The organism is Streptomyces silvisoli (assembly GCF_029269905.1).
Lineage (GTDB): Bacteria > Actinomycetota > Actinomycetes > Streptomycetales > Streptomycetaceae > Streptantibioticus_A > Streptantibioticus_A silvisoli_A.
Window position 1 is genome coordinate 283,494 of sequence record NZ_JARJBC010000001.1, and the last position, 56,858, is coordinate 340,351.

Genomic DNA, 56,858 nt, shown 5'->3' on the forward strand with positions numbered 1-56,858 from the left:
CCTGGAGCCCGAAGGTCTCACAGCGGAAGGCCGTGCGGGTCGCCCACGTCGAGAGGCACGGCGTCAACGCCGTCTACAAGGGCCTGGCCCTGGTGCGCGGCCGTACGCCCCGGCTGCTGGCCGCCAACTTCCGGGCCGCCCGCGTCGACGTGTTCGACACGAGCTTCCACCGCCTGCCGTTCTACCGCGGCTTTCGCGATCCCCGCATCCCCCGCGGCTACGCGCCGTTCAACGTCAAGGCGTTCGGCTCGCGGGTGTTCGTGACCTACGCCCAGCAGGACCAGGCCAAGCACGACGACATCGCCGGGCCCGGCAAGGGCTTCATCGACGTATTCGACACACACGGCCGTCTGCTGCGGCGCTTCGCCCGCCGCGGCGTGCTCAACTCGCCCTGGGGAATGGAACTGGCACCCCGCGACTTCGGCAGGTTCTCCGGCGACCTGCTCGTGGGCAACTTCGGTGACGGCCACATCCACGCCTTCGACCCGCGCACCGGGCGGCTGGTCGGCACCCTCCGGGACTCCAAGGGGAAGCCGATCACCATCCCCGGGCTGTGGGGCCTGCTGCGCGGCACCCACAAGGCACGGCAGGACGCCGTCTGGTTCGCCGCCGGGATCAACGACGAGAAGGCCGGACTGCTCGGCATCGTACGGGCGGTGAGCTGACACCCCGCTCCACATGGAATCCACATGATTGCCCGCTACCGTGCCGCCCGGAGCCGAAGCCGTGGACCCGTACGGCTTCCGCCGGAGAAGGGCACGCGGAATGGACCAGGAACGTCCGCTCGGTGAGCGGTATGCGGTGCGCAGGCTGCTGGGCCGGGGAGGCATGGCGCAGGTCTACCTCGCCGACGACCTCAAACTGCACCGCCCGGTCGCGGTGAAGACCCTGCGCCCCGAATGCGCGGGCGATCCGTCCTACCGGGAGCGCTTCCTACGGGAAGCGAGGTCGGCCGCCCTGCTCAACCATCCCGGAATCGTGGCCGTCTACGACACCGGCGAGCACATGGCGCACGGCGTCAGCCTGCCGTACATCGTGATGGAGTACGTCGAGGGCCGCACCCTGGCCGAACTGGCGCGCGGAGACCAGCCGCCGCCTCCTGAACAGGCGCTGCGGCTGACCGCGGGCGTACTGGACGCGCTGGCGCACGCACACCACTGCGCCATCGTGCACCGCGACATCAAGCCCGCCAACGTCATGCTCAGCGCCGACGGCACCGTGAAGGTCATGGACTTCGGCATCGCCCGACCGCTCGGCGCACAGGGCGCGACGCTGACCCAGACCGCCATGGTGGTCGGCACGGCCGAGTACCTGTCGCCGGAGCAGGCGCGCGGTGAGGAGGTGGACACCCGCACCGACCTGTACTCCACCGGCTGCCTGCTGTACGAGCTGCTGACCGGCCGCCCACCGTTCACCGGCGACAACCCGCTGGCCGTGGCCTACGCCCAGGTGCGGGACACACCCGAGCGGCCCTCGGCCCGGGTGCCGGGGCTGCCACCGCTGTACGACACCCTCGTCCTCACCGCGCTCGCCAAGAACCGGGAGCAGCGCTACCGGAACGCCGAGGAGATGCGTGCTGCCATCGACGACGCGCTGGCCCGGATCGAGGGCGCGTCCGCGGCGATCGCGCCCACGCTCACCACCCAGGCCGCGCACCACGACGAGGCGGACACCCCGGGGCCCGCGCCCGCCCCGCGGCGGCAACCGGACGATCGCCGTCGGCGCCCGTCCCGGCTGCTGTGGTCGGCGGTGGCCGGGGCAGCGGCGCTGCTGGTCGCGGGCGGGGCGTATGCCGCGTCGGGGCCCGGTGGCGACGGAGCCGGCCAGGCGCAGGCGCCCACCACCGTGCCGGTGCCCGATCTGGTCGGGAAGACCATCGCCCAGGCGCGGACGGGCGCGCAGAGCGTCGGGCTGCACGTCGTGCGGTCCGCGTTCGGCGCCTGCACGGCGCACCCCCCGAAACGCCATGTCTGCGGCCAGGTCCCGGCCTCCGGTACCCGTATGGCGCGCGGCGGCAGCATCCGCGTCCAACTGTCGACCGGCCCGGCCACCCGTGGCCGCCCTGGGACCGTACCGCCCGCGGAGTAGCCCCGGGTGCGGCCGGGCCCGGGATGCCGGAGCCTTGAGGACATGGAGCATCCACCTGTTGTTGTGCACCCGGTGGAGGACGGCGCCCGACGGGTGACGGTCCAGGGCGAAGTGGTGGGGCAGGCCTACGGACTGGCGGACGTCGAGGAGTTCCTCCGCCGCGCCGGCCTCGACCCGGACGACGTGGCGCTGGACGACCCGGCGCTGATCGAATGGCAGGGCGGCGGCCCCGACGTGTGGTCGTGACCGCCGTGGTTTCCGCCCACGTCTTCCGCGTGATGGACGCGGTGCCGTGTGCGGGAGCCGCGCAGCCGGTTTCTTAGCCGTTCAACTGCCGTCCGCGGCCAGTACACAACCGGAAGCTACTGATGAACGCGAGCACCGTCGCCCGCTTCCCCAGCAGCAACTGGAGTACTCCGTGACCCGCCGATCCATTCGACTGGCCGCCATCCTCGGCGTCGCCACCACCCTCGCCGGTGGCTCGCTCGCCGCGGCGTCGGAACTCACCGGCTCCCCGGCCCCGCAGCAGAAGGCCTCGGCCAAGCACGTCCTGCTGCTCTCCGTCGACGGCCTGCACCAGTCGGACCTGGCCTGGTACGTCGCCCATCACCCCGCCTCGGCGCTGGCCCGGCTGGTGAACGGCGGCGTGCAGTACACCAACGCGCACACCACCACGCCGTCGGATTCCTTCCCGGGCATGGCCGCCCAGGCCACCGGCGGCGGTCCGGGCACCACCGGCATCTACTACGACGACGTGTACAACCACGCCCTGCTTCCGGCCGGCACCACCAACTGCAAGGGCGTCAAGCCCGGCGCCGAGGTGGACATGACCGAGGACATGGACAGGAACAAGGCCGCCCTCGACGCCGGTCAGGGCCTGAAGAACCTGCCCGGCGGCATCCTGCAGATGACCGGCCAGCCGCAGAGCCTGCTGGACCCGAGCAAGCTGCCGGTCGACCCCAAGACCTGCAAGCCGGTGTACCCGCACTCGTACCTGCAGGTGAACACCGTCTTCAACGTGGCCCGCAACGCCGGTCTGCGCACCGCCTGGTCGGACAAGCACGCCGCCTACGACATCCTCAACGGCCCCTCCGGCACCGGCATCCAGGACCAGTTCTCCCCGGAGATCAACAGCAACGCCCCGGGCTACCCGGCCGGTGGCGACTGGACCACCGACAACAAGGCCACCGAGCAGTACGACAACTACAAGGTCAAGGCCGTCCTCAACGAGATCGACGGCTACGACCACTCCCGCAGCCACAAGGTCGGCACACCGGCGATCTTCGGCATGAACTTCCAGTCGGTCTCCACCGCCCAGAAGCTCCCCATCTCCGAGGGCCTCAAGGGCGGTTACGCGGCCAAGGGCGTGCCCGGGCCGCTGCTGCGGAAGAACCTCGACTTCGTCAACACCGAGGTCGGCGCGCTGGTCAAGGAGATCCAGGCCAAGGGGCTCGGCTCCAGCACGGACATCATCCTGTCCGCCAAGCACGGTCAGTCGCCGACCGACCCCAAGGCCCTCACCCGCATCGACGACGGTCCGCTGCTCGACGGGCTCAACGCCGCGTGGAAGAAGAAGCACCCGGGCGCCGGTGATCTCGTCGCGCACTCCGTTGACGACGACGGCATGCTGCTGTGGCTGGGCGACCGCTCGGCTGAGGCCACGTCGTTCGCCAAGCAGTACCTGCTCGCCCAGAGCGGCCAGGGCAACGACATCAACGGCAACGCCAAGGCGTTCACCAACAGCGGCCTCAGCAAGGTCTACGCGGGCAGGGAAGCCGCCCAGTACTTCGGCGTCGAGCCTGGTGACCCGCGTGTGCCGGACCTGTTCGGCATCGCCAAGTACGGCGTGGTCTACACCGGCGGCAAGAGCAAGATCGCGGAGCACGGCGGCGCCCACGCCGACGACCTGAACGTCCCGCTCGTCGTCTCCGGCGCCGGTACCCCGGCGGGCGTCACCAAGTCCGGGCAGGTCGAGACCGCCCAGATCGCGCCGACGATCCTGGCGCTGCTGGGCCTGGACCCGCGGAGCCTGGAGGCGGTCCAGAAGGACCACACCCAGGTGCTGCCGGTCCACTGACCCGAGGCAACCCAGCCCGAGTGGGCCGCACGCGATCGAGCGTGCGGTCCACTCGCGCTTCGACGCGCCCACATTCGCCACGACCGGACGACACGGCTCACGTGGGGCGGGCGCTCACCTCAACGCGCCGGCCTCGCCGCGCCGTTCGGCTGACACGTGCTCACGCCGTCCTCGCCGTGATGCCGTCCAGTAGCGCGGGCAGCGCCGTACCGATGGGCTCGCGGACGATCTCGTCGGCGAGCGGGTCGTACGGGGTCGGCTCGGCGTTGACGATGACCAGGCGGGCGCCGTGCTGGGCCGCCAGTCCGGCGAGGGACGCGGCGGGCTGGACCCGGAGACTGGTGCCGACCGCGATGAAGATCCCGGCGGCCTTCGCGATGGCCATCGCCTGGCCCAACACCTCGGGATCCAGCGCCTGACCGAACATCACCGTCGCGGACTTCAGGATTCCACCGCACCGCGCGCACGCCGGATCCGGGTCGCCCGCCCGCACCCGCTCCAGCGCCTCAGCCATCGCGGAACGCTCCGCACATTCCGTGCACACCACCTCGCGGGCGGTGCCGTGCAGTTCAAGCACCTTCCGGGCGGGCATGCCCGCGAGCTGGTGCAGACCGTCCACGTTCTGCGTGATCACCCGTACCGGTACCCCGGAACGCTCCAGCCGGACCACCGCCCGATGCGCCTCGTTCGGCCGCGCCCGCAGCGTCGGGCCGTCGCACCGCATACGCCACGACCGGCGGCGGATCTCGGGATCCGCCATGTAGTGCTGGTAGGTGACCAGCTTCTCCGCCCCCGGATCGCGCCGCCACAGCCCGTTCGGCCCCCGGTAGTCGGGGATGCCGGAGTCCGTGGAGATCCCGGCCCCGCTGAGGACGACGACAAGCGGCGCACGCGTGTTCATGCGTCGAGCGTACGCAGCCTGCCGACGGCGGGCGACCGGGTTTCCCGGCCCGGGGCTCAGGCACGCCGGGCCGCGCGCCGCGGCCGTCCCGCCCCCGCGAACGCGGCCCCCGGCAAGCGAGTGGCTCCCACCCCCCACCCGGTGGGCCGGCCACACCACGCCCTATGCCGGGCGGCCCGGTGCGTGGCGCCGGTACACCAGAACGGCGCTGACCGGCCGTGGAGTTGTGGCTCCTCGGCCGAATCGAGCCTGGCGAACGCCGAGTTGACGTGCTTCTCAATGGCAGGCCAGCGGGCTCTCGTCGGCGGGGGCACGGCTGGACTGACCAGCACGAAAAGGGTTTGACGCCCGCAGGGCACCACCGGTCGGATGCGTCCCATGAGCACAGGTCAGCCGCATCCCGGCGTGCACCCCATCGACGACGAGCTCGTACGGCGGCTGATCGCCGCTCAGTTCCCGCAGTGGGCGGGGCTGGCGGTGGAGCGCTTTCCGTCCGGCGGCACGGTCAACGCCATGTACCGGCTGGGCGACGGCATGGTCGTACGGCTACCGCTGGTGGAGGGCGGAGCCAAGGACGTGTGGATGGAGCGGGAGTGGCTGCCTCTCCTCGCGTCCCGGCTTCCCACGGCCATCCCCGAGGTACTCGGGGCAGGGGAGCCCGGCGAGGGGTATCCGTGGCCCTGGTCGGTGTACGGGTGGCTGGCGGGGGAGAACCCCGAGGCGGGGGCGCTGAGCGAGCCCGTGCTGCTGGCCAAGGATCTGGCCGAGTTCGTGGCGGCGATGCGGAGCATCACCCTGCCGGGAGCGCCGCAGGCCCATCGCGGCGGGCCGCTCGCCGCGCTCGACGCGTCGACCCGGGCGGCGATCGAGGAACTGCGCGGGATCCCTCAGGAGGGCGTCGACTGCGATGCCGCGACCGCGGTTTGGGAAGACGCGCTGCGGGCCCCGGCCTGGGACGGGCCGCCGGTGTGGTTGCATGCCGATCTGATGCCGGGCAATCTGCTGGTGGGCGGTGGCAGGCTGACTTCGGTGATCGACTTCGGCTGCATGGGGGCGGGCGACCCGGCCTGCGATCTGTTTCCGGCGTGGAACCTGCTGCCGGCCGAAGCGCGGGAGGTCTTCCGCGAGACGCTCGGCGTGGACGACTCGACCTGGAGGCGCGGCCGGGGCCGGACCCTCTCGCAGGCGCTGATCGCCCTCCCGTACTACCGGAAGACGAACCAGGCGATGACGCACAACGCCCGGCACGTCATCCGGGCGGTACTGGCAGATGTCTGACGGCTCCCCGTTACCGCGGCCCGCGGCAACGGAGATGACCGCGGTTACCGTACGCCCCGCAGAGTCATGGCACGCGCTTCGGTGGCCCGCCCCGCTCTTTTGGTCCGGCGAACTCTCCGAGACGAGCCGTCACACGCCGGGCCCGTTCCAGCGAGGGCTGTGAGAGACAGCCCACGGCGGTCATCTCAGACACAGATAACCGTTGTCCGGGATCATCGCCACAACAGGGGAAGCCTCCGGTGCCCATGAGCGCTGTACCCGTGCGAGCGCCGAAGCAGGCGCTCAACACCGCGAAGCCCCTGCCCGAGAGAGCCCCAGCCGATGCCTCCGACTCCCGGCCCCGTTCGTACGAGCCGTGCCATCGGGCACGACACCCCGACATCGAAGGCCGCGTCCGCCGTACCCGGGTGGCTGGTGGCACTCCTGGCCGCCGCCTCCGGCATGACGGTCGCCAACCTCTACTACGCCCAGCCCCTCCTGTCCTCACTGAGCGCGTTCTTCCGGGTCGACACCGCCACCGCCGGCGCACTGATCACGATCACCCAGATCGGCTATGTGGTGGGCATGCTCTTCCTGGTCCCGCTCGGTGACCGGATGGAGAAGCGCCGCCTGGTGACCATCCTGCTGGCGGTCACCACCCTCGCGTTGGCCGCAGCGGGTGCGGCGACCAGCTTCCCGATGCTCCTGATCGCCTCCCTGATCAGCGGAGCCACCTCGGTTGTGGCCCAGATACTGGTCCCGTTCGCCGCGGGCCTGGCCCCCGACCACACCCGGGGCCGGATCGTCGGCCGGGTGATGAGCGGTCTGCTCACCGGCATCCTGCTCTCCCGCACGCTCAGCAGCCTGGTCTCCGACGCCGCCGGTTGGCGCGTGGTCTACCTGGGCTCCGCGGTCCTCATGGCCCTCCTCGCGCTGGCCCTGCACCTGGCCCTACCTCAGCAGGCCCCGACCACCGACGTCCCCTACCACCACGTTCTGCGCTCGACCGTCCAACTGGTGCGCGGCCACCCGGCGTTGGTGCGCCGAGCGCTGTATCAGGCGGCGATGTTCGGCGCGTTCAGCGCCTTTTGGACCACGGTCTCGTTCATGCTCACCGGCCCGCGGTTCCACTACTCGCCGATCGGCGTCGGAGTCTTCGCCCTGGTCGGTGCGGCCGGGGCGGCCGTGGCACCGCTGGCCGGCCGCTGGGCCGACCGCGAGCTGGTACGGCCGATGTCCGGCGCGGCGTTCGCCGTGGGGGCACTCGCCTTCGCGCTCGCCGGCTTCGGGCAGCACGGCATCGTGCCGATCGCACTGGCCGCGGTCCTGCTCGACATGGCCGTACAGACCTCCCTCATCCTCGGTCAGCACACCATCTACCGGCTGGACCCCACTGCCCGCGCCCGCCTGAACAGCGCCTTCATCGCCACCTTCTTCGTCGGCGGTGCGCTCGGGTCCCAGCTCGGCTCCATCGCCTACCGCTCCGGAGGCTGGACGGCGGTGACCGTTCTCGGTGCCGCCCTACCCGCCCTGGCCCTTGCCTACTGGACCACCGAACGCCGCGCGGTCGGCCGTAGCACGAGCTGACGGCGCACAGGCCGCCCGGCACACGGGCTCCGGCACCCGGTCGGGTGCCGGAGCCAGCTGTCACGTGATGTGCCCAGCGGTCAGGTGATGTGCCGCAGCAACGCGGCGACCGCCGGGGGCGCCTCGCCGGCGGGCCGCACCGCCATGACGTTCCAGCGCGGCGGTTGCCGGACGAACCTGCGTAGGGACAGGTCGGGGAAACGGGCGGCGACCGACTCCGGCATGACACAGACCCCGAGGTCGTGCCTGACCAGTTCGGACGCCGCGACGATGTCATTGACCTCGAAGGCCGCGCCGCGTTCGACCCCGGCGGTGCGAAAGGCCCGGTCCACCGCGGAGCGGATCGCCCAGCCGGGCGCGAAGTCGACGAACGGCATCGGGGCGATCTCGGCGTACGCGACCCGGTCCGCCTGGGCGAAGGCACGAGCCGGTGACGCCGCGAGCACCATCTCCTCGCGTACCAGCAGCCGGGTCACCAGCCCCCGCTGCTGCTGGCGGTCGAAAGCGACCACGGCGAGGTCCACCGATCCGTCGCGCAGCGACTGCCGGATGTCGGACACCGCAGACTGCACCATGTGCAACCGCCGTGCGGCCGTGGTGAATCCGCCTTCTTCGGCGACCGCGACGACGACCTCCATCTGCCGCAGATCCATCAACACTCCCCGCCAGACGAGTCAGGCGGCCATCTCCCCGGAGACGGCCGCCCGTCGATCATCGCAGGTATGTGCTCGTCCCGGCCGCTGCCGTTCCGGGGACAGCGCCTGATGGCCTGTTGCAGGATCCTGTCGTGCGGTGCGCGGGAGCGGCGGGCCACCTCTTCCGGTGGGAAGCGGTGTCACGCGGTGAAGGCGTTCCGGTGGGACGTGACGAACTCGCTGAACGACCGCGGGGGGCGCCCGGTGACCGCCTGGACAGCTGGGGAGACGCGGTCCTCCGTGCCGTGCCGGATGTCCTCGTCGAGAGCGGCGAGGACCGCGGCGAACTCTGCCGGGACGCCCGTGGCGGCGATGCGGGTGACGAGATCCCGCGTGCTGACCGAACGGTGACGGATCGTCAGTCCGGTCGTCCTGGTGATGATGTCGGCGGCATCGGCGTAGCCGATGGCCTCGGGGCCGGTGATCAGGTGCTCGGTGTTGTGCGGTACGGCGTCCAGCAGAGCCCGCACGGCGACCGCCGCGATGTCGTCGGCGTCCACGAAGGCCACCCGGCCGGCGCCGGTGGCGGTGACGATCTCCCGGTCGGCCCGGATGCCGTGGGCGACCGGGTGGTCACCGACGAAGTTCTGCATGAACCACGAAGGCCGCAGTACGGTCCACTCCGGCACCACCGTGCGCACCATGCGGTGCAGGGCGCCGACCCCCGTGGCGCCCTCGGGGATGGCGGACGAGCTCAGTAGTACGACGCGCCGTACTCCGGCCGCCAACGCGCCGTCCAGGAACGGCTCGACGATGGGCGCCGGGTCGGCCGCGCCGATCGGGGCGACCAGGTAGATCCGGTCCACCCCGGCCAACGCCGCGCTGTGGGTGGCCGGATCGGCCCAGTCGAACCGGACGTGCTCGGCGTTGCCTTCCACCGGCCGCCTGGTGGCTATGCGCACGGCGGCCGACCGGTCGCGCAGCAGGGTGGCGACCCGGCTGCCGGTGGTGCCGGTTCCGCCGATGACCAGCGTGGTGGGACGCGGGCTCACGCGTGCGCCTCCTCACTGGCGAAGGCGGCGGTGAGTTCATCGACGCTGCCGCCCATCGCTTCGGCGGCGGCCAGTGGGCTCCAGTAGTCCCGGTAGTGCGCGATCTCGCCGCCGCGGGCGGTGAGCACCGCGATGTAGCTCATGCGGTAGGGGCGTTGGGTGGCCACCACGGTGCCGTCCACCTCGAACTCGACGACGACCACCTCGGGGTCGGCCGTCTCGTGCACGGTGCGCGAGACGACCGCCGTGGGGATCACATGGTCGTTGTAGTCGCGCAGGTACTCCCGTACGGCGTCGCGGCCCTCCAGACGCTGTGGATAGCCGGCCGACGCGAACGGGAACTCCAGGATCCCGTCTTCGGCCCACAGGCTCGCGAAACCGGCCATGTCCTTGGCCAGCAGCAGGCGGAGCGCCTCTTCGACGAGGTCGCGGGGGGTCCGTGGTGTTCCGGGCATGGGGACTCCAGTCACTCCAGAATGGACGGGACGGTACCGTCCTGTCCTGGGGAGCCTAGACGGGACGGTACCGTCCCGTCCACACGTATCCTGGGCACATGACCGAGAGCCCCCGCCGCACGCCGACCGGCGCGGCCGTCTTCCAGCCGCGCATCACCTCCGCCATCACCGAGGCCGTTCTCGACGAACTGGCCGCGCACGGCTATGTGCGGCTGTCGATGGAGGCGGTGGCCAAACGCGCAAAGGTCGGCAAGAGCGCCCTGTACCGACGGTGGCCGTCGAAACAGGACATGGTGATCGCCGTGCTGTCGGAGTTCAGCGTTCCGCTCGCCGACGTTCCCGACGCCGGGTCACTGCGAGAGGACCTGCTGGCCACGCTGCGGGCGGTGCACGACTGGTTGACCCATCCCCGGCTGGCGACCATCCTGCCGGACCTGACCGCGGAAGCCGGGCGGAACCCCGCGCTGGCCGAGGCGATCCGGACCACCATCGGCGAACCACGGCGCGCGCTGGGCACGGTCACATTGCGGCGCGCCGTCGAGCGCGGTGAGCTTCCCGCCGACCTGGACCTCGAACTCGCCCTGGACCTGCTCGCCGCCCCGGTCTACTGGCGCTTGCACGTCCGGCACGCCACCCTGGAGCCCGACTACTTCGAGCGGCTGGTCGGCCACGTCATCCGCGCACTCGACGCCCCTTCGGCACCGGCACACCGGCCGCACACCGGATGACGGCAGTGCCAGGCGCGGCGGGCGCAGTGCATCGAGGAGCAGAGCCACGACGGGTTTTCCGACACCCACTTCCCGCCCACCCCTCGCGGCCCGCGTCCTCAGCGACCAACGGTCCGGCAGGGCAGGGCCTCGGCCGCTCGTGGTGATGGTGCTACGGCTCCAGGACGGCCTCGATGTCGACGGTGACGTCGATCAGGTCGCTGACGACGACACCGCCGCGGTCCAGAGTGTCGTTCCAACTCACGCCGAAGTCATGGCGGTTGAGCCGGGTGCGGCCGACGAAGCCGGCCCGGCGCCGGGAGCCCAGGTTCTGCTCGCCCTCCCACCAGGGGGTGTCCCACTGGCCGAGGTAAGTGACGTCGAACGTGACCGGGCGCGTGGTGCCGCGGATGGTGAGGTCGCCGGTGACCTCGAACTCGTTCGGACTGAGCTGGTGGATGTGGGAGGTGGAGAAGGTCCAGGTGGGATGGTTTTCGATGTCGAAGAAGTCCGCGCTGCGCAGATGGGCGTCGCGTTCGGGTTGGCCGGTGTAGACCTGGGCGGCGTCGATGATCGCCTCGGCCCTGGCTTGCTCAGGATGTTCCGGGTCGGCCTCCAGCCGGCCCTGGACGTTCTTGAACTGACCGCGCACGTAAGTGACCATCATGTGCCGGGCGCTGAACTCGGCGGCTGTGTGGCCGGGTTCGAAGAACCATTTGGTGGTGGCCATCAGCAGCTCCCTCAGGGACGGGGCATGGAAGCCCGGGCGGCGGGGCCGTGATCCCGCGGCTGGCCTGCGTGAGGGTCGAAGCGCGGGCGCGAGGAAGCTGGCCCGGCCTGGCTTACGCTCAGGAACTCCCTCGGCAGAACCGATCCATCTCAGGCTAAGCCCGACCACCCCCCGTTATCCATGTATGGGTATGCGGCGCGGTGGGGGCACCTGGCCCGCAACCCGCGGCCGACGCACGATCTGAGGATCCGCCGACGGGAATCCTTGGCGTCTTCGGTCTGTTGCCGTCTTCACCACAAGTTCGAAAGGGGAGCGCGATGCCCAAGGCAGTCCGTTTCACCGAGTACGGCGGCATCGACGTGCTGGAGGTCGTCGACGTAGAACGTCCCTCGCCCGGCCGCGGGCAGGTGCTGGTCAAGGTGGTGGCCGCCGGGATCAATCCGGGGGAGGCCAAGATCCGCGAGGGCCTGCTGCACGACCGGTGGCCCGCCACCTTCCCCTCCGGCCAGGGCAGCGACTTCGCCGGGACCGTCGAGGAGGTCGGTGAGGGCGTCGAGGACCTCGCGCCGGGAGACGAGGTGATCGGCTTCACCAACCGCCGGGCCAGCCATGCCGAGTACGTCCTCGCCGACGCCACGGACCTGATCCACCGCCCGGCGGGCGTCACATGGGAGCAGGGCGGCGCCCTGTTCGTGGCCGGGACCACCGCGTACGCGGCGGTGCGGGCCGTTGACCTGGCGCCGGGCGACACCGTGGTGGTCTCCGGGGCTGCCGGTGGCGTCGGCTCGTTGGTCGTGCAACTGGCGCGCCAGGCGGGTGCCACGGTGATCGGCCTGGCCAGCGAGCGGAACCACGCGTGGCTGACCGACCGCGGAGCGATCCCGGTCAGCTACGGCGAGGGCGTGGCCGACCGGATCCGTGCGGCTTCGGGCGGCCGGGTCGACGCGTTCATCGACACCTTCGGCGACGGGTACATCGAGCTCGGGCTCGAACTCGGAGTGCGGCCCGACCGAATCGACACGATCATCGATTTCGCCGGTGCGGAGAAGCACGGAGTCAAGGCGGAGGGCAGTGCGGCAGCCGCCAGTGCCGAGGTGCTCAGGGAACTCGCCGCACTGATCGACCAGGGCAAGTTGGAGATCCCGATCGCCAAGGTCTTTCCGCTGGACGACGTGCGTGACGCCTACCGCGAACTGGAGCAGCAGCACACCCGCGGCAAGATCGTGCTGAAGCCCTGACGGTACGAAACGCACTGCGGGGGAGACGCCGCCCGGCCCCAGGTGCGCCCCGTCACGCCTTCGGATGGCGCGCCTGGCGTGATGGCGGCGCACCGAGTCGCGGTTGGCGCAGATCTGTGAGCAGTACTGTTGCCGTTCCGGCTCGGCTGAAGTCGGCGTACACGTGGCCATATTCGGCGAGGGCACGCGACCATCGTGATGGTTGCGCTGCCGCGCATCGCGGACGAAGTGCACGCGAGCTTTGGCTCGTTGCAGTGAATCGCCGACATCTACCCCTGGTGCGGGCGGCCCTGTTGCTTGGCATGGGGTTCCCTCGGTGAATCCCCGGGCCGCAAGCGTTTGTACGTCCTCGGCTCACCGGCCTGACGGTCGTCACCTTGCCGTGCGGGTCGGCCGGGAACGTTCAAGTGCTCATCGCGGCAGGCGCCGTACAAGGCGTCGCGGGCGCGGCCACGTCGCGCACCAGGCGGGTGTTTCGCCACCTCCGCGCGGGTCGGCAGCGCCCCGCACTGCCCATGAATGACGAAGTCCGACGCGTAGGACGACCGCACCGCCGACGATCCCACCGCGTTCACGTGGTCGTCGGCGGCCCCGCGAGTGCCCGACCATCCTTCGGCGGCGCCGAAACCGTGCCGGAGAACTGTGCACGCATGGAAGTCGTGAGCCCGGGTAGCGGATGCCGGACTATTCGATTCTCGACGGATCGACAACCTGTTCATGGAGGCGCTAGACGTATGTGTCCACCTCATAGCGGCCCGACGGACCACGATTCGACCAGCAAGACCCCCGTGGAAGGCGGCGATCAGTCGCCCGCACACGAACCTTCTGCCGGTTTTCGCGAGGTGGACCGCGGCAGCCTGCACCGTGTCACCGCTGCCTCGGCAATGGGCAACGCGATCGAGTGGTTCGACTACGGCGTCTACGGCTACCTCGCCACGTCGGTCGGCAACGCCTTCTTTCCCGGAAGCGACTCGACCACCAAACTCCTGTCCACCTTCGGTGTGCTGGCGGTCTCATTCGCGATCAGGCCGTTCGGCGGCATGGTTTTCGGCCCTCTCGGGGACAGACTGGGCCGCCAGCGGGTGTTGGTGCTCACCATCACCCTCATGTCCCTGTCCACCGCGGCGATAGGTGTCCTGCCCACCCACGCCACCATCGGGGTGTGGGCGCCGGTACTGCTCGTACTGTGTCGGCTCGTCCAGGGATTCTCCACCGGCGGCGAGTACGGCGGAGCGGCCACGTACATGGCCGAGTACGCACCGGACAAGAAGCGCGGTTTCTACGGCTCCTTCCTGGAGTTCGGCACCCTGATCGGCCTGATCTCCGGCGGACTGCTCGCCACCATCATGTCCGCGTCGGTCAGCCAGGACACGCTCAACGCCTGGGCCTGGCGAGTGCCCTTCCTGGTGGCCCTGCCGCTCGGTGCGATCGGCCTCTACCTGCGCGCTCGTCTGGAGGACAGCCCGGTCTTCGACGAACTGGCCAAGCGCGGCGAAACCTCGAAGGTCCCGTTCCGGGAGACCATGCAGTACTGGCGGCACATCCTGCTGCTGATCGGATTCGTGCTGCTGCTCAACATCGCGGACTACGGCGTACTCACGTACATGCCGACCTATCTCAACAGCGTCCTCAAGCTGAGCACCCTCACCAGCGACCTGCTACCGGTGCTCGTCATGGTCGGCATGCTGGCGGTCATCACGCCGATCGGTGCGCTCACCGACCGAATCGGCCGCAAACCCGTCCTGCTGACCTCCTGCATCGGCTTCATCGTCCTCTCGGTGCCGATGCTCATGCTGATGGGCACGAAGAACCTCGTGGCCACCACCGTCGGCTTCGCCGTCCTCGGTCTGCTGTTGGTGTCTCTGCTCGCCTGCATCGCGTCCACCCTGCCGGCGCTCTTCCCGACCCAGGTGCGGTACGGCGCGTTCGCGATCGGCTACAACGTCTCCACCTCCGCCTTCGGCGGCACCACGCCGTTGGTCGTGACCGCGCTGATCTCGGCCACGCACAACACCCTGATGCCGGGCTGGTACATGACCGCTGCCGGTCTGATCGCCCTGGTGCCGATCTTGCTGATGCCGGAGACCGCGGGGGAGTCGCTGCGCGGACGCCGGACCCCAGGTGAGTCCCGGGCGAAGTTGCCCAGCATGCGGCGCTCTGCCGCGACGGCACATCAATGACCGCTGGGCCGGTGGGCGCTGGCAGCCCGGCCGGGCGAGCCAGCGCCCCCGCCGAGCCCGCGAGGAGGACTGAATCGCCGACATCGTCGGCAGGAGATCACAGAGGTTGCGTAGTACTTCTCAAACCGTCCACCCGCGATACCCGCGATGGCGACGCTACAGCGGTCTGTCGGGCCCTGAAATTAGTAAGGGCTGGCCGGTTGATGAACCGTCTCGCCGACACGCCGCCGACGACCGCAACGCGGAAGGCGGAGGACGCGGACAGGCGGTGAGGGCGCGACGCCGTGAACGCCTTGTGCGGTGCCAGGCAAAGCGCGGGCTCCGGTTGTGAGCTGTCGGGCCCGTCGACAAGTCGACGTCGTACACGCCGTGTTGCCACGCACCGCCCCGTGCGCAGCGGCCCGGCCGCGTGACCGCCGCCACAGGGATACAAGGCGCGTCAGCCCGGCGCCGCATCACGTCATGACGCGGTACATGCCGATCGAATCTCGCCGGTGCCACCACGTGGACGGCTGCGCACGGCGATGGGCTGGACCGATCTGCGCCGTTGTGTCCGTAGCCGTTCGACGGGGCAGGGATTCCTCCGACACACGGCGACCCGGCTGGAGGGCGGAGTGGCAACGGACCGGCACGCTCACACGATGACGTACACGGACGCCGACGCGGTGCGGCACTACGAGAAGGCGCTGGACAGTCTGCTCTTCTTCCGGGAGGAGGTGGCCTCGGGGGTCGCCGACGTGCTCGACGCCTCGCCGCGGTCCGCCATGGGGAACGTCTTCAGGGCGTATCTCGGCCTGCTGGGCACGGAGGAGAAGGACGCGGCCGAGGCGGCCAAGGCGTTCCGCGCGTACCAGCGGGACGTGCACGTCGCCGATGTGACTGCGCGGGAACGCATGCACGTCGCGGCGGTCTCCGCCTGGCTGGCTGGCGATCTGCACCGGGCCGGCGACATTCTCGCCGAGCTGACCGTGGCGTACCCGCGGGACGCCCTCGCCCTCGCGGTGGGGCACCACATCGATTTCCTCACCGGTAACGCCATGCTGCTGCGCGACCGCATCGGCGGCGCGCTGTCCGCCTGGGACGCGGACGATCCGCAGTACGGCCTGATCCAGGGCAGATACGCGTTCGGCCTGGAGGAGGCGGGCCACTACGACCTGGCCGAACGCACGGGCATCGAGGCGGTGGAACGCAACGCACGTGACGTGTGGGGCATCCACGCCGTGGTGCACGCCTACGAGATGCAGGGCCGCTACGAGGACGGCATCCGCTACTTCGATGCCCGAACCGACGACTGGGCCGACGGCAACTCCCTCAAGGTGCACAACTGGTGGCACTACGCCCTGTACGTCATGGAGACCGGCCGTACGGACAAGGTGCTGGCCGTCTACGACGCCGCGGTGCACAACGAGGGTTCGGCCGGGCTGGCGATGGAACTCCTGGACGCGGCGTCGCTGCTGTGGCGGCTGTACCTGGCGGGCGTCGACACCGGTCACCGCTGGTCCACGCTGGCCGACGGCTGGGCACGCCGACATGACGGTGCCTACTACGCCTTCAACGACGTCCACGCCGTCATGGCCTACGTCGGTGCCGACCGCATCGCCGAGGCCGAGCGGCTCATCCGCGACCGCGAAGCCTGGCTGCGCGACGCCGGCGGCAGTGCGGGCGTTTCCAACGTCCTGATGACCTCGGAGATCGGACTGCCGGTGAGCCGCGCGCTCGTGGCCTACGGGCAGGGACAGCACCGCGACGCGGTCGACCTGCTGCTGCCCCTGCGGTACCGCTTCCACAGCTTCGGCGGCAGCCACGCCCAACGGGACGCCCTGCAAAGGACCCTGTTCGAGGCAGCCCTGCACGCCGGACACCACGACCTGGCCCGCAGTCTGCTGAGCGAACGCATCAACCTGCGCCCACGCTGCCCCCACGACCGCAACGCCCAGAACCGTCTCAACGAGCGGACAGCTGCCGTACTCCCCGCGGACCGGGTCCGCTAGGAGTCAGGCCCGGCGGTACCAGCCGTGGCCGGGCCACGGCCCGCCACTTCTACGGGAGTTGGGACGCGGCGGCCGAAGTCACCGTCGCGGTCCTGCGGCAGGCGTACTGTCTCGACCCGCACGAGACCGTACTTGCGCGTTCTTGCCCGCGAACTCACCGCAGCCACCCTCGAATTCGCCATGCTCTGGCATTCGCACGCCGTGCGCGGTGCGCGGCAGGAGGGACGGCGCCAAGAAGTTCGTGCACGGCGAAGCGGGCTCCCTGTCCCTCGCTTACCACTCCCTCGACGTGCGTGGTGCCCGCTTGCAGCAACTCGTGACCTGCCACGCGGTGCCGGGAAGTACCAGCGCCGGGAGTCTGGCACTGCTCGGCATGCTGAGCGCCACCCGGCGTCGGGAGTCACCGGGCAACCAGTAGCCCCCGACGCCGCTGGTGGCTGCCGTCCAACTGCGGCCTGAGCTGCGTGTTTGCCTACGCTCTCCTAGCGTGGGGATCGAGCTCCGAACGGCTGTGGCGCCACCGGCCGTGGCCGGGCCGCGGCCCGCCACTGGGCGCAGAGTGGGTTCGCCAGCACGGACCTGGACTTCCAGCTCAAGCAGCACGGCATCAGCCATGTGGTGATCGTCGGCGTGTTGGCGAACACCTGCGTCGAGTCCACCGGCCGTTTCGCGATGGAGCTCGGCTACCACGTGACGTTGGTCCGCGACGCCACCGCGGCCTTTCTCCCCGAGATGATGCACGCGGCGCATGAGCTGAACGGCCCCACCTTCGCCCATGCCATCGTCGCCACGGCAGAGCTCGTCACGGCGTTCAAGGAAGCGCGCTCATGAACCAGAACCCGGAGTCAGGCGCTGCGGTTCGTGAACGGGCCGTCGCCTGTGAAGGCCAGCTTGGCGAAGCGTTCGCCGATGCGGCGGTGGGTGGCGGCGTCCGGGTGGAGCCCGTCGGGTAGGGGCAGCTCGGCGAAGTCGACCGCACCGTAGAGGTCGCGGCCGTCAAGGTGGTGAAGGTTCGGGTCCTCAGCCGCCCGCTGCGCCACGATGCGGGCCAGCTCGTCCCTGATGACGGTGAGCGTCAACTTCCCGCTGGCGCGTTCCGCCGGATCGCCCGTGGCCCGGAACCGCAGTTGCCCGGTGCTGAGAGTGGTGAAGTCCGGGGCGCTGGGGCCCGGCGTTTCCTCGTGGATGGGGCACAGGATGGGGGAGACGACCAGTAGCGGCGTGGTGGGGTGGCCTTCGCGGATGGTGTCGAGGAATCCGTGGACGGCGGGGGTGAAGGCACGCAGGCGCATCAGGTCGGCGTTGACCAGGTTGATGCCGATCTTGAGGCTGATCACGTCGGCGGGGGTGTCCCGCATCGTGCGGGCGGTGAACGGGTCGAGCAGAGCGCTGCCGCCCAGACCGAGATTGATCAGGTCCACGCCGCTGATGGCGGCGGCGAGTGCGGGCCAGGTGGTGGTGGGGCTGGCCGCGTCGGATCCGTGGCTGATCGAACTGCCGTGGTGCAGCCAGACCTTGCGGCCCCGGTCCGGTGCGGGCTCGACGGGGGCGTCGGTGCGCAGGGCGAGGAGTTCGGTGGTCTCGTTGTGCGGCAGCCAGATCTCGATGTCCTTGACGCCGTCGGGAAGGCCGGTGAAGCGCAGGGTGCCGGGTGGGCCGGGCTGGTGCTCGGCGGTTCCGGTGGCCATGTCGATGGTCAGGGTGTTGCCACCGGTCACGCTGGCCTGGCCGGCCAGGCGGCCGTCGACGAGCAGGTCGTACACGCCGTCCGGACGCGGCGGGACACCCACGTAGACCCGCTTGGTCGGCAGCGTGTCCAACTCGATGACGGTGGCCCGGGTGCGGAAGACCAGCCGTACGCCGGAGGGCTGGGTTTCCACCAGGGCGAGTTGTCCGTCGGCGCACTGGGCGCGGGCCCAGGCGGGCAGCCGGTGCGGCAGCACACCGTGGGCGGTGCGCTCCAGGTCGAGGGCGCCGCGCAGGAGGTCCGTGGTGATGGGTGTGGTGATCCAGTCGTGCTTGATGCTCATTGCCTCAGCCTGTCGGTCGAGATTCTGTGATGGTTGGAGTCGGCCGGTAGGCCGGATGGTTCGGATACGCGCCGGCGGCCCGGGCGACGGCCGTCGGCTGGTGCCGGGGTGCCGGGTCAGGGCGCGGGCCAGTTGCGAAGCGTGGCGTCGAGGGCGTCCAGGATCCGTGACCAGGTTTCCTGCGTGCCGGGCGCGCTGTGACTGAAGCTTCCCCCCAGCTCCAGGCTGACGTAGCCGTGGAAGACGCTGCCCAGCAACCGGACCGCGTGCGTCTGGTCCGGCTCCGTCAGGTCGTAGCCGCGCAGGATCGCCCGCGTCATCTGTGCGTGCCTGCCCCCGGCGCTGGCGGCCGCCGCCTCCGGGTCGAGCCTGAACTGGGCTGCGGCGTACCGCCCGGGATGTTCCCGGGCGTAGTCGCGGTAGACGTTCGCGAAGGCGGTCAGCGCGTCCTTGCCGGCCCGGCCGGCCAGGGCGTCAGCGGCCCGGTCGGCGAGTTCCTCCAGGGCGAGCAGGGCGATCTTGGTCTTGAGGTCCTGGGAGTTCTTCACGTGCGAGTACAGGCTCGCGACCTTGACGTCGAACCGCCTGGCCAGCGCTGAGACGGTCACCTGGTCGAAACCGACCTCGTCGGCCAAGTCCGCTCCCGCCCGGACCAGACGTTCTGTAGTGAGTCCTACGCGTGCCATAGCCTATCTCCCATTCGCCATAATCGATTATGCATCTACCTAAAGCCCTTAGGCAAATGAGGTTGAGGTGTCGAGAGCGGGGCGTTGTCAGACCCATCTGCGATGGTGTGCGTGGGGGGCGGGTGCGGTGGCCGCCCGGATCGGCGCTGGAGGGGGCACGATGACACGTCCGAACGACGGCTGGGCAGGCGTGACTTGGGAGGACTGGCAGGATCACGACGGCATCCGGCGGCGACTCGGTCAGGGCGCCGATCCGGAGGCGTGGAGCGGAGGGCGGCCCCTGCATCGGGCAGCGGCGTTCGGCTCACCGGAGGTCGTCGCGGAACTGGCCCGCCGCGTTGCGGACGTGGACGCGCTTGAGAACGGCGCGACCGCGCTGTGGGAAGCGGTTCTGGCCAACCGACCGGACAACGCGCGGGCCCTCGTCGCCGCCGGAGCGGACCCCTGGCGGCCCCTGATCGGTGGCTGGTCGACGGGGCGGCTCAGCCTTGCCGGACCGACCCCCGACCTGTTCACCGTGCCGGAGGGGGAACGCGGGCTGACCGAGACGGAGCGCGCGGTGGCACAGGAGGGCAGACGACTCGTCGCGGCGCTGGGAAGCATCTACTACGAGGGCACGGGCCTGGCGTGCGTGGCCGGTATCGGCGCCGAGGAGGCGATACGCCGCTTGGAGGCGACGCGGGCGGGAGGCGCGGAACTGGACGCCCTGCTGGAGAACCCGTACGAGTACGACGAGGACCAGGGCCTGCGGATCATCGGCGTGACGACTGTGCCGGGCGGCTGCGTCGTCACCCAGCCGTGGGGGTACGCGCCGCAGATGCCCGGCGTGCTGACCCGGCTGTCCGTCGGCACCGCCTGCTACGGCCTGTACGCCAACCCCAAGAGCGGCAACCAGGGCGCCATCGCCCGCGACGGGGTCATCGAAGGCTATGACCTCCACCCGGGCGGCGGTCCGTACCTGGACGACACACCTGAGGAAGTCCTCGCCTCCTACCTCTACCAGTGCAACGCGGTGGCCTACTCGTGCGCCTGGGCGGGATTGCGCCTGACCGACGCGCGCGCTGTCGTCGGGCCACCCGACATATGGGTCCAACTGCCGCAGCGCGACTACTGGCAGTGCTGACTCCGGAGTTGCGGCGAACGGCCGTGGCGTCTTCCTGGTGCCCGGCGCCAGGCCGGCAGAGAGCAGGGGACCCCTTCATGAGCCGCTTTGACATTGATGAGCCACTGGTGCGTTCCCTGCTGCGGCATCAGCACCCGGATCTTGCGGGGCTGAGCCTCCGCCGGGCGGCAGGTGGCTGGGACCACGAACTCTGGCGTCTCAGCGAGGAGTTGGCGGTGCGCTTGCCGCGTACGTCGCGCGCCCCGTCACTGCTGTGCAAGGAACAACAGTGGCTGCCCGCACTGGCCTCGCGCCTTCCACTCCCGGTGCCCAGTCGTACGCGAAGTGGCATTCCCTCGGCGCGCTTCCCGCTGCCCTGGGCTGTTGTGACGTGGGTGGCGGGAGATTCTTCGCCGCTTACGCGAACGCGGACGATGCGATGGTATGGCGCGCACGCGGGTGGGCCGTCCTGCGAGCGGTTTCGCCTATCGGCGTTGGCCAGGCCTGGGAGCGGGGCCTCCCCGGCGGCCAGCCGACATGGGGGCGGGTGGGTAGGGCGGCGCTTGAACGTGTTGTGGCAGCCACCTGACGACCCCCCGGCCGACGCTCCAGCTCAGCAGGACAACCAACGACCTGACGTAGCGTCAACGACCGTTGGCGCGCAGCCAGATCGCGGTGTCGGTCGGCAGCATGCCGTCGCTGAGCGGGCTGCTGGCGAGCAGTACTTCGGTGTGGTCGGGCAGTGGTACGGGCTCGCCGGAGAGGTTGACCAGACAGGTGAAGTCCGGGCCGCGCTGGAACGCCAACACCTCACCCGGGCCCGGCAGCCAGCGCATCGGCCCGTCGCCGAGCCCGGGTTCGGCGCGGCGCAGCCGGAGGGCCACGCGATACAACTCCAGCATGGAGGCCGGGTCACCCTGCTGCGCCGTCACCGTGCGGGCCGCCCAGTCGGTGGGCTGCGGCAGCCATGGCTCGGCGGCACTGCCCGGGGGGCTGAACCCGTAGGGCGGCACCGTGCCGCTCCACGGAAGCGGAACGCGGCAACCGTCCCGGCCGGGGTCGGCGCCGCCGGTGCGCAGGTACATGGGGTCCTGGCGGCGGTCGGCCGGGATGTCCTCCACCTCCGGCAGGCCGAGCTCCTCGCCCTGGTAGAGGTAGACCGAGCCGGGCAGGGCGAGAGTGAGCAGCGCCGCCGCTCGGGCTCGCCGGGTGCCCAGGGCAAGGTCGGTGGGCGTCCCGTGCGCCTTGGTGGCGAAGTCGAACCCTGTGTCGACCCGGCCGTAGCGGGTCACCGTACGGGTCACGTCGTGGTTGCTGAGCACCCAGGTGGGCGGCGCGGCCACCGGCCGGTGTGCGTGCAGGGTGGTGTCGATCGAGGCCCTGAGCCGGTCGGCGTCCCATGGACAGGACAGAAAGTCGAAGTTGAAGGCGGTGTGCAGCTCGTCAGGTCGCAGGTAGCGGGCGAACCGCTCGAAGTCCGGCATCCATACCTCACCGACCAGGATCCGGCCGCCCGGATAGGAGTCGGCGATCGCGCGCCAGGAGCGGTAGATCTGGTGCAACTCGTCGCGGTCCACGTACGGGTGCGGAAGTGGTTCGCCGGATTCCGGCAGGTCGGGAAGTGCGGGATCCTTGCTGACCAACGCGGCCGAGTCGATGCGCACGCCGGCCACACCGCGGTTGAACCAGAAGCGCAGTACGTCCTCGTGCTCCCGCCGTACCTGCGGATGGTCCCAGTTGAGGTCCGGCTGGCGGGAGTCGAAGAGGTGGAGGAACCACTCGCCCTGCCTGCCGTCCGCTTCGGTGACGCGGGTCCAGGCCGGTCCGCCGAACTGGGACCGCCAGTTGTTCGGCGGCAGTTCGCCGCGTTCGCCGCGGCCCGGTCGGAACCAGAAGCGCTCCCTGGCCGGGCTGCCGGGGTCGGCCGCCAGCGCCTCGCGGAACCACGGATGGGCGGCCGAGACGTGGTTGGGGACGATGTCGACGATGGTGCGGATACCCAGGTCGAGCGCCTCGCCGATGAGCTTCTCGGCTTCGGCCAGGGTGCCGAAGCGGGGGTCGATGTCCCGGTAGTCGGCCACGTCGTAGCCGCCGTCGGCCATGGGGGAGGGGTACCAGGGAGTGAACCACAGGGCGTCGACACCGAGTTCGCCGAGGTAGGACAGCTTGGCACGGAAACCCGCGAGGTCTCCGGTCCCGTCCCCGTCGCCGTCGGCGAAGCTGCGCGGGTAGACCTGGTAGATCACGGCACCGCGCCACCAGCTGGAGTCGGCGTCGGTCCGGGGGATGGCTGCCACGGAGGCGTCCTTTCGGGCGGGCGGGGGCGCGGTCAGCCCTTGAGGCTGCCGACGGTCAGACCGGACATGATGTTGCGCTGGAAGAGTAGGAAGAGCACGAGGGTCGGGACTGAGGCTATGGTCAGTGCGGCGATCACCTCGTTCTCCGTCACGCCGGTGGACAGCGCGTAGATGCCGACGTTGACGGTGCGTCGGCCGGGGTCGGGCTCGGTGAGCAGCGGCCAGAGGAAGTCCTTCCAGACGTTGACCACCGCGAAGATCGACACCACGGCGAGGATCGGCCGGGACATCGGCAGCACGACCGACCGCAGTGTGCGCAGCGGACCCGCGCCGTCGATGGCGGCGGCGTCCAGCAGTTCGCCGGGGATCGAGTCGAAGAACCGCTTGAGCAGGAAGATGGTGAAGGCGTTGGTGACCGAGGGCAGCCAGATGGCCCACGGTGTGTTGAGCAGGTTCTGGTGGATGATCGGCAGGTCGAGCACCGTCAGGTACTGCGGTACGACGAGTACGGTCGCCGGAACCATCAATGTGGCCAGCATCATGCCGAGCACCAGGTTGCCGAGCACCGGCCGTAGTTTGGAGAGCGAGTACGCGGCGGCCACGTCGAGGACCAGTTGGAAGGCGAGCGCCCCGAACGCGTAGACGACGGTGTTGAGCAGCAGCCGTGCCAGACCGAGATCACCCCAGGCCTTGGCGTAGTTGCCCGGTCGCGGCTGTCGCGGAAAGAGCGTCGGCGGGCTCTGCACCACCTCGTGAGTGGTCTTCAGCCCGCCGGTGACCATCCAGTACAGCGGGCCGAGGAAGACCAGGGTGAAGACTACGACGACCACGACGAATACGGTCCAGTAGAGCGCTTTGCCACGCTGCCGGTTCAGTTGGGCGGGTGAGATCAGCGTTCTGGAGCGGGTGCCGGGGGCTGCCATGCCCACTCTCCTGTTCCCTGTTTCGTCACCTAGTCGTCGCCGCGGCGGGTGATGCGTACGTACACACCGGAGAAGGCGGCGAGGACCACGAGCAGGACCAGGCCGAGTGCGGCGGCGGCGCCGTAGTTGTTGAAGTTGAAGGCGTACTGGTAGATCAGGTAGACGACGGTGGTGGTGGACCCCTGCGGTCCCGCGCCGCCGGTGAGCAGGTACGGCTCGGTGAACACCTGCATGGTCGCGATGACCTGCATCAGCAGCATCAGTGACAGCACCAGCCGGGTCTGCGGGATGGTCACGTGCCGGATCCTGCGCAGTAGCCCCGCGCCGTCCAGCTCCGCGGCCTCGTACAGCTCACCCGGAATGCCCTGGAGTGCTGCCAGGTAGATCAGGGTGGCGCTGCCCATGTTCATCCAGGTTGACGCGATCACCACGGACAGCAGCGCGGTGTGTGTCGACTGCAGCCACTGCGAGGTCGGCAGGTGCAGCGCGTGCAGGACGTTGTCGAACAGGCCGTACCCCGGATCGTAGAAGTACTTGAACAGCAGCACGGACGCGACCGGCGGCAGCATCACCGGCAGGTAGACCAGTGCCCGCAGATAGCCCTGGCCGTGGCGGAACTCGTTGAGGACGATCGCGACCAGGAACGGGACCAGGAACCCAAGCAGTAGCGCGAGTGCGGTGAACTCGAAGGTGTGGCGCCATGCCTGCCAGAACGCCGGGTCGTGGACGATCTGCTGGAGGTTGCGCCAGCCGGTCCAGGTGGTGCGGCCCCGCCTGGTCTTCTGGAAGGCCAGGATGACCTCGCGGACCATCGGATACCACGAGAAGAAGGCGAAGCAGAGCACCGAGCCGATGAGGAAGCCGTGCGCCGTCAGGTTGCGGCGCACCAACCGGGCGAGCCCGGCGCGGTCCGGCTGGCCGCCCGTGTCGCCCGGGGCGTCGCGCTTGCGCCGGGCCCTGGCAGCGGTGCTGGCGGGCCCGTCCGGCGATGGGTCACGGGAGATGGTGGTGAACGGCGCGCGGTTCATTGACCGTTCGCCAGGATCTGGTCGATCTGAGACTGGGCGGTGGACAGCAGCGAGTCGGCGTTGGCGTTGCGGTCGGTCAGCACCCCGGACATCGCGTTGTCCAGCACCTTGTAGATCTGCTGTGCGTTCGGCGGCTCCGCCCTTCCAGGGACCGGATGGTCCACGAACGGCCTGAAGTTGGCCACCGGCATGGTCGCGCTCGCCGCCTTGAGCCTGTCGTCCTGCCGCTTGGTCGCTCCGGTGTAGAACTCCGGCTGCGGCAATCCGACCGGCAGACCGTCCGCCTTGGTGCGGGCGTAGTCGAACTGGCCCTTGCCCATGGTGAGCGTCTTGAAGTTCAGCCAGGCGATCCCGGCCTTGATCTGGTCGGGGCTGTCCGTCTTCTTGAACATGTAGTCGTTGCCGCCGAACAGCGTGGCGTGGCCACCGGGCATGGGGCCCATGCCGTAGTCCTCGTAGTGACCGCCCAGGGTCTCGACCATGTAGGTGATGTCGTCCGGTGCGGCGAGGAACATGCCGAGCTTGCCGGCCACCATCTCCTTTTGCAGATCACCCCACTTGAGCAGCTGCGTCTGGCCCATGCTGTCGTCGGTCCAGCGCATCTCGTGCAGGGTCTGCAGGATCTGTCGCCCCGTGGCGTTGTCGACGTCGGCTTTGGTACCTGTGGAGTTGACGACGTTGCCGCCGAGTCCGTACATCTCGGCCGTGAAGTGCCAGCCGCCGTTGTTGCCCGCGCTGTACTCGCCGTACCCGGCGATGCCGTTTCCCAGTTTGGCGATCGCCCTGGCGTCGGCGCGCACCTCGGCCCAAGTGGTCGGCGGCTGGTCGGGGTTGAGTCCGGCCTGTTGGAACAGTCTGCGATTGATCAGGACGCCCATCGTGTAGTCGCTGGTCGGCAGGGCGTAGAGCTTGCCGCCGTCCTTGAGGACGTTCAGCACCGTGGGGTCGATATCACCGAGTGTGGGCACGGTCCTGGCGGTCACGTACGGCGTGATGTCGGCGGCCTGGCCCGCGTCGAGGACCTGAGGGAGGTCGGTGAAGTACGTGTAGAAGACGTCGGGTTCGGTGCCGCCCTTGAGCTGGGCGGCGAAGGCGGCCGGGTCCTCGCACTGACCGGTGGTGGACCTACCTTCCACCGTGACGTTCGGATAGCTCCTGTGGAACGCGGCGACATCCTCGTTCCACTCCTTCAACTCCGGTTTCTTGGTGGCCGGCGGCATGCAGTCGATGGTGATGGTCACCTTTGTCTTCGGGTCGAGCGGGGCCGAGGCGTTGACGTCGCCGCCGCCTCCCGTGCCGCCCGTGCCGTTGTCCGAACATGCCGCACCCGTCAGGCCGATACCGGCGACCAGGGTCGCGGCCAACAGCTTCCGATAGCGGATCGTCTTCCTGCGGACCGACATCTGCCCGTCCTCCCCGAACGTCGGCGCCTGGGTTGGCTCAACGTACAGAGCCGAGCACGTGACCGCAATATGTTGCGCGAGCATCGCAAACTTTTGACAGAGCTATTGCTGGCTTGCGATGGCGCTCCTATGGTGGCCCCGCTCGTCAACTGCACGCTGTGAAGCCGGAAGCGGGGTCCGCCGCGCGAATCCCGCCAGGAAATGAAGAGGTGCAGCACCTGGCATGGACACCCACCCGCACACCGTCAGACGACAACTGGCCGCCGTCGCGGCCGTCTGCGCCGCCGTGTTCGCGCTGGCCGCCCCCGGTTGGGCGGTACCCGCCCGGACAGCTCCCGCCGACGCCACCGGCGGACGGGGCGCCACCGTCCCGTTCACCACCTACGAGGCCGAGAACGCCGCGACCAACGGCACCGTCGTCGGTCCGGACTACACCCAGGGCACCGTGGCCTCGGAGGCCTCCGGCCGCAAGGCGGTCCAACTCTCCGGCCAGGGCCAGTACGTGGAGTTCACCCTGACCGCGCCGGCCAACGCGGTCGACGTCTCCTACAACCTGCCGCAGGGCAACGCGGGTTCGCTGGCGGTCTACGTCAACGGCACCCGGCTGTCCCATCCACTTCCGGTGACGTCGAAGTACTCGTACGTCAACACGGGCAACATCCAAGGCTCGAAGACACACCACTTCTTCGACGACTCCCGCATGCTGCTCGGCCAGGACCTCCAGGTCGGCGCGAAGGTGCGGCTACAGGTGGACTCCGACTCCACCGGCGGCCCGTACACCATCGACCTGGCCGACTTCGAGCAGGTGGCCGCCCCCGCCGCGCGGCCGGGCAACTCCGTATCGATCACCGACGAGGGCGCCGACCCGTCCGGTCAGGCCGACTCGACCAGCGCGGTCACCAAGGCCATCTCGGACGCCAAGGTACAGGGCAAGTCGGTCTGGATCCCGCAGGGCACCTTCACCATCACCTCGCCGCTGCCGGTCGACAACATCACCATCCAGGGCGCGGGCGACTGGTACTCCGTACTCCACGGCACCCACATCATCGACAACGCCAACGCACAGGGGAACATCAAGCTGGAGGACTTCGCCGTCTTCGGTGAGGTGACCACCCGCAACGACGGTTCACCGGACAACTTCGTCAACGGCAGTCTCGGCACCGGCTCCGTGGTCTCCGGGCTGTGGATCCAACACGAGAAGGTCGGGCTGTGGCTGATGGGCACCAACAGCGACCTGACCATCGCCGACAACCGCATCCTCGACACCACGGCGGACGGCATCAACCTCAACGGCACCGCCGCGAACTCCACCGTCAAGAACAACTACATCCGCAACACCGGCGACGACGGACTGGCGATGTGGTCCCTGCACGCCGCAGACACCGGTGACAGCTTCGTCGACAACACCGTCATCCAACCCAACCTCGCCAACGGCATCGCCCTGTACGGCGGCGACAACCTCACCGTGCAGGGCAACTACGTCTCCGACACCAACGCACTGGGCAGCGGCATCGCCATCTCCAACCAGCGGTTCGACTACGGCAACCCGTTCTTCCCGCTCTCCGGGACCATCACGGTCGCCGACAACACCATCGAGCGCGGCGGTGCGCTCAACCCCAACTGGAACCACCCGATGGGCGCCCTGCGCGTCGACTCCTACGACTACGCCATCTCCAGCCCGGTCAACATCACCAACACCGTGATCAAGGACAGCCCCTACAGTGCCTTCGAGATCGTCTCCGGCGGCGGCCATGGCTATCCGGTCACCAACACCGCGATCAACGGCGCATCGGTGCGGAACACCGGCACTGTCGTCGTGCAGGACGAGACCCAGGGCTCGGTGACCTTCAGCAACGTCACCGCCGCGAACGTGGGTGCGACCGGTGTCTACAACTGCCCCTACCCGAGCGGCAGCGGCACCTTCACCGTGGTCGACGGCGGCGGCAACTCCGGCTGGAGCAGCACCTGGAACGACTGCTCGACCTGGCCGACCCCGGGCGGCGGCAACCCGGGCGGCAACGGCAACCTCGCACTGCACAAGGCGGCCTTCGACACCGGCCACCAGCAGAACTACGTGGCCTCCAACGCAGTGGACGGCGACGCCAACACCTACTGGGAGAGCACCAACAACGCCTTCCCGCAGTCCTTCACCGTCGATCTCGGCTCCGCCCAGACCGTGGGACGGCTGGTGGCGAAGTTGCCGCCCAACCCCGCGTGGGGCGCCCGCACCCAGACGCTGTCGGTCCTCGGCAGCACCGACGGCTCCACCTATCGCACGATCCTGGGCTCCACGGGCTACCGCTTCGATCCCGCCTCGGGCAACACGGCGTCCGTCACACTGCCGTCCGGTACGAGCATCCGGTACCTGCGGCTGACCTTCACCGCCAACACGGCCTGGCCGGCAGGCCAGTTGTCGGAGCTGGAGGCATACGCCTCATGAACGGCTGACGCCGCGCGGTGTCATGGGGGGACGGTGGGCGACCGCGGACGGCACGCGGCCGCCCACCGCCATCCGGCCGCCAGGTGGTGGCCCCTCGCCTATCGGGCCGGGGCGGTCGAACCGCGTACCACCAGCTCCGGTTCGAACAGCAACTCGTCGCCGGTGACCACCTTTCCCGCGATCTGCGAGGTGAGCAGTTGTACGGCGGCCCGGCCCATCGCCTCGATCGGCTGGCGCACGGTGGTCAGCGGCGGGTCGGCGCAGTTCATGAACGCCGAGTCGTCGTACCCCACGACGGAGACGTCACCCGGCACGTCGAGCCCGCGTCGGCGCACCCCCCGGATCACGCCCAGCGCCAGGACGTCACTGGCACAGATCACCCCGGTCACCCCGCGGTCCAGCAGCCGCCCGACCGCCGCCTGGCCGCCCGCCTGCGAGAACATGGTGTGCTCCACATACTCGTCGCGCAGTTCGGGCCCACTGCGGCCGGCTGCCTCCCACGCGGCGGCGAGCTTGCGGCTCGACGGGACGTGGTCGTGCGGGCCGAGTACCAGACCGATCCGCTCGTGCCCGAGCGACACCAGATGACGCCACGCCTGCTGCACGGCGATCGCGTCATCACAGCAGACCTGTGGGAAACCGAGGCCGCCTATGGTCGCGTTGATCAGTACAACCGGCAGGTTGCGGTCGGCGAGCAGCCGGTAGTGGTCGTGCCGGGCGTCGGCCTGCGCGTAGAGGCCGCCCGCGAACACCACGCCCGACACGTGGTGTTGCAGCAGCAGCTCAACGTAGTCCGCCTCGGACACGCCGCCGGCGGTCTGCGTGCACAGCACCGGCGTCAGGCCCTGCTGTGCGAGCGCGCCACCCATCACCTCGGCGAACGCGGGGAAGATCGGGTTCTGCAGCTCGGGCAGCACAAGGCCCACCAACCGCGCCCGCTCGCCGCGCAGTTGTGTGGGCCGCTCGTACCCCAGCACGTCCAGTGCGGTCAGCACCGAGGCCCGTGTGGCCTCCGAAACCCCGGGCTTGCCATTGAGCACCCGACTCACGGTTGCCTCACTGACCCCGACCTTCTTCGCGACATCAGCAAGTCGACGCGTCATGCCCGCAAGATTACCGCACCTTACGCAAGCCGCTTGCAGGATTTTTCGTTGCCCAGCAGGCCTCTTGTGCGGTTCGAAGACGTGCGCTCGCTCGTGGAGGTTCAGCCGTGGCGCCGTTAGCGTGGTCCGAATGATGGCGGGTAACCGGGAAACCCGACTGGTTGTCGTACGTGGCAACTCCGCATCGGGGAAGTCGACCGTCGCCGCCGAGATCCGCAACCGCTTCGGCCGCGGACTCGCCTTGGTCGGCCAGGACAACCTGCGCCGAGTGGTCCTACGCGAACGTGATCGCCCGGGCGGTGCCAACATCGGCCTCATCGACACGGTGGCCCGCTACGCACTCGACGCCGGCTACCACGTCCTCCTCGAAGGCATCCTCTACGCGGCCCACTACGGCGAGATGCTCGGGCAACTCGCCCAGGACCACCGCGGCCACACCCACCACTACTAGGGAGACCGGCCTCGGCGGCCCTCCCGCCCCCGAAGCCATGCCGACGGCATCAGCCCCGCCGTCCCGCTGACAGCATGGCGTACGGCGCCGAGTGGCTTGCCCAACCCGATCGCGAACGGAGGACCAACCCAGGGACGTAGACCACCCGAAGCGTCCGTCACCCTGCTCGGGCTCGGCGCGTCAAGTCCCTCCACGTACGCGAGCGCGCCCTCGACGGTCGCCTGGTGGAGACACCGTACGAGGGTCTCGCGGTAGGCGTGGGACGCACGCTGTCCGGCCCAAGCGGCGGATTCCGGCCTGGCTCGCAGCCCGGACGGACGGTGCCGTGTCGGAGTGCGTCGGTGACACGCCGTAGACAGCGCAGTTCGGCCTCACCGCCCGGGCGCTCGCGTCAGGCTGCTGGCGTGAACCGGAGGCGGAGCGGGTTCGGGTCGGATGGGGGCCGCGGGCGGCACCGAGTGTGTGCTGGCGGTGGTGATCCGCCGTCCTGCCTGGCGCGGCTGAAGGCTCTGGTCGGTGTGGACTGGCGGGCGCCGCGGCGGGTGCGGTACACGGCCGCGGTACGGGCGGGCCTGGTACTGGTCGGAGCCGTCGTCTCCCTCCTCGCCTCACGCTGGCCGTGGCCACCGACTCAGGTGCTCGCGTCCGCCAACTGAAGCGCACACCCGCCAGGCCAAGCACAGCAGGTCAGGAGGGCGATAAGCGGCGAACAGCCAACTACTGCTGACCGTCAACGGGGGTGTGACGTCGACCGATAGTCGGCCAGACGCCTGACGGAACCGCGGGCCGCGGCTTCGTGCACACACGCCCGAAGGCGAACTCGCGGTCCAGCTCTGAGTGCGGCTACCCGCTGCACCAGGTGCGCGCCGGGCGGCTGGAGATTGCCGGACTTGCTGGCCGACCTCATCGTTCGACGCACCATCGAGTCGGCCGTCCTGCGCATAGCCGTCGGCCGCGGCGACGTCGCAGTTGCCTCGGGCGGGTCGGGGACCACGCCGCTGTCGCCAGCGCCTTACTGAGGCGCTGGCGAGGTTGCACCGTTGACGGTGGGCGTGACCTGGCGGGGACAGCCGCGCCGTGAAGCGCGGCAGCGGTCGCCCAGTGACACGAGTCCTCAGGCCAGGAACTCGTCGATGGCTGTCGCGATCTCCTCGGCGTGGGTCTCCAGGGCGAAGTGGCCGGTGTCGAGGAGGCGGACGACGGCGTCGGGGAGGTCGCGCTTGAACGCCTCGGCGCCGGCGGGCAGGAAATAGGGGTCGTTGCGGCCCCATACGGCCAGGAATGGCGGTTGGTGCTGCCGGAAGTACTCCTGGAAGGCCGGGTAGAGCGCGATGTTGGTGTGGTAGTCGCCGAAGAGATCCAGTTGAATCTCGTCGGCCCGGGGCCGCGCCAGGTACGCGTCGTCAAGCGTCATGCCGTCCGGAGAGACCGCAGTCGGATCGGCTGTGCCGTGCGTGTACTGCCAGCGGGTGGTGTCAGGCGACAGGAAGTCGCGCAGCGCGTCGCGGTTGGCCTGCGACCGGTCCCGCCAGTAGGCGCGGATGGGGTTCCAGCCCTCGCTCAGGCCTTCCTCGTAGGCGTTGCCGTTCTGCGAGATGATCGCGGTGATCCGCTCCGGGTGCTTGGTCGCGATCCGGAAACCCGTCGGCGCGCCGTAGTCGAAGACGTAGAGCGCGAAGCGCTCCAGGCCGATCACCTCGGTGAAGCGATCAATGACGCCCGCGATGTGCTCGAAGGTGTAGTCGAAGTCCTCGCGCGGCGGCATGTCGGACTGGCCGAAACCGGGCAGGTCGGGGGCCACGAGGTGGAACCGTCCGGCCAAGTGGGGGATGAGGTCGCGAAACATGTGGCTCGCGCTCGGGAAGCCGTGCAGGAGCAGCAGGGTGGGGGCATCGGCCGGGCCGGCCTCGCGGTAGAAGATGCTCAGGCCGTCGACGTCTGCTGAGCGGTAGGCGATGGAGGTCATGGTGATTCTCCCTTGACTGCGTAACTAAATTTGGATCTCTGGGATGGTTACTTGCCTGGCGTGATCACTCGGGCTTCGAGGCCGTCGACACACTGGGGGCAGCGTCCAGGACGGTGCCAGTGGCGGCGTCGGGGACGGTGACCGTCGAGTGTGGTCGACGGGCTTCGACAACTGGCGGGCCGACATCCTCTCGGCCGTGAGTCGCTGGTCTCGGGGCTGATCATGCGGTCCTCCGGCAAGGTCGCTTCGAAGCTTGATGCCTAACCGCCTTAGCGACGTTTTGAAGGTTATGCAGATGGTTCGTAACTTGTCAAGAGTCGCCAGACTGGTTACTCTCGAGATGAAGCTGGCACCGACCTATGGAGTGTGCTCCGTGTCCGACCACCGGCCGTCGGCCATGTTCATCGCCGACGCCGTCGGCCTGGACTTCCTGAACTCGGTCGCCACTCCGGCAGGCACCCAGGTCGACTGGATCGCCGACGGTGACGGCCTTTTGGCATGGCTGGAACAGGCGGAGCTGGTGTCGGCCGAGGTGCTCGAGAAGCTGCGAGCGGAGGCCATGCCAGGGGAGATGGACCACGTCGCTGCCCAGGCGAGAAGCCTTCGGGAATGGTTCCGGGGGTTCGTCGATGAGTGGAAGGGGCGGCCGCTCCGGTCCGAGGTCGTACGCGACTTGGAGCCGCTCAATCAACTGCTCGCACGCGATGAACAGTTCGTGCAGGTCGTGGCCGGCGGGCCTGAAGGCTCGAACGGTCTGGAACTGCGCACAGAGCGCCGATGGCGGACACCGGAGTCGCTGCTGCTGCCGATCGGACAGGCGCTGTCGGCAGTCGTCAGCCAGGAGGACTTCACGAACATCAAAGCCTGCCAGGGGCCGACCTGCACACTGCTGTTCGCCGACCGCACCCGGGGCCGCGCTCGCCGGTGGTGCACCATGGCGATCTGCGGCAACCGCGCGAAGCAAGAGGCCCACCGAAACCGCGCCAAGACACCACGTTGAGGACTCATCGGGCTAGTGACCAGGACGTAGCCCGCTAGCAGGGAACGATTGCGCAGCACCCGCAGCGCGGTGACTTCGGTGGCCCCCAGCGTGGCGGCGTCGGCCGGATCCACGCCCTCGGGAACGGCGCCGAGCCAGGCAGTGCTGACCGCTACCAGCTCCGCCCACGCGTAGGGAGCCATTCCCAGCGCGACGCGTGCCTTCGGGCGGCCCCCAACCGTCGGATGCGGCGCGCACCACGACGCCCACCGCGTCGTGACCGTGCACAGCGCCAGCCGACCACTGGTGCGCGTACCTCAACTCGCCGAAACTGAGACGGATGTGCCGTATCTCCACCAACGCCTCACCGGTGGACGGCACGGAAGAGGACCGCGGGTCACCGAGCCTCGCGGTCGTCCGTACAAACGGCCCGCGCGCTCACGCGTTGAGCGCGGGCAGCGCGACGGATTCGGGAGTCCGGGCCTCCTCGGGGGCCGGGCGCAGCCACCGGCTGTGTGCGGCGAGACAGCCGAGGGCGAGCGATATCAGGTGCCCGGCGTCGGCGAGTTGCTGGTCGTACAGCCACGCGGCGGTCAGTACCACGGCGAGCAGTGGCAGACCGTACCGGCGCAGCGGTCCCCCGGCGAGGGCGAGCAGACACGCACCCGTCGTGACCAGCCCGTAGCTGATGCCGACGTCACGCGCGCGGGTGGTGATGCCGGGCATGTGGGCCAGCCGCATCAGCCACAGCGCGCCCTCGGTGAGCAGTGTCGCGGTGAGGTGCCCGTAGACGAACACCCCGACCGCCCGCGCCCGGCCCCACCGCCACTCCGCGGTACCCAGCACGGCGGCCACGGCCGCGACGCCGATCAGCACGGGCACTCCGTCGACAACCAGGCCGCTGGTGAACAGGGTCCACCACTTGCCGACCTCCATGTGATGCACGTTGCTGCTGTTGTGCCGCATGAACCGGGCCTGTTCCGCCGCTGGTTGGCCCTTGAGCCACCACGCGGTCAGCAGAAGTGCCGTCACGTAGACGGCGGTCGCTCGCAACCGTCTTGCGTCGTGTGCGATCCCGCTCCGAACATCGTGCTCCGCCATCCCACTCCGTAGTCCAACGGTTCCGTGTGCTTCCAGGACGGAGACTGCGTGGCGGCCACTGGCGGTTGCATCCCGACGGTTTCGGGTCAGCGGCGGATGATGCCCTGCGCGGTGGCCGTCGCCACTGCGGCCGTGCGCGAGTCGACGCCGAGTTTGGTGTAGATGTGTGCCAGGTGGGACTTGACTGTGGCTTGGCTGAGGAACAGCCGTTTGCTGATCTGGTCGTTGGACAGGCCCTCCGCGACCAGCTGCAGAACCTCCGTCTCACGTCGTGACAGCGCCGTGGATGGTTCGCGCACCCGGTCCATCAGCCGTAGTGCCACGGCGGGCGCCAACGCGGACCTGCCGGCCGCCGCCGTGCGCACGGCGGCCGCCAGTTCCTCGGGCGGGGCGTCCTTGAGCAGGTAGCCGGTGGCTCCGGCTTCGATCGCGGCCAGGATGTCCGCGTCGGTGTCGTACGTGGTCAGTACGAGCACTCGTGGGGCGCCGTCCCTGGAGGTGATCGCCGCGGTGGCCCGCGCGCCGAGCATGCGGCCGGCGAACTGCAGGTCCATCAGCACCACGTCGACCGCGAGCCTGGCCGCCAACTCCACCGCCTCATCGGGGGTCGCGACGTCGGCGACGACGCTGAAGTCCGGTTCGGTCTCCAGCAGGGCGCGCAGCCCGGCCCGCACCACGGGGTGGTCGTCGGCGAGCAGCAGTCGGATGGCGGTCATGCGGTGACTCGTCCATGGACGTCGGTGGGCCCTGTGCGGACGGGGAGGGTGACGGCTACCGCCGTGCCCTGGCCGGGCGCCGACTCCACGGCGAGGGTCCCGTGCAGCGCACGGACCCGGGACCGCATCGCGGCGAGGCCGAAACTGCCTTCGGCGGCCGGATCCGCACCCGGAGGAGGCTGCGGGCCGGGCGTGAATCCGCGGCCGTCGTCGATGACGTCAAGGGCGATCTCGCTGCCCATGTAGCTCAAGGTCACCTCCGCACGGGTGGCGGCGGCGTGCTGGACCGTGTTGGCCAGCGCGGACTGGGCGATGCGCAGCAGCGCCACCTCCAAAGGCGTGGGCAGGGCCTCCGCCTCTCCGGACAGATGGAATGTCACGGCCAGCCCGGAGGACTCCGCGGTGGTGGCGCACAGCCGCTCCAGGGCACCCGGTAGCGAGCCGGTCTCCAGATCGGGCGGGGTCAGCGCACGGACGAAGCGGCGGGCCTCGGCAAGGTTGTCGGTCGCGGTACGGCGGGCGTGCCGTACATGCCCGAGCGCCGTTTCCGGCTGGTCCGGCAAAACGCGCTCGGCGGTGCGCAGCAGCAGCTGGATGCTGGACAGGCCCTGGGCGAGGGTGTCGTGGATCTCCCGGGCCAGCCGCTCGCGCTCCGCCAGGACACCAGCGGTGTGCTGGGCGACGGCCAGGTCGCTGCGGGCCGTCATGAGTTCCCCGATCAGGCGACGGCGTCGCTCACTCTCCCGGTAGAGCGCCTGGTAGCCCAGGACCGTGGCGACCGCGACGGCCGCGCCCAGGACGGGCCCCACCACGGTGCCCGGGCTGAGAGTGCCGGAGTGCCATCCGAAACCGGCGACGGCGGCGGCCGTGGTGGCGGCCACGGCGGCCAGCGCAGGGCGGGTGGGCAGCAGATGGAGCTGGAGGAAGTACAGCGGGAAGGCGAGCCACACCCCGTCCGGGGTCAGCGCCAGCAGCACCGCCCACACCACCATGACCCCCGCCAGCCACGCCAGGGCCGCACCGCTGGACGTACGGACACGGGGCAGCGCGGCACCCGCGCCGTACACCACGCCGAACACGACCGCCGTCGTGACGACGGCACCGGCATCGGGACGGTGGTCCACCGCCGACCGGGCGGCGGCCAGTACGAGCAGCCCGAACACCATGAGGTGCAGGCAGGCGCGCAGCAGCCGCAGGGCAGGGATCAGGGAGTGAGTGGTCACGATCCCTCAAGGCTAGAACGCCCGCACCGGCCGGACATCAACCAAAAGGTGTAAGCGCAGGTCAATCCATTGGCTTCGGGGAACGACCCGGACGCACGATGCCCGCGAGCCCGCTTCCCGGGACCGTTGGGACAGCCGCCGGACAACGGGTCCGGGATGTCGAGGGAGGCGGGTCACGGTGTTTGTCGCCTGGCGCGATCTGAGGTTTGCCAAGGGCAGGTTCGCCCTCATGGGTACCGTCATCACACTGATCACGCTGCTCGTCGGGCTGCTGTCCGGGCTGACCACCGGGCTGGGCAGGGAGAACACCTCCGCGATCACCTCGCTGCCCGCTGACCATCTTGTCTTCGCCGCGCCGGCAAAGGGCAGTGGTGTGTCGTTCACCGATTCGCGGCTGCGGGGGCCGACCTGGCGGCTGTGGGCCAAGGTGCCGGGGGTCACGGCCGCTGACCCGCTGGGCATATCCATGGTCAAGGCCGAGGCGGGCACCACGAGCACGTCGCTCTCCGCGTTCGGTATCCGGCCGGGCTCACGGCTGGCCCCCGGGCGCGCCGCGGTGGGGGACGGGCGCGTGGTGCTGTCGGCCAAGGCCGCCGACGTACTGGGTGTGCGCGCGGGGGACACCGTCATGCTGTCCGGCCGGCGGATGTCGGTCGCGGCCGTCTCGGGCACCGCGATGTACAGCCACACGCCCGTGGTGTGGACGAGCCTGTCGGACTGGCAGCGACTGGCCGGTGCGTCAGGTGACGGCGGCGAGCTCGCCACGGTGATCGCCTTGTCCACCACCAAGGGCGCCCACCTGTCCGCTGCCGACGCCGCAGCGGGCACCAGGACCGTCACCATCGACGAGGCGCTGTCCGCGATCGGTTCCTACACGGCGGAGAACGGCTCGCTGCAACTCATGCGCGGCTTCCTGCTCGTCATCTCCGCCCTGGTCATCGGCGCCTTCTTCACCGTCTGGACCATCCAGCGCAGTGGTGACATCGCCGTGCTCAAGGCGCTCGGCGCATCCACTGGGTATCTGCTGCGTGACGCGTTGAGCCAGGCACTGGTCCTGCTCGTACTCGGGGCCGGGGCGGGCTCTGCCCTGGCCGCCGCCCTCGGCACCGCTGTGACCGGCAGCGGTGTGCCGTTCGTCCTGGGGGCCGGAACGGTACTGGTACCAGCCCTCGGCACGATCGCCCTGGGCGTGCTCGGCGCCGGCCTGGCCATACGTCGCATCACCTCCGTTGATCCGCTGACCGCTTTGGGGAGCGCCCGATGAGCCTGCAACTGACCGACGTCACACTGACCTTCCCGGACGGCGCCAGCCGACTGACCGCCGTGGACCGCGTCAGCCTGTCCGCGCCCCCAGGTACGTTGACAGCGGTCGTCGGCCCGTCCGGTTCCGGCAAGTCGAGTCTGCTGGCGGTCGCCGCGACCCTGATCACTCCGGACAGCGGCCGTGTCGTGATCGCCGGAACCGACACCTCCGGCATGAAGCGGTCCCAGTTGGCCGCCCTACGCCGCAGCACCGTCGGCATGGTCTTCCAGCACGCGAACCTGCTGCCTTCGCTGACCGCCGCCGAACAACTGCAGGTGATGGCCCTGTTGGGTGGGCGACATGCGCGGCGCGCCCGTTCCCGGGCGCTGGAACTCCTCGATGCCGTGGGCTTGGCCGCCGAAGCCGACCGCCGTCCGCACCAACTCTCCGGCGGTCAGCGACAGCGGGTGAACATCGCCCGCGCCCTGATGAACGACCCTGCCGTACTCCTGGTCGACGAACCCACCAGCGCCTTGGACCAGCAACGCGGCGCCGCCATCGTCGAGTTGATAGCCGGTCTCACTCGGCAGCGGGCCACCGCGACGGTCCTGGTCACCCATGACCAATCCCATCTGGCCGCGGCCGACCGGGTAGCCCGGGTCCTCGACGGCCGCCTCACACTTCAACACGACACCGTCCAACGGTCCATCCCAGCCGACCACCCGGGCAGAGGGGGGACATTGAGCACGTAATACGATTGCAAGTCCGACCACCTGTATCAGCTCGCCGTCGGCGATGTACTCACCATCGAACTGCGACTGCGCTTCGCGCCGGGCACCGCGGCCGGGCACGGTTCGCTCCTCGCCACTGTGATGCCTGTGGCTGAAAACGACACCGGCGGCTACAAGTCGTCGAGCCGAAGTGACGCCCGCCGCACACAAGGACAGCGCCACGGCGGACACCGGCACCGCGGGCACCACCCCGACTTCCTCCACCGACGACAGCGGCACCGCCACCGGCGCCGAACTCGCCGCCACCGGTGCCAACCCCGCCACCCCGTGGGCGCTCGGCGGCGGCGCCGTAGCCCTCACCGCGGGGGCGGGCCTGGTACTGGCGGCCCGACGCCGCTCGGCCGCCGACCGCTGAGCCGCCTCACGGCTGAGCAACTGCCGTCTCCCGTCCCAGGACTCACCCCCGCACACCTGCCATGCCCCTGGGGCGGGAGACGGCGGACGCCGTGAGCCGCAGCGGTAGCCTGCGCAGGCCGTTGACCACGATGGAGTCCAAGTGCTCGGGCTCCCCGTCCGGCAGCACCTGGTCCACCTGCGCGAAGAACTCCCGCAGTACCGCCGCTATTTCGAGCTTCGCCAAGCGCGTTCCCACGCAGTAGTGCGGTCCCGCGCCCAGCGCCAGATGGCGGTTGGGGGTGCGGCGCACGTCGAAGACATCGGGATCGGTGAACTGCGCCGGGTCGCGGTTCGCCGACGTCAGCCAGCACACCACCAGGTCCCCGCGGCGGATCCGCTGGCCGCCGAGTACCACATCACGCCGTGCGCGCCGCAGGATGTGTGTGGCACTCGACGTCCAGCGCAGTATCTCCTCGACCGCGGTGTCCACCGCACCCTCGAAGTCCTCGCGCAGCAGCGCCCATTGGCCGGGCCGCTCCAGCAGCGCGAGCATGCCGCCGGACATCGCCAACCGTACGTTCTCGGTGCCGCCCACCAGCAGGTTGTCGCAGTTGAGCACCACCTCTTCGAGGGGCAGGTACGCGTTCTCGAACCGAACCCCCGCGAGCACGCTCACCAGGTCCTCGCCGGGGCGGGAGCGTCGCCTTTCCGCCAAGTCGCCGAAGTAGTCGAGGATTTGCAGATGGGCGATGCTGCGTTCCTCGGCGGTGCCGGCGCAGAACGCGTCGGTCGACCACTCCACGATGGAGGGCCGGTCCTCGTCGGGAATGCCGAGAAAGGCGCACACGACCTCCAGCGGTAGCTTCGCGGCGACTTCGGTGACGAAGTCGATCCGCGAGGCGCGCACGGCGTCGCGCACGATGGAGTGCGCAGCCGAGTTGAGGGAGTCGGTCAGCAGCCGCAGGTTCCGTGGTGCGAACCAGCCCGCGATCGCACCGCGCAGCACGGTGTGCCGGGGCGCGTCGGAGAGCGCGAGGGTACGGTCGCTGCCGGGGTCCACGCCCTGTGCCAGGGGCCGCAGCAGGATGCCCGATGACGAGCTGAACGTCTCGGCGTCCCGTAGCACCTCCTTCACCTCGGCGAACCGGGTCAGTGACCAGAACCCGGGAAACACCCCGGGCTCGTGCCAGACCACCGGTGCGTTCTCCCGCATCCACCGCCACAACGCGAAGGGGTTGCCGGACCGGTATGTCGCGCCGTCCACCAGGCGACTGATGTCGTGCCTCATGTCGTTTCCCATCAGGTGCTCGTGCCGACCGTGGCGAGGCACCGAGTCAACTCGGCGCGAATCAGCCGGACCGGGGGATCGGTACGCAGGTAGAAGTGCCCGCCCGGGTTCACCACCGGGACGAACTCGGCTTCGGTGTGCTGCTGCCACGCGGTGAACCGGGACCGGATCTCCGGCACGTCGTCCGCGCCGACCACGGCCACCAGCCGCGCGTCGATCCGCTTTCCGATGTGCTCCCGGTACTCCGCGACCAGGCGCAGATCGTCCTTGATGTAGTCGAGGATCAGATCGAGCAGTTCCGAATCCTGCCGGATCTCGTCGCTCAACGGCTCATAGCGCTCGAGGTACGCCAGCACCTCGTCGGAGCTTTCGAACGGGACAGGAGGCCGTAGCGCGGGTGCGGCGGCCGAGGAGACCACCAGGGTCGGCACGGCGGCCCCGGCCAGCAGCAGATGGTGGGCGACCTCGAAGGCGACGTACGCGCCCATGCTGTGCCCGAACAGCACCGAGTAGCGCGCAGAGTCGGCCAGTATCTCCTCGGCGACGGTTTCGGCGAGTTCCAGCAGGCTGGCCGCCGTCGGCTCGGCGATGCGCTCCTCCCGGCCCGGGTACTGCACCGCGCACACCCGCGCCGAAGGCAGCAGTGACTGCCAGGACCGGAAGAAGGACGCACAGCCACCGGCGTGCGGGAAGCACAACACGGATTGCTCGGTGTCGGATCGGGCAGCGAACCTTCGGATGGAGGTGGGTTCGGTCATGGCAAGTACCCATCGGTGCGGTGGTGTTGTGGGTGGTGTCGGGCGGTTCAGAGGCTGGACAGCAGTTCCACCTGCTGGGGGATCGTGCCGCAGCGGTACACCTGCTTGACCGCGACCGGGCGACCGGCGATCCTGCCCAGCGCGCGGGAAAGCCGCAGTACGGACAGGGAGTTGCCGCCGAGTTCGAAGAAGTTGCCCGGCTCGGCCTCGTTCACCGACATGCCCAGGACCTCCTCCCAAGCCCGGGTGATCTGGGCGGTGAGTCCGTCCGCGTCCTGGTCGGCGGGTTCCGCCCCGGCACGGCGCACCGAGGCCAGTAGCGCGGCGCGGTCGATCTTGTCGTGTGCGGTGCGCGGCAGTCGGTCCACGAACACCACCCGGTCCGGGACCACCGCGGTGCCCAGCTCCGACGCCACCCGGTGGCGTACGGAGGCCGCGTCGACCGGGGCGTCAGAGTCCCTGACGACGAACGCGTAGCAGGTGGAGGTCTCGGAGTCGTGCGCCACGGCGGCGGCCCGTACTCCGGGGTGCGCGGCCAGCGTCTCCTCGATGGCTTCGATGTTCACCCGTACGCCGCGGATCTTCACCTCGTTGTCCAGCCGGCCCGCGAACTGCAGCCCGTGTGCCGCCGACCAGCGGCCGAGGTCGCGGGTCAGATAGGCCCGCACGGTCCGGCCGGGTGCCACCTCGATGTCGGTGAACCTCGTCCGCGTCTCCTGCTCGGCGCCGACGTAGCCAGTGGTCACACCGCGGCCGGAGATGGCGATCTGGCCCACCTCGCCGGGCGGTACCTCGCGCAGCCGGTCGTCCAGCAGATGGATCGACGTGCCGGGGATCGGGAAGCCGATGTTGGAGGCGCCGGGACGCTCGTACAGCCGGTAGGTGGCCCAGACGGTGCACTCGGTCGGGCCGTACTCGTTGCCCAGCGTGACATCGGGCAGCAGCGAGAAGTGCTGCTCGATGACACCCTGCGGCAGCGACTCTCCCGCGCAGATCACCAGCCGCAACGAGGCGAGGCCGACGGCGAGTTGACCGTCCTGAAAGACGGTGTGCAGCAGCTCGGCGTAGAAGCTCGGCACCGTCAGCGTGTGGGTGACCCGATGCCGTGCGATGAGCCCGACGAGTGCCGCCGGATCCCGTCGCTCGTCCTCACGGGCGACCACCAGTGTGCCGCCCGCCGCGAGGGTGCCCCAGACGCCCGCCACCGACGAGTCGAAGTAGAAGGGCGACAGCAGCAGGAAGGTCGGGGTACCGAAGCCCTCGTACACCGCGAGCCGAGCGGCGGTGGAGTCCGCCAGATTGCGCTGCGAGACCGACACGCCCTTCGGCCTGCCGCTGCTGCCGGAGGTGTAGAGCACATACGCCTCGTCCGCCGGGGAAGGCCCGGCGGGGGTGGCGGTGTCGGCGTCGGGCAGCTTTCGGAACCCGCCGCTGGTGGGATCGGCGACCACCGAGACTCCGGCCGACGACCGGATGTGCCGCGAAGTGTTCTCCGGGGATTCCGGATTGAGGAAGACAAACGACCGGCCGGACAAGGCGACACCGAGCGCGATGGCCGCAGTCGCGGCCGTACGGTACGCCTCTATCCCGATTCTACGGCAATCGGCGTATGCCTCGTCTGAGTCCAGCTCACCGGCAACGCCGAGGGCGATGAGGGCGAGTTCCCGATAGGAAACGGCGTCGTCCCCGCATATCACGGCGGTGCGGTCCGGATGTAGCCGGGCGCGTTCCATGACGGTGTCATGTACCGGCTGCTGGAATTCGGATAGCCGGGGCGCAGCTGAATGCGCCGGGCGGCGAGAATGGGTAGAAGACAGGCTCACCATGGCCGACCATCCTTTGCGTGAGCGCCGACGCTGTCCACGCGGCAGCCGGAAGCCTGTCAGGTCCAACGTTCCAACTCCGGACTTGACATGGGTTCTTGACGTGCCAGCCGACCCGCTCCTAGGTTCTCGGCCGTACCTCGGCACCACGCGTCTGCCGGGCCTGCCCGTCACCCTCCCAGTTCCTCCTCCGATCGCCGCGGGCGCAGCTGAACGCGACTTATCCGGAAAGGATTTCGAAGTGTACAGAACGTTCGCGGAGAAACTCGCGGAACCGGACCTGATCGAGTTGGACGACCGAATCTACGTCCTCCGTTTCGAGGTCATGAAGGTCACCTCGGTCTATGCGGCGGTAAAGGACCTGCTGGCCCGCGGGGTGATCCGCCCCGGGCAGACGTTGGTGGACAGCTCCAGCGGAATCTACGGTCACGCACTCGCCCTGGTCTGCCGGGAACTCGGCCTGAAATGCCATATCTTCGCCTCCGTCGCGGTGGACACGGCGATCAGGACACAGCTGAAGTACCTCGGCGCGACCTTTGACCAGGTGCCGTCCTCGGAAAGCCTCAAGCACGACCAGGAAACCCGGGTCCGGCGCGTCCACGCCTATCTCAACGAGCACCCGGACGCGTACTGGATGCGGCAGTACCACGACGACGTGCACTACGTCGGATACGAGAAGGTGGCCAACTCGCTGATCGGCGAGCTCGGTTCGGCGGATGTCACCCTGGTCGGCGGGGTCGGCACCGGTTCCTCGACCGGCGCGATGAGCCGCTATCTACGGGCCGCCGGCGGCGATGTACGGGTGGCCGGCATCCAGCCGTTCGGCAGCCGGTCGTTCGGCGCGGAATCCGTACCGCTCGACGGGTTCATCATCGCGGGCATCGGCAGCGGAATCCGCTTCGACAACATCGACTACAGCGCCTACGACGACATCCACTGGCTGGACTTCGATGTCGCCGCGGCCGGATGCCGTCATCTGCTGTCCACCACAGGTGTGTTCGCCGGGCTGTCCGCCGGCGCGGGCTGGCAGGTGGCGCGTTATCACCGTTCCGTGGAACCCACCGGTGGGCCCATAGTGTTCATCGCGGCCGACCCCGGACACCGCTACGTCGACAAGGTGTACCCGCTCGACGGACCGCTCGTCGCGGACCCGACCTACCGCCCGGCCGTGATTTCCGATCTGGCCGACATCGCCGGTCCCTGGTGCACCACGAACTGGGCCAGACGGTCGTTCAGCGTGCGGGACAACCTGCCGGAACTGGAACTACTGGCCTCATAGTGTGAAGGAAGTACGCCAAATGGCCAACGTCGCGGTCATCAACTACGGTCCGCTGAACGACTACGCCGCCATGCTCCCCGAACTGGCCGACCGGCTCCATGTCTTCAGCCATCACGAGCTGGCCGACACGGGACGGTTCGCGCGGTACGAGTACGTGCCGGACTGCGAGTTCGTACCCTACGCCGAGCTGCGCATCCGTCAGTTGGCGAAGGAGGAGCGGTTCAGCCACCTGATCACCGACAACGAGTACGACCTGGAACGGGCCGCCCGCATCCGTGCGGACCTCGACATCCCGGGCCAGTCACCGGTGAGCGCGTTGTCGTTCCGCGACAAAGTGGTCATGAAGCAGGTCGCCCAACGCGCCGTCGCCACCCCGCGCTTCGCCCGGCTGGCGACGATCACCGATCTCACCGACTTCATCGAGGAGAACGGGTACCCCGTCGTCGTCAAGCCCGTGAAGCAGGGTGGCTCACGCGACATCGTGGTGCTGCGCGACGAGGACGAACTGGTGGCCTTCAGCCGTCGGCACTGGCGCGACGACCTCATGGCCGAGGAGTACGTCGAGGGCGACATCTACCACGTCGACGCGCTCCTGGCCGACGGCTACCGGTTCGTCGCCTCCTCCCGCTATCTGCGCAACTGCCTCGGCGTGTTGTCCGGGCAGAACAACGGCTCGCTGCAACTGCACCCGCAGGACAAGCTCGCCAAGCGGCTGGAGGAGTTCCTGGACAGCGTGCTGGACGTCTTCGACACCCCGGCGACCGGTGCCTATCACCTTGAGGTGTTCCACACGCTGGACGACGAACTGCTGCTGTGCGAGATCGCCTCACGGGTCGGCGGCTCCCGTATCCCCGCTCTCACCCGCGCCACCTACGGACTCGACCTGCTCACCACCTGGCTGCGGCTGTCCTGCGGGCTGCCTGTCGACCCGGCGCCCAGCACACCGCCGAACACGCTGCACGGGTCGGTCGCCATCGTGCCGCCGGGCCGCCCGGTCGGGGCGCCGCCGCAACCGCCGTTCGCATGGGTGCGGCACTACCAGGTGAACGACAAACTCCCGCCGGGCGCCACAGCGCAGAACAGCACCTCCCACCTGTGCTTCGCGATCGTGGAGGGCGCCGACACCCTTCAGGTGGAACAGCGGCTGTTCGAAGTGGAGGACTGGCTGCTGGCGAACCTGCGCGAGGCGCCGCAACGTGAAGGGCGAAGGCCGTGAAGGCGTGGCGCCAGACGTCGCCGACCGGACGCACACTGCTGATCGCCGTGCTGTTCACCGGCCTGACGACGTTCATGTTCCTGCCGCTGCTGGCCATCCAGCTCACCGCGCAGGGCATCTCGGCCAGCCGCACGGGATTCCTGGTGGGCCTGCTCGCCTTCTCCAACCAGGGCTTCTCGCTGCTGTGCGGGATGCTGGTGGACCGGTGTGGCGCGCGACGGGTGATGATGGCCGGGTTCGCGCTGCGGATCGCCGGATATCTGCTGCTCGCCCTCGGCGGCGGTACCCGGCTGACGCCGATCGTGGCGGGCATCGTCACCCTCGGCGTCGGCGGGTCGATGCTGGGCCTGTCGATCAAGACGCTGCTGGTGTCCGAGGACAGCGTCGAACCACGCACCATGCTGGCGCTGCGCGCCACGTTCGTGAACATCGGCGTGGTCCTCGGACCGGCGCTCGGCGCCGCCGTGTACCCGTTCGGTTTCCCGTTCATCCTCGGCGCCTGTGTGCTCTCGCACCTGGTGCTCGGCCTGCGCCTGGCGTTCCGGCCGCTCACGGCGCGGCCTCGGCCGCGCCCTGCGGCGGCGCGGGATGCCGCACCGGACGCGCCGGGTTGGGCGCGCTGGCAGTGGATACCGCTGTCCCTGGTCGGCGTCGCCTACTGGGCGATCTACAGCCAGCTCAACGTGGTCATGCCGATCACCGCGCACGCCATGACCGGCAGCACCGCCGCGATCTCCGTGGTGTTCACCATCAACGGCGCGCTGGTGGTGCTGTGCCAGTACACACTGCTGCGGCACGTTTTCCGCCGCACCGCCACCCGTACGCTGCTGGCCATCGGGTTCCTCGCGTTCGGCTGCGCCTACGCGGTGCTCATTCCGCGGGCCGGCTGGTTCTCGCTGCTGGCCTTCGTACTGCCGGTCACGGCCGCCGAGATGCTGGTAGGACCCAGTCTCGACGAACAGGCGATCAAGGCGAGTTCGACGCGCGGTACCGGGCGTGCGCTCGGCACCATGGCCGCGGCCGGTGCCTTCGGCAGCCTGCTGGGCGCCAGCATGGGCGGCTTCCTCCTGCAGACGCTGCGCGGCGGCAGCGGGGTCTGGCTGGCGATCATCGGGCTGTCCGTCGGCGCCGCGGCAGCCTGCCTCCTCCTACCGAAAGATCGTGCCCACCATGTCGCGAACACCCACCCCGCCAACACCCCAAGGCCCACCACCTCACCAGAACCCGCACAGTGACCCGGCACGGTGCACCGCCGTACTGCTCAACCCACGAGACCTGGTGATCCGCGCGGCGCACCGACTGGGCGTCTCCACAGTGATCGCCACTGTGCCGGGCGGACCGGAACCGGTTGGCGCGTCGGGGCCGGTGCTCCGTACCCCCTGGCACATCGACCCCGGCGAACTCATCGACGAACTCCGTGCGTTGGAGCTTCCGGCACCGGTGAGCTGCTTCGGCTTCGGCGAACTCGGCTGCGCGGTGTCGGCGGTGGTCAACCGCGAACTGGGCTGGCCCGGCAACCCGCCGCAGGTCCTCGAAGCCTTCAAGGACAAGGCACGGCTGCGGTCCTTGGTCGGCGACCGGGCGGGAGTGCCGGTGGCCCATCTGACGTGCCTCACCAAGGATGAGATCCTGCCCGCCACCGACCGGATCGGCTTCCCCTGCGTGGTCAAGCCAGTGGACGGAACAGGCAGTTCCGGGGTGCGGTACCTCACCGGCCCCAGCGAGGCCGAGCACTATCTGAGCACCCTCGACTTCCAAACCTCCCATCTGGTGGAAGAGTTCCTGACCGGGACCGAGTACAGCGTCGAGGCCATCAGCTCACCCGCCGGTCACCGCATCCTCGCCATCACCGAGAAGATGACCACAGGCGCCCCGCACTTCGTGGAGACCGGGCACACCCTGCCCGTCCGCCTGGACCCCGCCGACCAGGCCGCCATCGGCGACCTCGTCACCGCGACCCTGGACGCCGCGGGCTACCGCTACGGGCCCTCGCACACCGAGGTCATGCTCACCGCGGCCGGGCCCCGGCTCATCGAGTCACACGGCCGCCCTGGCGGCGACCGGATCAGCGACATGCTCGAACTCGCCCTGGGCGAGGACGCCTTCGAGCAGGCGATGGCCGACGTCCTCGGACTACCGGCGCCCACCGAGGCCACCCGTATCCGGGTGGCGGGCATCCGCTACGTCACCTTCGACCGGGCCGCTCCGATGCCCGTCATCGACACCGCACCGGTCGCCGCGCTGCCCGGCGTCGCCGAGGTCAGCGTCTGCGTACCGGCGGGGGAGTACCCGCCGGAGATCCGCAAGTCCGGCGACCGGCACGGCTTCGTCGTCGCCACCGGCGACACCCGCGACGGGCTGGAGCACAACCTGGCCCGCGCCGTGCGCGCGCTCACCGCGGCCGGGCACGCCGTCAAAGCCCGCTGAAAGACCGCTCGTTCAACCTGAAAGGCGCTTCCCGTGTCGTACAAGATCCTGGTCCTGGTGTCCGAGGCGGCCACGTTCCGGCTCGACAACCACTCCATCATCCCCAGCGCGCTGTTCCGCGAAGGCCACGACGTGTACATCGGCGACATCGACACCCTCTGCGTACACGACTCCGTCGTGGTGTGCGACCGGGTGCGGCTCACCGAGGAGTATCTCGTCGGCAGCGACTTCCCGGCACTGAGCGAGTCCTACGCGTCCGCGGAGGAGTTCGACCTGGTGTGGGTGCTCGCCGGTACCCATCCCGACGCGCTCACCGACCACTTCCAACTGCTGTGGCTGCTCAACCGGCGGGTGCCGTTCGTCAACGACGCGTCCGCGCTGTTCTACATGAACTCCAAGACCACCCTCGGCGCCGCGGTGCCCAACGAGAACCTCCCCGCCTCCTACGTCTCCAACGACTTCGACTTCCTCACCAGCCTGGTGGAGTCCGACCCCGCACGCACCTGGGTGGTCAAGCCCACCAACGACGGCATCGGCGCGGACGTCTACTTCCTCAGCAAGCACGAACGCAACCGCTCCGCACTCCTGCAGTCCGCCACCGGCAACGCCGCACCACGCTACGGCAGGTACGGACGCGACATCATCGGCATGGCCAAGCGGTACACCGCCGTACAGGAGTACATACCCAACGTACGCAGCAACGAGAAGCGGGTCATCATCGCCGGTGACACCCCGGTGAGCGGCTTCCGGCGGATCCACCCCGAGCACGACGACCGGGCCAACGTCACGCTCGGCGCCAGGTTCGAGCCCCTCACCCTGACCCCGGAAGAGGATGACTTCGTGCGCCAACTCGGCAAGCGCATGATGGGACTCGGCATCTTCTACTCCGGGATCGACCTGGCGTATCCGTACGTCATGGAGTTCAACCTGGTGAACCCGGGCGGACTCAGCTACGCCTACCGTGCGACCGGTGTCGACCAGTCCTCCGAGGCGGTCAACACCGTGCTGGACGCGCTGCGTTCCGCGGGCAAGCTGTCATGACCGCATGGGACTGGCTTGAGCCACGGGCAGTGGCGGCCTGGACCGACTTCGCGGCCACCGAAGAGGCCGAGCCCGATCGGGCGCGCTTCCAGCACAGCATCCACCGATCCAACTACCGGCACATGTACCCGCCGCCCTGCTTCACCACCGCCGCGTCCGACGATACCGCCACGGCCGGGCTACGCCTCTGCGAGCTGCTCGCCAGCCTGCCGCGGCGGATCTTCGGCGACGACCTGGCGGCATGGGCCGAGTACCTCGGGGTGCCGCAGGAGGACGCCGACCTGATGTGCGCGGCGCTGCGCAACCCACGGCTGCGCCGCATCGCCACCTCGTTCATGCGGCCCGACCTGCTGGTGACCGAAGGCGGCCTGAAACTGGTCGAGTTGAACGTCGCCACCTCGCTCGGCGGCCTGAGCACACTTCCCCCGTACACCGACGCCGCCCGGGCCTCGGCCTACCACCGGTTCCTGGAACGGCGCGGACTGGGCCTGCTCGGTCCCGACACCGCGAAGACATGGCTGGAGACGTTCGCCGCACTCGTACGGCGGCGCGGCGACCGGCCGCTGCATGTCTTCGAGGCGATCGCCAACCCGGCGGACATCGACTCCGGCCGCCGCTTCTTCGTACGGATGATCCGCTCCGCGGGCTACGAGATCAGCTGCGGCCTGGTCACCGACCTCCAAACCACTGACGACGGCGCGTACTTCGAGGGACGACGCGTGGACGTCGTGGTGACGATGTACACCTGGCACGAGTCCAGGGCCTTCGTGCCGCACGAACACACCCGTGCCCTGATGGATCTCGACACGGCCGGGAAGCTGGACTTCGTCGGCTCCCCCGCCGCCGCACTCTTCGACAACAAGGCGAACCTGGAACTGCTCACCGCCCCCGAGTTCGCCTCCCAACTGCGTTCGGAGGAACGCGAGTGGGTGCGCACACACGTGCCCTCGACGTTCCGGCTACGCGCCGAGACCGCCGACCGTGCGCTCGCCGACCGCGAGCGGCTGATCTGCAAACCGGCCTCGGCCTACGGCGGGAAGGGCGTGGCGTTCGGCCGCGCGATGACCGACCAGGAGTGGCGGGCCCTCATCCGGGAGCGGCTGGCCGACCAGCGCGAGCGCTACGTGGTGCAGGAGCGGCTGCGCCCGGCGGTCGTCGAGCTGCCGGGGGCGACCCCGCCGGAGCGTGAAGTGGTGCTGGGGCCACTGGTGTTCGGCGGGCGGTTCGCCGGAGTGATGCTGCGGCAGTCACTGCCGAGCGGACTCGCCCCGATCAACGCGGCGAACGGGGCTGAGTCTGCGGCGGTGCTCACGGTGCGGGACTAGGAGGTGGGATCCGGGCTCGCCTTCACCGGGATCACCAGACGACCGGGCCGTTGCGGTCGAAGAAGCCCCCGGTCGGGCCGTCAGCGCCGAGGGAGGCCATCCGCACGATGATCTCCGCGCCCTCTTCGACGGTGTTGGTGCCCCGGTGGCCATTGAGGTCGGTGGCGGTGTAGCCGGGGTCGACGGCGTTGAACCGGATCGCGGGATACGCCCTGGCGTACTGCGAAGTGATCATGACCAGCGCGGTCTTGGACGAGTTGTAGTCCAGTGCCATCACCTGGAACTCGACCCGGCTGGGATCGGCGGTCGCCGCCAGCGAGCCCAGACCACTGCTGACGTTGACCACGACCGCGGTGTCACTTGCCCGCAGCAGCGGCAGGAAGGCGTGCGTGACCCGCACCACGCCGAAGACGTTCGTGTCGTAGGTGGTGAGCATGTCGGCTCCGGTGACCTCGCCGACCGGCTTGCGCACGCCCACGATGCCGGCGTTGTTGACCAGGACGTCGAGGCGTCCGGCGTCCGCGCGGACGAATTCGGCGGCGGCCTTGACGGACTCCACGTCGGTAACGTCGAGCTGTACGAAACGGGCGCCGAGCCGTGTGGCGGCCTCCTGGCCGCGGTGGGCGTCGCGCGCCCCGACGTAGACGGTGTGCCCGGCCTCGATCAGGCACCGGGCCGTCTCGAAACCAAGGCCCTTGTTCGCTCCGGTGATCAGTGTGGTGGTCATGTGTTCACTTCCGGTGATCGGTGAGGTTGTGATGCCACCACCCTCGTCGCAGCACCGAGGAACAGGCAGTACCCGCCGCATCCTGTGGACTGCCAGTACCAGGCTGTCCTGCCGCGGCGGCCGGATACTGGAGGCATGAGCGAGTCCAGGGAACTGGCCAGGGCGCTACGCGGCTGGCGCGACCGAACATCCCCCGCCGTGGTGGGACTGCCCGTCGGCGGAGTACGGCGGGCCGCCGGACTGCGGCGTGAGGAACTGGCGCAGCTCGCGGGCCTGTCGGTGGACTACATCGTCCGACTGGAACAGGGCCGCGCCACCTCCCCGTCGGCCCAGGTCCTGTCCGCGCTGGCCCGCGCCCTACGGCTGTCGGACGTGGAGCGCGAACACCTGTATCGGCTCGCGGGCGAGACGGCGCCGGGCCCCGGGCAGCTGTCGGCGCACATCCCGGCAGGCGTCCGAAGACTGCTCGACCAGTTGGACGGCGCGCCGCTCAGCGTGTGCGACGCCGCGTGGAGTCTGATCCTGTGGAACCCGATGTGGGCCGCCCTGCACGGGGACGTGTCCGCGTGGAGCGGACGCGAACGCAACATCGTCTGGCGTCACTTCACCGGTCTGCCGAGCCGGGTCAGCCACACCGCCGAGCAGCAGATCCGGTTCGAGAACGCCGTGGTCGGCGATCTCAGGGCGGCGACGGCCCGCTACCCCGCCGATGCCGGGCTGCGCTCCCTGGTCAAGGACCTTCGGGAGGTCAGCGTCGACTTCGCACGACTGTGGGACACGGGAACCGTCGGCGTCCACGACACGGACACCAAGATCGTCCATCACCCCGATGTCGGGACGTTCACCCTCGACTGCGACGTGCTCACGGCTACCGGCAGCGATCTGCGCATCATCGCCTACACCGCCGCGCCCGGCAGCGCGGATGCCGAGCGACTCAGGCTCCTCAATGTCATCGGAACCCAGTCCATGACCGAGGGCGGCCGGGGCTGATCGCAAATGGCGTTGCCGCGTGTGACTGTTCGGTGCTGGAGTGACCGCATGGACATTGAGAAGGTACTGGTGACGTATGACCAGCAGATGCGGCTGGGCGCGCGGGCGGACGGACCCGGTGCCCGGGTCGAGCGGGCGGGCGACGTGGTGCGCCAGGTTGGTACGGCACAGGACTGGAACGGCATCCTCTGGTCGGACCTGGACGCGGATTCCGCGGATGCGGTGATCGCCGAACAGGTGGCGCATTTCCGGGAGTTGAGATGCGGGGAGTTCGAGTGGAAGCACTACTCCCATGACCGCCCGGCCGACCTCGGACAGCGACTGTGCGCGGCGGGGTTCTCCCCGCGCCCCGAGGAGGCCGTGATGATCGCCGAGATCGGCGAACTCCCCACGGAGGTCAGCCTCCCAGCGGGCATCCATCTGCGCCCGGTGACCGACGCGGCCGACGTGGACCTGGTGGCCGACGTCCACGAACGGGTCTTCGGCACGGACGGCTCCCGCCTCCGCCACCGCCTACTGGCCCAACTGACCGCGAACCCCGACACGGTAATGGCGGTCCTCGCCATGGCAGACGACCAGCCGGTCTGCGCGGCCCGCCTGGAGCTCCACGCGGGCACCGACTTCGCCAGCCTATGGGGCGGCGGCACCCTCCCGAGTTGGCGCGGCAAGGGTATCTACCGCGCCCTCATCGCCTACCGCGCCGCCCTGGCCGCCGAACGCGGCTACCGCTACCTACAGGTCGACGCGTCTGACGAGAGCCGACCGATCCTGGGCCGGTTGGGGTTTGCTCGGGTGAGTAGTACTACGCCGTACATGTGCCAGTTCTGAATTTTTTCCTGTGGTTTGTCCGTTAGCTCAGCCTCGTGGATACCCAGCTGACTCTCGCGCATAAGGGATCAGGTCGCCCCTACGAGTTCAATTGGGGCAGCAGGCGCTTCCCGCACCAGAAGCGGTATGCACTGTTCCCTGTAGGCGGCTTCGGGCGTTTAATGGCACGTGGCGAGAAGCGTACCGTTGCCAGGAGAACCGAATATGTGTCCGCGCTCGTGTGGTCTGACCGCAGTGTGTAGTCCACCTGCCTTACGGGGGAGGCGGCTTGTTCATGGTCGGAGAGGCTCAAGTTGCGCCACGGAGGAAAGAGCTGCCGCCGCTCCGGATCTTCCAGTTCCCTTACTTGAGAGTACTCTTCCGCGAGTCGAGGCCAATTCTGGGCCAATATCTGTCGGCTTACGCCTCTGGCCGGTACCGGTCAATGGCGACCCATCGGACCAGGTCACGGCACTGGATGTCGTTCTGCTGGGCGGAACGACCTTCGTGAATCGGTGGATTGGGACGCGGCGCTGAGGGGCGCCGGGTGAGGTGCCCATCAATAGGGCGACGTACTCGCAGAGCGTATTGCACGAGATGCCAAGGGTCTGGTGCTCGTGATGACGATTTTCCTATGGCCGGGCGCAGCTTGTGGCGCGTGGTGCCTGTGCCCCGTGATGGTTGGGGCTTGCGGCCGAGATGTGCGGTGCACTGTCCATTAGGCCGCTGTGAGTTGAGAATCCAAGGAAGGACGCTCGATGCCTGTTGCTATGTCCTCCGTCAAGGGCTCCACCACTCGAGAGGTTGTTCTATCCTATCCCGCGGACTGGTCACGACCGCCCAGTACCACCCTCCAGGGCGCCCCGGAGGTTCCATGGCTCAAACGCCTTGGCTGCCTTGAGACAGCGGAGGATCACACGTTTGTGAGGGACCTGCAGTCCAGGATCTTCGCGGTCCACTGCTACCCCGATGCCCGGCCCGGCGCGCTCGACGTGATCGCGAGGTTCCTCGCGCTGTGGACCCGGCACGATGACCGGCTGGAAAGCGAAGGGGGCATCGGTAAGGAGCGGGCGGATCTCATCCGATGTGCTCTCACCGGAGTGCTACCAGAGCCTCCCACGTCACCGGACCGGGAGATTCGGGCCTGGTGGGAGATCGGACAGGACCTCGCGAAGATGGCCAGCCCCAACTGGTGCCGACGCTTCGGGGAACGATACGGTGCCTGGCAGGACGCGGTTCGCTCCGAAGCGCAGATGGTCGCCAGCTGGGGCCGGTATCCAGAAGTCGGCATCTATTCCGGAATCCGCAACCGGGCCGCTGGTATGGGGCCATGGGTTGAGCTGATCGAATTCGCCCTGGGGCGCGAACTTCCCATCGGCGCTTTTGACGTCGATCACGAGCGTGTCCACGAACTCGTGGGAAGCGTGCACCTTGCTGACAATGATCTGCATGGCATCACCATGGACGCGAAGGCCAACTGGCCCAACCTGATCTCCTCCATCGCCCACCACAAGGGCGTCGGTTGGGTCGAGGCGAGTGAGGAAGCGGCCCGCCTGCACGCCGGATACCTGGATCAGTTCCACACGGTCGATCGCCACCTACGTAGCCGCAGTCCGGAAATGGCCTGGTGGTTGGACGCGGTTCGCCACCTGATGGCCGGGCTGGTGACGGGCCATCAACTCTCGCCGCGTTACTCTCCGGTGCACCGCCTGGACGACGGCACGACCCTACGCATTACCGTGAACTGGCGAATCTGACACGGTGACCCCGGGCGGTCAAGAGGCCGCCCGGCAGGTTGGGTTTCCGTGGACAGATGATGCGGGGGCACGGCAGGTGAGGCTGCTCTCCCGCATCGACATGCCTCATCGCCTGCGCAACCAGCGGAGCAGTGAACGGCACCGGGTAACGATGCGATGGGCAACGGGCGGCGGAGTCAGCCTCGTCTCCTCGTTGGGCGGTGCGGGCGTCGCGAACCTTGGCCTCTCGGGCAGGGCTGGCATCAGCAAGGAACTCCCGAAGGGCTCGGGTTGAGGCTCTTGGGGGGTGAACTCCACCGGCACGGCCACCAGGCGTCGGGACAACAGGGATGACTCCCAATGCAGTTGGTCTTCCGGCACTGCCAGCTCGACGTCAGGCAGTCGCGCCAGGAGGGCATCGATGCCGGTGTCGGCGATGGCGCGGCCGATGTCCTGGCCGGGGCACTCGTGAGGTCCACTGCTGAAAGACAGGTGCGACCGGTTGCCGTGGACGGGGACGGAGAGGTCGGGGCGGATCGCCGGGTCGATGTTGCCCGCGGCCAGCCCCAGGATCATCAGGTCGCCTGACCTGATCTTTTGATCGGCGAACTCCGTGTCTCCAGTGGCCCAGCGACCGTAGACCCGGCTGAACGGCGGTGTGTCCCAGAGCACCTGCTCGACCGCATCCGGAAGGGTCATGTGCCCACCTGCGAGGGAGGCGCGGAACCGAGGGTCGGTCAGCACCATCAGCAAGGTGTTCGCGATGAGATTGGCGGTGGTTTCGTATGCGGTGATCAGGACGAGCCGTAGGTGTTCCGCTGCCTCGTCGTCGCCGAGGTTGGCCCTGTGTTCGAGCAACCACGACGCGAAGTCGTTGCCCGGTAGGGCGCGTTTGGACGCCACCAGCTGGCGCAGCGTCTTCATCACGTAGTCGTTGCTCGCGATGGCTGTTTCGGTCGCCTTGACCATGTCACGGGCCGCTTCGACGAGGCGGGGGCCGTACTCGTCGGGCATACCGAGAAGCTGCGTCAGGGTCAGCATGGGCAGGTGCTCGGCGAACTGTTCCACCAACTCGGCTTTGCCGTCGGCGGCGAAGCCATCGACGAGCTGATTGGCGAACCGAACGACGTAGCGCCGGATCCCGCGTCGGTCGAAGCGGCCCATGCTCTCGGTCACCGCAGCACGTAGTCGTTCGTGTTCCTCGCCGTCGGCGAAGACGCACAGCGGCTGCCAGGCGACCACCGGAAGCAGCGGCGAATCCATCGGCACTCGCCCCTGCTGCAGTTCCCGCCAGCGGCGAGAGTCGCGAGAGAAGCGCGATGGTGTCCGCATCACCTCCAGGTTCTCCGCGTAGCCCAGGACCAGCCAGGCCGGCAGGTCGCCGTGGACCAACACCGGTGCCAGCGCCCCGTGTTCGGCGCGCAGCTTGTTGTACAGGCCGACGGGGTCGGCTTCCGCCTCCGGGCCGTAGAGGCGGCGGACGCCGCCGGGGCCGATGGGGCCGGGGGCGTGGGCGGGGCAGGTGGGGGGTGGGGTAGTGGTCACGAGTGCTCCGGTGTGGCGGCGAGGGAGTGCAGGTAGCGCATCAGGGTCAGCAGGACGTCACGGCTGGAGGCCCGCTTGCGGGCGTCGCAGCCGACGATGGGGACGTGTGCGGGCAGGTCGAGTGCGGTGCGTAGTTCCTCGGTGGGGTAGGTGGGCGCTTCGGGGAAGGTGTTTATGGCGACGACGAAGGGGACTTCGCGCTCCTCCAGCCGTCCGATCACGTCGAAACTGACTTCGAGGCGCCGGGTGTCCACCAGCACCACAGCCCCCAACGCGCCCCGGAACAGGCCGTTCCAGAGGAACCAGAAGCGCTGTTGGCCGGGCGTGCCGAACAGGTACAGCACCAGCTCGTCGTTGATGCTGATCCGGCCGAAGTCCATGGCGACGGTGGTCGCCGTCTTGCGTTCCACCCCGGCGATGTCGTCCACCCCGACACCGGCCTGGGTCATCGTCTCCTCGGTGGTCAGTGGGCGGATCTCGCTCACCGAGCCGACCAGGGTCGTCTTGCCGACCCCGAACCCGCCAACGATCACGATCTTCACGGCGGCGGTGGCCGACGACGGCAACGTGTCCTCGGCCCGCGGCCCGACGACGGTTTCGGCGTCCATCAGTTCAGAGCTTTTGAAGTCCATGCATCACCGCCTCAATGAGCGCAGCATCGGGAAGTTGGGCGGGCGGCACCATGGCACGCGCCTCCACACGTTCATCGGCCAGCAGGTCCGCGACGAGCACGCTCACCACGCTGACCGGCAAATGTAAGTACGCCGAGATCTCGGCCACCGACAGCGGGGACTGGCACAGCCGCACGATCGCCGCGTGCTCCGGCTGCATCCCCGATGTCGGTCCTGACCGCGACACGATCAGCGTGACCAGGTCGATCGCGGCCTTCTCGGTTGAACCGCTGCGCCCCTTGGTGATCACGTACAGGCGTTCCGGGTCACCTTCATTCCACTCCTGCTCGTCCTTCTGCTGGTCCGATCCGCTCATGTGGTCTGCCCGTCGTTGCGCGGCGGGCTGCTCAGGTGCTCACCGATACGGGCCACCAGGTCCCGCATGCGCTGCCCCATCAGGCCCGCGTCCACCCCCTCGTCGGCGAGTACCGCCAGATACGCTCCGGCGCCCGCCGCCATCAGGTAGAAGAAGCCACCGTTGATCTCGATCACGACCAGCCGCATCATGC

General features: G+C 69.2%; 51 protein-coding genes and 3 pseudogenes (2 of these 54 cut by a window edge). 30 read left to right on the forward strand and 24 right to left on the reverse strand.

The features are described from left to right. The 4 genes from P3G67_RS01290 to P3G67_RS01305 all read left to right on the forward strand — a co-directional run. On the forward strand, window positions 1-665 hold the 3' portion of the coding sequence (locus P3G67_RS01290; RefSeq protein WP_276091762.1) for a TIGR03118 family protein. Its footprint begins 460 nt before the window's first position; only the last 665 of its 1,125 coding nucleotides appear in the window; its start codon lies beyond the left edge, outside the window; it ends in the stop codon at window positions 663-665. 100 nt (window positions 666-765) lie between these two features. Continuing rightward, on the forward strand, window positions 766-2,088 hold the full coding sequence (locus tag P3G67_RS01295) for a protein kinase domain-containing protein (RefSeq protein WP_276091763.1): 1,323 nt from the start codon (window positions 766-768) through the stop codon (window positions 2,086-2,088). A gap of 42 nt (window positions 2,089-2,130) precedes the next feature. After that, entirely contained in the window at window positions 2,131-2,334 is a 204-nt protein-coding gene (locus P3G67_RS01300; RefSeq protein ID WP_269856813.1) for a hypothetical protein, read from the forward strand. Window positions 2,335-2,506: 172 nt separating this feature from the next. Continuing rightward, complete coding sequence (locus P3G67_RS01305) at window positions 2,507-4,165, forward strand: alkaline phosphatase family protein (protein WP_276091764.1); 1,659 nt, start codon at window positions 2,507-2,509, stop codon at window positions 4,163-4,165. A 160-nt stretch (window positions 4,166-4,325) separates the two neighbouring features. Here the strand turns inward: P3G67_RS01305 and P3G67_RS01310 are convergent, their stop codons facing one another. Next, window positions 4,326-5,066, reverse strand: coding sequence for an SIR2 family NAD-dependent protein deacylase (locus P3G67_RS01310; RefSeq protein WP_276091765.1), 741 nt, complete (start codon window positions 5,064-5,066; stop codon window positions 4,326-4,328). Between the two features lie 378 nt (window positions 5,067-5,444). Between P3G67_RS01310 and P3G67_RS01315 the strand changes: the two genes are divergently transcribed. Next, the gene (locus tag P3G67_RS01315) at window positions 5,445-6,344 is read left to right on the forward strand and encodes an aminoglycoside phosphotransferase family protein (RefSeq protein WP_276091766.1); all 900 of its coding nucleotides are present in this window, start codon (window positions 5,445-5,447) and stop codon (window positions 6,342-6,344) included. 441 nt (window positions 6,345-6,785) lie between these two features. Continuing rightward, on the forward strand, window positions 6,786-7,910 hold the full coding sequence (locus P3G67_RS01320) for an MFS transporter (protein ID WP_391858176.1): 1,125 nt from the start codon (window positions 6,786-6,788) through the stop codon (window positions 7,908-7,910). Between the two features lie 80 nt (window positions 7,911-7,990). Here the strand turns inward: P3G67_RS01320 and P3G67_RS01325 are convergent, their stop codons facing one another. The 3 genes from P3G67_RS01325 to P3G67_RS01335 form a co-directional block, all read right to left on the reverse strand. Next, on the reverse strand, window positions 7,991-8,563 hold the full coding sequence (locus P3G67_RS01325; protein ID WP_276091768.1) for a LysR substrate-binding domain-containing protein: 573 nt from the start codon (window positions 8,561-8,563) through the stop codon (window positions 7,991-7,993). Between the two features lie 182 nt (window positions 8,564-8,745). After that, window positions 8,746-9,597, reverse strand: a complete 852-nt coding sequence (locus tag P3G67_RS01330; RefSeq protein ID WP_276091769.1) for an NmrA family NAD(P)-binding protein — start codon at window positions 9,595-9,597, stop codon at window positions 8,746-8,748. Next, on the reverse strand, window positions 9,594-10,052 hold the full coding sequence (locus P3G67_RS01335; RefSeq protein WP_276091770.1) for a nuclear transport factor 2 family protein: 459 nt from the start codon (window positions 10,050-10,052) through the stop codon (window positions 9,594-9,596). Before P3G67_RS01335 ends, P3G67_RS01330 begins: the two co-directional genes overlap by 4 nt. Window positions 10,053-10,150: 98 nt before the next feature. Between P3G67_RS01335 and P3G67_RS01340 the strand changes: the two genes are divergently transcribed. Beyond that, window positions 10,151-10,780 carry a TetR/AcrR family transcriptional regulator gene (locus tag P3G67_RS01340; RefSeq protein ID WP_276091771.1) on the forward strand — a complete coding sequence of 210 codons (630 nt, stop codon included), beginning with the start codon at window positions 10,151-10,153 and terminating at the stop codon, window positions 10,778-10,780. Between the two features lie 151 nt (window positions 10,781-10,931). Here P3G67_RS01340 and P3G67_RS01345 read toward each other — a convergent pair whose 3' ends face one another. Beyond that, window positions 10,932-11,489, reverse strand: coding sequence for a YceI family protein (locus P3G67_RS01345; RefSeq protein WP_276091772.1), 558 nt, complete (start codon window positions 11,487-11,489; stop codon window positions 10,932-10,934). Window positions 11,490-11,806: 317 nt separating this feature from the next. Between P3G67_RS01345 and P3G67_RS01350 the strand changes: the two genes are divergently transcribed. From P3G67_RS01350 to P3G67_RS01370, 5 genes and pseudogenes are all read left to right on the forward strand, one after another. Next, window positions 11,807-12,727: an NADP-dependent oxidoreductase gene (locus tag P3G67_RS01350; RefSeq protein WP_276091773.1), complete on the forward strand. Its 921-nt coding sequence runs from the start codon at window positions 11,807-11,809 to the stop codon at window positions 12,725-12,727. Window positions 12,728-13,569: 842 nt separating this feature from the next. Next, window positions 13,570-14,907 (forward strand): MFS transporter, encoded by a 1,338-nt coding sequence (locus P3G67_RS01355; RefSeq protein WP_276091774.1) that lies wholly within the window; start codon window positions 13,570-13,572, stop codon window positions 14,905-14,907. A 641-nt stretch (window positions 14,908-15,548) separates the two neighbouring features. Further along, complete coding sequence (locus P3G67_RS01360) at window positions 15,549-16,898, forward strand: tetratricopeptide repeat protein (RefSeq protein ID WP_276091775.1); 1,350 nt, start codon at window positions 15,549-15,551, stop codon at window positions 16,896-16,898. A gap of 208 nt (window positions 16,899-17,106) precedes the next feature. After that, window positions 17,107-17,316, forward strand: coding sequence for an MmyB family transcriptional regulator (locus tag P3G67_RS01365; RefSeq protein ID WP_276091776.1), 210 nt, complete (start codon window positions 17,107-17,109; stop codon window positions 17,314-17,316). Between the two features lie 137 nt (window positions 17,317-17,453). After that, window positions 17,454-17,729: pseudogene (locus P3G67_RS01370) on the forward strand (isochorismatase family cysteine hydrolase); the annotation flags it as partial. Window positions 17,730-17,743: 14 nt separating this feature from the next. Here P3G67_RS01370 and P3G67_RS01375 read toward each other — a convergent pair. Then, complete coding sequence (locus P3G67_RS01375; protein WP_276091777.1) at window positions 17,744-18,928, reverse strand: GDSL-type esterase/lipase family protein; 1,185 nt, start codon at window positions 18,926-18,928, stop codon at window positions 17,744-17,746. Window positions 18,929-19,044: 116 nt separating this feature from the next. Then, window positions 19,045-19,614, reverse strand: a complete 570-nt coding sequence (locus tag P3G67_RS01380; protein WP_269856795.1) for a TetR/AcrR family transcriptional regulator — start codon at window positions 19,612-19,614, stop codon at window positions 19,045-19,047. A 160-nt stretch (window positions 19,615-19,774) separates the two neighbouring features. Between P3G67_RS01380 and P3G67_RS01385 the strand changes: the two genes are divergently transcribed. Together P3G67_RS01385 and P3G67_RS35940 are read left to right on the forward strand one after the other, a co-directional pair. Then, entirely contained in the window at window positions 19,775-20,737 is a 963-nt protein-coding gene (locus tag P3G67_RS01385; RefSeq protein ID WP_276091778.1) for an ankyrin repeat domain-containing protein, read from the forward strand. A 77-nt stretch (window positions 20,738-20,814) separates the two neighbouring features. Further along, window positions 20,815-21,063: pseudogene (locus P3G67_RS35940) on the forward strand (aminoglycoside phosphotransferase); the annotation flags it as partial. Window positions 21,064-21,360: 297 nt separating this feature from the next. Here P3G67_RS35940 and P3G67_RS01395 read toward each other — a convergent pair. The 4 genes from P3G67_RS01395 to P3G67_RS01410 are packed head-to-tail and all read right to left on the reverse strand — an operon-like array spanning window position 21,361 to window position 26,367. After that, window positions 21,361-23,013 carry a glycoside hydrolase family 13 protein gene (locus tag P3G67_RS01395; protein ID WP_276091779.1) on the reverse strand — a complete coding sequence of 551 codons (1,653 nt, stop codon included), beginning with the start codon at window positions 23,011-23,013 and terminating at the stop codon, window positions 21,361-21,363. Between the two features lie 32 nt (window positions 23,014-23,045). Continuing rightward, complete coding sequence (locus P3G67_RS01400) at window positions 23,046-23,936, reverse strand: carbohydrate ABC transporter permease (RefSeq protein WP_276091780.1); 891 nt, start codon at window positions 23,934-23,936, stop codon at window positions 23,046-23,048. 29 nt (window positions 23,937-23,965) lie between these two features. Next, entirely contained in the window at window positions 23,966-24,964 is a 999-nt protein-coding gene (locus P3G67_RS01405; RefSeq protein ID WP_276091781.1) for a carbohydrate ABC transporter permease, read from the reverse strand. Then, window positions 24,961-26,367: an ABC transporter substrate-binding protein gene (locus tag P3G67_RS01410; RefSeq protein ID WP_276091782.1), complete on the reverse strand. Its 1,407-nt coding sequence runs from the start codon at window positions 26,365-26,367 to the stop codon at window positions 24,961-24,963. The genes P3G67_RS01405 and P3G67_RS01410 overlap by 4 nt, the downstream gene beginning before the upstream one ends. 223 nt (window positions 26,368-26,590) lie before the next feature. On the opposite strand from P3G67_RS01410, the gene P3G67_RS01415 reads away from it, so the two are divergent. Further along, window positions 26,591-28,807 carry a discoidin domain-containing protein gene (locus P3G67_RS01415; protein WP_276091783.1) on the forward strand — a complete coding sequence of 739 codons (2,217 nt, stop codon included), beginning with the start codon at window positions 26,591-26,593 and terminating at the stop codon, window positions 28,805-28,807. A 98-nt stretch (window positions 28,808-28,905) separates the two neighbouring features. On the opposite strand, the gene P3G67_RS01420 is transcribed toward P3G67_RS01415, so the two are convergent. Beyond that, window positions 28,906-29,910 carry a LacI family DNA-binding transcriptional regulator gene (locus tag P3G67_RS01420; protein ID WP_276091784.1) on the reverse strand — a complete coding sequence of 335 codons (1,005 nt, stop codon included), beginning with the start codon at window positions 29,908-29,910 and terminating at the stop codon, window positions 28,906-28,908. A gap of 133 nt (window positions 29,911-30,043) precedes the next feature. On the opposite strand from P3G67_RS01420, the pseudogene P3G67_RS01425 reads away from it, so the two are divergent. Together P3G67_RS01425 and P3G67_RS01430 are read left to right on the forward strand one after the other, a co-directional pair. After that, window positions 30,044-30,358 (forward strand): annotated as a pseudogene (locus P3G67_RS01425) (kinase); the annotation flags it as partial. A gap of 461 nt (window positions 30,359-30,819) precedes the next feature. Then, a complete protein-coding gene (locus P3G67_RS01430; RefSeq protein ID WP_276091785.1) occupies window positions 30,820-31,017 on the forward strand; it encodes a hypothetical protein in 198 nt (65 codons plus the stop codon). A 458-nt stretch (window positions 31,018-31,475) separates the two neighbouring features. Here P3G67_RS01430 and P3G67_RS01435 read toward each other — a convergent pair whose 3' ends face one another. Continuing rightward, window positions 31,476-32,327 carry an alpha/beta fold hydrolase gene (locus P3G67_RS01435; protein WP_276091786.1) on the reverse strand — a complete coding sequence of 284 codons (852 nt, stop codon included), beginning with the start codon at window positions 32,325-32,327 and terminating at the stop codon, window positions 31,476-31,478. Between the two features lie 373 nt (window positions 32,328-32,700). On the opposite strand from P3G67_RS01435, the gene P3G67_RS01440 reads away from it, so the two are divergent. Beyond that, on the forward strand, window positions 32,701-33,327 hold the full coding sequence (locus tag P3G67_RS01440) for a CGNR zinc finger domain-containing protein (RefSeq protein WP_276091787.1): 627 nt from the start codon (window positions 32,701-32,703) through the stop codon (window positions 33,325-33,327). A 417-nt stretch (window positions 33,328-33,744) separates the two neighbouring features. Here the strand turns inward: P3G67_RS01440 and P3G67_RS01445 are convergent, their stop codons facing one another. The 3 genes from P3G67_RS01445 to P3G67_RS01455 form a co-directional block, all read right to left on the reverse strand. Continuing rightward, window positions 33,745-34,359: a rhomboid-like protein gene (locus P3G67_RS01445; RefSeq protein ID WP_276091788.1), complete on the reverse strand. Its 615-nt coding sequence runs from the start codon at window positions 34,357-34,359 to the stop codon at window positions 33,745-33,747. A 134-nt stretch (window positions 34,360-34,493) separates the two neighbouring features. Then, a complete protein-coding gene (locus P3G67_RS01450) occupies window positions 34,494-35,123 on the reverse strand; it encodes a response regulator (protein ID WP_269856784.1) in 630 nt (209 codons plus the stop codon). Beyond that, window positions 35,120-36,289, reverse strand: coding sequence for a sensor histidine kinase (locus P3G67_RS01455; RefSeq protein ID WP_276092049.1), 1,170 nt, complete (start codon window positions 36,287-36,289; stop codon window positions 35,120-35,122). Before P3G67_RS01455 ends, P3G67_RS01450 begins: the two co-directional genes overlap by 4 nt. A 235-nt stretch (window positions 36,290-36,524) precedes the next feature. Between P3G67_RS01455 and P3G67_RS01460 the strand changes: the two genes are divergently transcribed. The 3 genes from P3G67_RS01460 (at window position 36,525) to P3G67_RS01470 (ending at window position 38,735) form a co-directional block, all read left to right on the forward strand. Further along, complete coding sequence (locus P3G67_RS01460; RefSeq protein ID WP_276091789.1) at window positions 36,525-37,610, forward strand: ABC transporter permease; 1,086 nt, start codon at window positions 36,525-36,527, stop codon at window positions 37,608-37,610. Then, window positions 37,607-38,341, forward strand: a complete 735-nt coding sequence (locus P3G67_RS01465) for an ABC transporter ATP-binding protein (protein WP_276091790.1) — start codon at window positions 37,607-37,609, stop codon at window positions 38,339-38,341. Before P3G67_RS01460 ends, P3G67_RS01465 begins: the two co-directional genes overlap by 4 nt. Window positions 38,342-38,510: 169 nt before the next feature. Beyond that, the gene (locus P3G67_RS01470) at window positions 38,511-38,735 is read left to right on the forward strand and encodes an LAETG motif-containing sortase-dependent surface protein (RefSeq protein ID WP_276091791.1); all 225 of its coding nucleotides are present in this window, start codon (window positions 38,511-38,513) and stop codon (window positions 38,733-38,735) included. Window positions 38,736-38,777: 42 nt separating this feature from the next. Here the strand turns inward: P3G67_RS01470 and P3G67_RS01475 are convergent, their stop codons facing one another. The 3 genes from P3G67_RS01475 to P3G67_RS01485 are packed head-to-tail and all read right to left on the reverse strand — an operon-like array spanning window position 38,778 to window position 42,495. Then, complete coding sequence (locus P3G67_RS01475; RefSeq protein ID WP_276091792.1) at window positions 38,778-40,004, reverse strand: cytochrome P450; 1,227 nt, start codon at window positions 40,002-40,004, stop codon at window positions 38,778-38,780. A gap of 11 nt (window positions 40,005-40,015) precedes the next feature. Continuing rightward, window positions 40,016-40,762 (reverse strand): thioesterase II family protein, encoded by a 747-nt coding sequence (locus P3G67_RS01480; RefSeq protein WP_276091793.1) that lies wholly within the window; start codon window positions 40,760-40,762, stop codon window positions 40,016-40,018. Window positions 40,763-40,809: 47 nt separating this feature from the next. Then, a complete protein-coding gene (locus P3G67_RS01485; protein ID WP_276091794.1) occupies window positions 40,810-42,495 on the reverse strand; it encodes a non-ribosomal peptide synthetase in 1,686 nt (561 codons plus the stop codon). 331 nt (window positions 42,496-42,826) lie between these two features. Between P3G67_RS01485 and P3G67_RS01490 the strand changes: the two genes are divergently transcribed. The 6 genes from P3G67_RS01490 to P3G67_RS01515 are packed head-to-tail and all read left to right on the forward strand — an operon-like array spanning window position 42,827 to window position 49,873. Continuing rightward, entirely contained in the window at window positions 42,827-43,864 is a 1,038-nt protein-coding gene (locus P3G67_RS01490; RefSeq protein WP_276091795.1) for a pyridoxal-phosphate dependent enzyme, read from the forward strand. Between the two features lie 19 nt (window positions 43,865-43,883). After that, window positions 43,884-45,080 carry an ATP-grasp domain-containing protein gene (locus P3G67_RS01495; protein WP_276091796.1) on the forward strand — a complete coding sequence of 399 codons (1,197 nt, stop codon included), beginning with the start codon at window positions 43,884-43,886 and terminating at the stop codon, window positions 45,078-45,080. Beyond that, window positions 45,077-46,315, forward strand: a complete 1,239-nt coding sequence (locus P3G67_RS01500) for an MFS transporter (RefSeq protein ID WP_276091797.1) — start codon at window positions 45,077-45,079, stop codon at window positions 46,313-46,315. Before P3G67_RS01495 ends, P3G67_RS01500 begins: the two co-directional genes overlap by 4 nt. Beyond that, the gene (locus P3G67_RS01505) at window positions 46,251-47,507 is read left to right on the forward strand and encodes an ATP-grasp domain-containing protein (protein WP_276091798.1); all 1,257 of its coding nucleotides are present in this window, start codon (window positions 46,251-46,253) and stop codon (window positions 47,505-47,507) included. Before P3G67_RS01500 ends, P3G67_RS01505 begins: the two co-directional genes overlap by 65 nt. Before the next feature lie 33 nt (window positions 47,508-47,540). Then, window positions 47,541-48,548: an ATP-grasp domain-containing protein gene (locus P3G67_RS01510; RefSeq protein ID WP_269856773.1), complete on the forward strand. Its 1,008-nt coding sequence runs from the start codon at window positions 47,541-47,543 to the stop codon at window positions 48,546-48,548. Continuing rightward, a complete protein-coding gene (locus tag P3G67_RS01515; protein ID WP_276091799.1) occupies window positions 48,545-49,873 on the forward strand; it encodes a hypothetical protein in 1,329 nt (442 codons plus the stop codon). The genes P3G67_RS01510 and P3G67_RS01515 overlap by 4 nt, the downstream gene beginning before the upstream one ends. A gap of 31 nt (window positions 49,874-49,904) precedes the next feature. Here the strand turns inward: P3G67_RS01515 and P3G67_RS01520 are convergent, their stop codons facing one another. Then, a complete protein-coding gene (locus tag P3G67_RS01520; protein WP_276091800.1) occupies window positions 49,905-50,600 on the reverse strand; it encodes an SDR family oxidoreductase in 696 nt (231 codons plus the stop codon). 135 nt (window positions 50,601-50,735) lie between these two features. On the opposite strand from P3G67_RS01520, the gene P3G67_RS01525 reads away from it, so the two are divergent. The 3 genes from P3G67_RS01525 to P3G67_RS01535 all read left to right on the forward strand — a co-directional run bounded on the left by P3G67_RS01525 (window position 50,736) and on the right by P3G67_RS01535 (window position 54,154). After that, complete coding sequence (locus P3G67_RS01525; RefSeq protein WP_276091801.1) at window positions 50,736-51,590, forward strand: helix-turn-helix transcriptional regulator; 855 nt, start codon at window positions 50,736-50,738, stop codon at window positions 51,588-51,590. A 48-nt stretch (window positions 51,591-51,638) separates the two neighbouring features. Beyond that, a complete protein-coding gene (locus P3G67_RS01530) occupies window positions 51,639-52,418 on the forward strand; it encodes a GNAT family N-acetyltransferase (RefSeq protein ID WP_276091802.1) in 780 nt (259 codons plus the stop codon). 902 nt (window positions 52,419-53,320) lie between these two features. After that, window positions 53,321-54,154, forward strand: coding sequence for a terpene synthase family protein (locus P3G67_RS01535; protein WP_276091803.1), 834 nt, complete (start codon window positions 53,321-53,323; stop codon window positions 54,152-54,154). Window positions 54,155-54,259: 105 nt separating this feature from the next. Here P3G67_RS01535 and P3G67_RS01540 read toward each other — a convergent pair whose 3' ends face one another. The 4 genes in view from P3G67_RS01540 to P3G67_RS01555 are tightly spaced (each overlapping or abutting the next) and all read right to left on the reverse strand, a layout consistent with a single transcriptional unit that may run on beyond the window. Then, complete coding sequence (locus P3G67_RS01540; RefSeq protein ID WP_391858156.1) at window positions 54,260-55,678, reverse strand: cytochrome P450; 1,419 nt, start codon at window positions 55,676-55,678, stop codon at window positions 54,260-54,262. Continuing rightward, complete coding sequence (locus P3G67_RS01545; protein ID WP_276091804.1) at window positions 55,675-56,310, reverse strand: GTP-binding protein; 636 nt, start codon at window positions 56,308-56,310, stop codon at window positions 55,675-55,677. Before P3G67_RS01545 ends, P3G67_RS01540 begins: the two co-directional genes overlap by 4 nt. Further along, window positions 56,291-56,665, reverse strand: coding sequence for a DUF742 domain-containing protein (locus tag P3G67_RS01550; RefSeq protein WP_269856766.1), 375 nt, complete (start codon window positions 56,663-56,665; stop codon window positions 56,291-56,293). Before P3G67_RS01550 ends, P3G67_RS01545 begins: the two co-directional genes overlap by 20 nt. Next, a protein-coding gene (locus tag P3G67_RS01555) for a roadblock/LC7 domain-containing protein (RefSeq protein ID WP_269856765.1) crosses the window boundary here: on the reverse strand, window positions 56,662-56,858 show its end. 211 nt of this gene lie beyond the right edge of the window; the window shows 197 of its 408 coding nt (coding positions 212-408); the start codon falls outside the window, past its right edge; the stop codon is at window positions 56,662-56,664. The genes P3G67_RS01550 and P3G67_RS01555 overlap by 4 nt, the downstream gene beginning before the upstream one ends.

What these genes read in the sequence shown, in the direction of transcription:
- P3G67_RS01295 (WP_276091763.1), top strand. Translation starts at nt 766, where the DNA reads ATGGACCAGGAACGTCCGCTCGGTGAGCGGTATGCGGTGCGCAGGCTG.
- P3G67_RS01300 (WP_269856813.1), top strand. Translation starts at nt 2,131, where the DNA reads ATGGAGCATCCACCTGTTGTTGTGCACCCGGTGGAGGACGGCGCCCGA.
- P3G67_RS01310 (WP_276091765.1), bottom strand. Translation starts at nt 5,066, where the DNA reads ATGAACACGCGTGCGCCGCTTGTCGTCGTCCTCAGCGGGGCCGGGATC.
- P3G67_RS01315 (WP_276091766.1), top strand. Translation starts at nt 5,445, where the DNA reads ATGAGCACAGGTCAGCCGCATCCCGGCGTGCACCCCATCGACGACGAG.
- P3G67_RS01320 (WP_391858176.1), top strand. Translation starts at nt 6,786, where the DNA reads ATGACGGTCGCCAACCTCTACTACGCCCAGCCCCTCCTGTCCTCACTG.
- P3G67_RS01325 (WP_276091768.1), bottom strand. Translation starts at nt 8,563, where the DNA reads ATGGATCTGCGGCAGATGGAGGTCGTCGTCGCGGTCGCCGAAGAAGGC.
- P3G67_RS01335 (WP_276091770.1), bottom strand. Translation starts at nt 10,052, where the DNA reads ATGCCCGGAACACCACGGACCCCCCGCGACCTCGTCGAAGAGGCGCTC.
- P3G67_RS01340 (WP_276091771.1), top strand. Translation starts at nt 10,151, where the DNA reads ATGACCGAGAGCCCCCGCCGCACGCCGACCGGCGCGGCCGTCTTCCAG.
- P3G67_RS01345 (WP_276091772.1), bottom strand. Translation starts at nt 11,489, where the DNA reads ATGGCCACCACCAAATGGTTCTTCGAACCCGGCCACACAGCCGCCGAG.
- P3G67_RS01350 (WP_276091773.1), top strand. Translation starts at nt 11,807, where the DNA reads ATGCCCAAGGCAGTCCGTTTCACCGAGTACGGCGGCATCGACGTGCTG.
- P3G67_RS01360 (WP_276091775.1), top strand. Translation starts at nt 15,549, where the DNA reads ATGACGTACACGGACGCCGACGCGGTGCGGCACTACGAGAAGGCGCTG.
- P3G67_RS01375 (WP_276091777.1), bottom strand. Translation starts at nt 18,928, where the DNA reads ATGAGCATCAAGCACGACTGGATCACCACACCCATCACCACGGACCTC.
- P3G67_RS01380 (WP_269856795.1), bottom strand. Translation starts at nt 19,614, where the DNA reads ATGGCACGCGTAGGACTCACTACAGAACGTCTGGTCCGGGCGGGAGCG.
- P3G67_RS01385 (WP_276091778.1), top strand. Translation starts at nt 19,775, where the DNA reads ATGACACGTCCGAACGACGGCTGGGCAGGCGTGACTTGGGAGGACTGG.
- P3G67_RS01400 (WP_276091780.1), bottom strand. Translation starts at nt 23,936, where the DNA reads ATGGCAGCCCCCGGCACCCGCTCCAGAACGCTGATCTCACCCGCCCAA.
- P3G67_RS01405 (WP_276091781.1), bottom strand. Translation starts at nt 24,964, where the DNA reads ATGAACCGCGCGCCGTTCACCACCATCTCCCGTGACCCATCGCCGGAC.
- P3G67_RS01410 (WP_276091782.1), bottom strand. Translation starts at nt 26,367, where the DNA reads ATGTCGGTCCGCAGGAAGACGATCCGCTATCGGAAGCTGTTGGCCGCG.
- P3G67_RS01415 (WP_276091783.1), top strand. Translation starts at nt 26,591, where the DNA reads ATGGACACCCACCCGCACACCGTCAGACGACAACTGGCCGCCGTCGCG.
- P3G67_RS01420 (WP_276091784.1), bottom strand. Translation starts at nt 29,910, where the DNA reads ATGACGCGTCGACTTGCTGATGTCGCGAAGAAGGTCGGGGTCAGTGAG.
- P3G67_RS01435 (WP_276091786.1), bottom strand. Translation starts at nt 32,327, where the DNA reads ATGACCTCCATCGCCTACCGCTCAGCAGACGTCGACGGCCTGAGCATC.
- P3G67_RS01450 (WP_269856784.1), bottom strand. Translation starts at nt 35,123, where the DNA reads ATGACCGCCATCCGACTGCTGCTCGCCGACGACCACCCCGTGGTGCGG.
- P3G67_RS01455 (WP_276092049.1), bottom strand. Translation starts at nt 36,289, where the DNA reads ATGGTGTTCGGGCTGCTCGTACTGGCCGCCGCCCGGTCGGCGGTGGAC.
- P3G67_RS01465 (WP_276091790.1), top strand. Translation starts at nt 37,607, where the DNA reads ATGAGCCTGCAACTGACCGACGTCACACTGACCTTCCCGGACGGCGCC.
- P3G67_RS01475 (WP_276091792.1), bottom strand. Translation starts at nt 40,004, where the DNA reads ATGAGGCACGACATCAGTCGCCTGGTGGACGGCGCGACATACCGGTCC.
- P3G67_RS01480 (WP_276091793.1), bottom strand. Translation starts at nt 40,762, where the DNA reads ATGACCGAACCCACCTCCATCCGAAGGTTCGCTGCCCGATCCGACACC.
- P3G67_RS01485 (WP_276091794.1), bottom strand. Translation starts at nt 42,495, where the DNA reads ATGGAACGCGCCCGGCTACATCCGGACCGCACCGCCGTGATATGCGGG.
- P3G67_RS01495 (WP_276091796.1), top strand. Translation starts at nt 43,884, where the DNA reads ATGGCCAACGTCGCGGTCATCAACTACGGTCCGCTGAACGACTACGCC.
- P3G67_RS01505 (WP_276091798.1), top strand. Translation starts at nt 46,251, where the DNA reads ATGTCGCGAACACCCACCCCGCCAACACCCCAAGGCCCACCACCTCAC.
- P3G67_RS01515 (WP_276091799.1), top strand. Translation starts at nt 48,545, where the DNA reads ATGACCGCATGGGACTGGCTTGAGCCACGGGCAGTGGCGGCCTGGACC.
- P3G67_RS01520 (WP_276091800.1), bottom strand. Translation starts at nt 50,600, where the DNA reads ATGACCACCACACTGATCACCGGAGCGAACAAGGGCCTTGGTTTCGAG.
- P3G67_RS01525 (WP_276091801.1), top strand. Translation starts at nt 50,736, where the DNA reads ATGAGCGAGTCCAGGGAACTGGCCAGGGCGCTACGCGGCTGGCGCGAC.
- P3G67_RS01530 (WP_276091802.1), top strand. Translation starts at nt 51,639, where the DNA reads ATGGACATTGAGAAGGTACTGGTGACGTATGACCAGCAGATGCGGCTG.
- P3G67_RS01545 (WP_276091804.1), bottom strand. Translation starts at nt 56,310, where the DNA reads ATGGACTTCAAAAGCTCTGAACTGATGGACGCCGAAACCGTCGTCGGG.
- P3G67_RS01550 (WP_269856766.1), bottom strand. Translation starts at nt 56,665, where the DNA reads ATGAGCGGATCGGACCAGCAGAAGGACGAGCAGGAGTGGAATGAAGGT.